This is a genomic window from Flavobacterium sp. Root420, from assembly GCF_001427905.1.
In the GTDB taxonomy this organism is placed as follows: Bacteria; Bacteroidota; Bacteroidia; order Flavobacteriales; family Flavobacteriaceae; genus Flavobacterium.
In genome coordinates this window covers 292,936-350,606 of sequence record NZ_LMEF01000012.1, presented here as the reverse complement: position 1 = coordinate 350,606, position 57,671 = coordinate 292,936, and the positions used below count along the sequence as shown (strand labels likewise).

At 34.3% G+C, this 57,671-nt stretch carries 55 protein-coding genes and 3 tRNA genes (1 of these 58 running past the window's edge); 38 read left to right on the top strand and 20 right to left on the bottom strand.

Annotated elements, in window-relative coordinates:
* From ASC72_RS09215 to ASC72_RS09160, 12 genes are all read left to right on the top strand, one after another.
* Window positions 1–813, top strand: partial view of a LacI family DNA-binding transcriptional regulator gene (locus ASC72_RS09215; RefSeq protein WP_056190062.1) — the 3' portion only. Its footprint begins 219 nt before the window's first position; 813 of the gene's 1,032 nt are visible here — the last part of the coding sequence; its start codon lies beyond the left edge, outside the window; its stop codon occupies window positions 811–813.
* Window positions 814–991: 178 nt separating this feature from the next.
* The gene (locus tag ASC72_RS09210; protein ID WP_056190059.1) at window positions 992–2,347 is read left to right on the top strand and encodes an MFS transporter; all 1,356 of its coding nucleotides are present in this window, start codon (window positions 992–994) and stop codon (window positions 2,345–2,347) included.
* Between the two features lie 15 nt (window positions 2,348–2,362).
* Entirely contained in the window at window positions 2,363–3,016 is a 654-nt protein-coding gene (gene pgmB / locus ASC72_RS09205) for a beta-phosphoglucomutase (RefSeq protein WP_056190057.1), read from the top strand.
* A gap of 243 nt (window positions 3,017–3,259) precedes the next feature.
* Window positions 3,260–5,563 carry a glycoside hydrolase family 65 protein gene (locus ASC72_RS09200; RefSeq protein WP_056190053.1) on the top strand — a complete coding sequence of 768 codons (2,304 nt, stop codon included), beginning with the start codon at window positions 3,260–3,262 and terminating at the stop codon, window positions 5,561–5,563.
* Window positions 5,564–5,582: 19 nt separating this feature from the next.
* Window positions 5,583–7,697, top strand: coding sequence for a glycoside hydrolase family 97 protein (locus tag ASC72_RS09195; protein ID WP_056190050.1), 2,115 nt, complete (start codon window positions 5,583–5,585; stop codon window positions 7,695–7,697).
* 186 nt (window positions 7,698–7,883) lie between these two features.
* Window positions 7,884–9,743 (top strand): glycoside hydrolase family 13 protein, encoded by a 1,860-nt coding sequence (locus ASC72_RS09190; RefSeq protein ID WP_056190049.1) that lies wholly within the window; start codon window positions 7,884–7,886, stop codon window positions 9,741–9,743.
* Window positions 9,744–10,016: 273 nt separating this feature from the next.
* Window positions 10,017–11,684: an alpha-amylase family glycosyl hydrolase gene (locus tag ASC72_RS09185; protein ID WP_056190047.1), complete on the top strand. Its 1,668-nt coding sequence runs from the start codon at window positions 10,017–10,019 to the stop codon at window positions 11,682–11,684.
* Window positions 11,685–11,890: 206 nt separating this feature from the next.
* The gene (locus ASC72_RS09180) at window positions 11,891–12,568 is read left to right on the top strand and encodes a glycerophosphodiester phosphodiesterase family protein (protein WP_056190045.1); all 678 of its coding nucleotides are present in this window, start codon (window positions 11,891–11,893) and stop codon (window positions 12,566–12,568) included.
* Between the two features lie 95 nt (window positions 12,569–12,663).
* On the top strand, window positions 12,664–13,872 hold the full coding sequence (locus ASC72_RS09175; protein ID WP_056190042.1) for an NAD(P)/FAD-dependent oxidoreductase: 1,209 nt from the start codon (window positions 12,664–12,666) through the stop codon (window positions 13,870–13,872).
* A 4-nt stretch (window positions 13,873–13,876) separates the two neighbouring features.
* Complete coding sequence (locus ASC72_RS09170) at window positions 13,877–14,524, top strand: HAD family hydrolase (protein WP_056190040.1); 648 nt, start codon at window positions 13,877–13,879, stop codon at window positions 14,522–14,524.
* Window positions 14,525–14,682: 158 nt separating this feature from the next.
* Window positions 14,683–15,420, top strand: coding sequence for a hypothetical protein (locus tag ASC72_RS09165; protein WP_056190037.1), 738 nt, complete (start codon window positions 14,683–14,685; stop codon window positions 15,418–15,420).
* An 11-nt stretch (window positions 15,421–15,431) separates the two neighbouring features.
* Window positions 15,432–16,166: a hypothetical protein gene (locus tag ASC72_RS09160; RefSeq protein ID WP_056190035.1), complete on the top strand. Its 735-nt coding sequence runs from the start codon at window positions 15,432–15,434 to the stop codon at window positions 16,164–16,166.
* A 29-nt stretch (window positions 16,167–16,195) separates the two neighbouring features.
* Here ASC72_RS09160 and ASC72_RS09155 read toward each other — a convergent pair whose 3' ends face one another.
* Window positions 16,196–17,164, bottom strand: a complete 969-nt coding sequence (locus ASC72_RS09155) for a hypothetical protein (protein WP_056190033.1) — start codon at window positions 17,162–17,164, stop codon at window positions 16,196–16,198.
* A 62-nt stretch (window positions 17,165–17,226) separates the two neighbouring features.
* Window positions 17,227–17,703, bottom strand: a complete 477-nt coding sequence (locus ASC72_RS09150; RefSeq protein WP_056190032.1) for a TspO/MBR family protein — start codon at window positions 17,701–17,703, stop codon at window positions 17,227–17,229.
* Between the two features lie 154 nt (window positions 17,704–17,857).
* On the opposite strand from ASC72_RS09150, the gene ASC72_RS09145 reads away from it, so the two are divergent.
* The 8 genes from ASC72_RS09145 to ASC72_RS09115 all read left to right on the top strand — a co-directional run bounded on the left by ASC72_RS09145 (window position 17,858) and on the right by ASC72_RS09115 (window position 23,280).
* The gene (locus tag ASC72_RS09145) at window positions 17,858–18,973 is read left to right on the top strand and encodes a diphosphomevalonate/mevalonate 3,5-bisphosphate decarboxylase family protein (protein ID WP_056190029.1); all 1,116 of its coding nucleotides are present in this window, start codon (window positions 17,858–17,860) and stop codon (window positions 18,971–18,973) included.
* 31 nt (window positions 18,974–19,004) lie between these two features.
* Complete coding sequence (locus ASC72_RS09140; RefSeq protein ID WP_056190027.1) at window positions 19,005–19,220, top strand: hypothetical protein; 216 nt, start codon at window positions 19,005–19,007, stop codon at window positions 19,218–19,220.
* A gap of 3 nt (window positions 19,221–19,223) precedes the next feature.
* Entirely contained in the window at window positions 19,224–19,529 is a 306-nt protein-coding gene (locus ASC72_RS09135; RefSeq protein ID WP_056190025.1) for a type II toxin-antitoxin system RelE/ParE family toxin, read from the top strand.
* Window positions 19,530–19,531: 2 nt separating this feature from the next.
* Window positions 19,532–20,470, top strand: coding sequence for a mevalonate kinase (locus ASC72_RS09130; RefSeq protein WP_056190023.1), 939 nt, complete (start codon window positions 19,532–19,534; stop codon window positions 20,468–20,470).
* A gap of 74 nt (window positions 20,471–20,544) precedes the next feature.
* A complete protein-coding gene (locus ASC72_RS24505; protein ID WP_241775668.1) occupies window positions 20,545–20,874 on the top strand; it encodes a hypothetical protein in 330 nt (109 codons plus the stop codon).
* On the top strand, window positions 20,874–21,134 hold the full coding sequence (locus ASC72_RS24500) for a hypothetical protein (RefSeq protein WP_241775666.1): 261 nt from the start codon (window positions 20,874–20,876) through the stop codon (window positions 21,132–21,134). The genes ASC72_RS24505 and ASC72_RS24500 overlap by 1 nt, the downstream gene beginning before the upstream one ends.
* A gap of 64 nt (window positions 21,135–21,198) precedes the next feature.
* On the top strand, window positions 21,199–22,155 hold the full coding sequence (locus ASC72_RS09120; protein WP_056190021.1) for a geranylgeranylglycerol-phosphate geranylgeranyltransferase: 957 nt from the start codon (window positions 21,199–21,201) through the stop codon (window positions 22,153–22,155).
* A gap of 216 nt (window positions 22,156–22,371) precedes the next feature.
* Window positions 22,372–23,280, top strand: a complete 909-nt coding sequence (locus ASC72_RS09115) for a pseudouridine synthase (RefSeq protein WP_056190019.1) — start codon at window positions 22,372–22,374, stop codon at window positions 23,278–23,280.
* Between the two features lie 62 nt (window positions 23,281–23,342).
* Here the strand turns inward: ASC72_RS09115 and ASC72_RS09110 are convergent, their stop codons facing one another.
* A complete protein-coding gene (locus ASC72_RS09110) occupies window positions 23,343–23,945 on the bottom strand; it encodes a DUF937 domain-containing protein (protein WP_056190015.1) in 603 nt (200 codons plus the stop codon).
* 282 nt (window positions 23,946–24,227) lie between these two features.
* Entirely contained in the window at window positions 24,228–24,728 is a 501-nt protein-coding gene (locus ASC72_RS09105; protein ID WP_056190013.1) for a DUF456 domain-containing protein, read from the bottom strand.
* Between the two features lie 47 nt (window positions 24,729–24,775).
* On the opposite strand from ASC72_RS09105, the gene ASC72_RS09100 reads away from it, so the two are divergent.
* Complete coding sequence (locus tag ASC72_RS09100; protein WP_056190011.1) at window positions 24,776–25,159, top strand: hypothetical protein; 384 nt, start codon at window positions 24,776–24,778, stop codon at window positions 25,157–25,159.
* 44 nt (window positions 25,160–25,203) lie between these two features.
* On the top strand, window positions 25,204–25,689 hold the full coding sequence (locus tag ASC72_RS09095; RefSeq protein WP_056190009.1) for a hypothetical protein: 486 nt from the start codon (window positions 25,204–25,206) through the stop codon (window positions 25,687–25,689).
* Between the two features lie 341 nt (window positions 25,690–26,030).
* On the opposite strand, the gene ASC72_RS09090 is transcribed toward ASC72_RS09095, so the two are convergent.
* Both ASC72_RS09090 and ASC72_RS09085 read right to left on the bottom strand, forming a co-directional pair.
* Window positions 26,031–27,146 (bottom strand): glycosyltransferase, encoded by a 1,116-nt coding sequence (locus ASC72_RS09090; RefSeq protein ID WP_056190006.1) that lies wholly within the window; start codon window positions 27,144–27,146, stop codon window positions 26,031–26,033.
* Window positions 27,143–28,069, bottom strand: a complete 927-nt coding sequence (locus tag ASC72_RS09085; RefSeq protein WP_056190004.1) for a hypothetical protein — start codon at window positions 28,067–28,069, stop codon at window positions 27,143–27,145. Before ASC72_RS09085 ends, ASC72_RS09090 begins: the two co-directional genes overlap by 4 nt.
* A 105-nt stretch (window positions 28,070–28,174) precedes the next feature.
* On the opposite strand from ASC72_RS09085, the gene ruvC reads away from it, so the two are divergent.
* The 8 genes from ruvC (at window position 28,175) to ASC72_RS09045 (ending at window position 34,044) form a co-directional block, all read left to right on the top strand.
* Window positions 28,175–28,729 (top strand): crossover junction endodeoxyribonuclease RuvC, encoded by a 555-nt coding sequence (ruvC, locus tag ASC72_RS09080; RefSeq protein ID WP_082564277.1) that lies wholly within the window; start codon window positions 28,175–28,177, stop codon window positions 28,727–28,729.
* A gap of 194 nt (window positions 28,730–28,923) precedes the next feature.
* Complete coding sequence (gene hemW, locus ASC72_RS09075) at window positions 28,924–30,060, top strand: radical SAM family heme chaperone HemW (RefSeq protein WP_056190003.1); 1,137 nt, start codon at window positions 28,924–28,926, stop codon at window positions 30,058–30,060.
* Window positions 30,061–30,150: 90 nt separating this feature from the next.
* The gene (locus tag ASC72_RS09070) at window positions 30,151–30,942 is read left to right on the top strand and encodes a cyclase family protein (RefSeq protein WP_056190001.1); all 792 of its coding nucleotides are present in this window, start codon (window positions 30,151–30,153) and stop codon (window positions 30,940–30,942) included.
* A 49-nt stretch (window positions 30,943–30,991) separates the two neighbouring features.
* Window positions 30,992–32,053 (top strand): DUF4421 family protein, encoded by a 1,062-nt coding sequence (locus ASC72_RS09065; protein WP_056189999.1) that lies wholly within the window; start codon window positions 30,992–30,994, stop codon window positions 32,051–32,053.
* A gap of 85 nt (window positions 32,054–32,138) precedes the next feature.
* Complete coding sequence (locus tag ASC72_RS09060; RefSeq protein WP_056189997.1) at window positions 32,139–32,543, top strand: GNAT family N-acetyltransferase; 405 nt, start codon at window positions 32,139–32,141, stop codon at window positions 32,541–32,543.
* Complete coding sequence (locus ASC72_RS09055; protein ID WP_056189995.1) at window positions 32,540–32,890, top strand: DUF4260 domain-containing protein; 351 nt, start codon at window positions 32,540–32,542, stop codon at window positions 32,888–32,890. The genes ASC72_RS09060 and ASC72_RS09055 overlap by 4 nt, the downstream gene beginning before the upstream one ends.
* 9 nt (window positions 32,891–32,899) lie before the next feature.
* A complete protein-coding gene (locus ASC72_RS09050; protein ID WP_056189993.1) occupies window positions 32,900–33,271 on the top strand; it encodes an MmcQ/YjbR family DNA-binding protein in 372 nt (123 codons plus the stop codon).
* Window positions 33,272–33,333: 62 nt separating this feature from the next.
* Window positions 33,334–34,044 (top strand): PH domain-containing protein, encoded by a 711-nt coding sequence (locus ASC72_RS09045; protein WP_056189991.1) that lies wholly within the window; start codon window positions 33,334–33,336, stop codon window positions 34,042–34,044.
* Window positions 34,045–34,188: 144 nt separating this feature from the next.
* Here the strand turns inward: ASC72_RS09045 and ASC72_RS09040 are convergent, their stop codons facing one another.
* Window positions 34,189–35,289, bottom strand: a complete 1,101-nt coding sequence (locus ASC72_RS09040) for a DUF4407 domain-containing protein (protein WP_056189988.1) — start codon at window positions 35,287–35,289, stop codon at window positions 34,189–34,191.
* A 234-nt stretch (window positions 35,290–35,523) separates the two neighbouring features.
* Between ASC72_RS09040 and ASC72_RS09035 the strand changes: the two genes are divergently transcribed.
* Window positions 35,524–38,334, top strand: a complete 2,811-nt coding sequence (locus ASC72_RS09035; protein WP_056189986.1) for a TonB-dependent receptor — start codon at window positions 35,524–35,526, stop codon at window positions 38,332–38,334.
* A 72-nt stretch (window positions 38,335–38,406) separates the two neighbouring features.
* A complete protein-coding gene (locus tag ASC72_RS09030) occupies window positions 38,407–39,465 on the top strand; it encodes a phytase (RefSeq protein WP_056190503.1) in 1,059 nt (352 codons plus the stop codon).
* Between the two features lie 125 nt (window positions 39,466–39,590).
* On the opposite strand, the gene pckA is transcribed toward ASC72_RS09030, so the two are convergent.
* A complete protein-coding gene (gene pckA / locus ASC72_RS09025; RefSeq protein ID WP_056189984.1) occupies window positions 39,591–41,195 on the bottom strand; it encodes a phosphoenolpyruvate carboxykinase (ATP) in 1,605 nt (534 codons plus the stop codon).
* 205 nt (window positions 41,196–41,400) lie between these two features.
* On the bottom strand, window positions 41,401–41,787 hold the full coding sequence (locus tag ASC72_RS09020; protein WP_056189982.1) for a DUF423 domain-containing protein: 387 nt from the start codon (window positions 41,785–41,787) through the stop codon (window positions 41,401–41,403).
* Between the two features lie 192 nt (window positions 41,788–41,979).
* On the opposite strand from ASC72_RS09020, the gene ASC72_RS09015 reads away from it, so the two are divergent.
* Window positions 41,980–43,344 (top strand): saccharopine dehydrogenase family protein, encoded by a 1,365-nt coding sequence (locus ASC72_RS09015; protein ID WP_056189980.1) that lies wholly within the window; start codon window positions 41,980–41,982, stop codon window positions 43,342–43,344.
* A gap of 181 nt (window positions 43,345–43,525) precedes the next feature.
* On the opposite strand, the gene ASC72_RS09010 is transcribed toward ASC72_RS09015, so the two are convergent.
* From ASC72_RS09010 to ASC72_RS08985, 5 genes are all read right to left on the bottom strand, one after another.
* A complete protein-coding gene (locus tag ASC72_RS09010; RefSeq protein ID WP_056189978.1) occupies window positions 43,526–44,749 on the bottom strand; it encodes a M56 family metallopeptidase in 1,224 nt (407 codons plus the stop codon).
* Window positions 44,746–45,117: a BlaI/MecI/CopY family transcriptional regulator gene (locus ASC72_RS09005; protein WP_056189976.1), complete on the bottom strand. Its 372-nt coding sequence runs from the start codon at window positions 45,115–45,117 to the stop codon at window positions 44,746–44,748. The genes ASC72_RS09010 and ASC72_RS09005 overlap by 4 nt, the downstream gene beginning before the upstream one ends.
* Window positions 45,118–45,161: 44 nt before the next feature.
* Window positions 45,162–46,130 (bottom strand): DUF6624 domain-containing protein, encoded by a 969-nt coding sequence (locus ASC72_RS09000; RefSeq protein ID WP_056189974.1) that lies wholly within the window; start codon window positions 46,128–46,130, stop codon window positions 45,162–45,164.
* 18 nt (window positions 46,131–46,148) lie between these two features.
* Window positions 46,149–46,571 carry a hypothetical protein gene (locus tag ASC72_RS08995; protein ID WP_056190501.1) on the bottom strand — a complete coding sequence of 141 codons (423 nt, stop codon included), beginning with the start codon at window positions 46,569–46,571 and terminating at the stop codon, window positions 46,149–46,151.
* Between the two features lie 536 nt (window positions 46,572–47,107).
* Complete coding sequence (locus ASC72_RS08985; protein ID WP_056189970.1) at window positions 47,108–48,496, bottom strand: dipeptidase; 1,389 nt, start codon at window positions 48,494–48,496, stop codon at window positions 47,108–47,110.
* Window positions 48,497–48,604: 108 nt separating this feature from the next.
* On the opposite strand from ASC72_RS08985, the gene ASC72_RS08980 reads away from it, so the two are divergent.
* From ASC72_RS08980 to ASC72_RS08960, 5 genes are all read left to right on the top strand, one after another.
* Window positions 48,605–48,686: transfer RNA gene (locus tag ASC72_RS08980), tRNA-Leu, on the top strand.
* Window positions 48,687–49,195: 509 nt separating this feature from the next.
* Window positions 49,196–49,600 carry a hypothetical protein gene (locus ASC72_RS24005; RefSeq protein ID WP_131725801.1) on the top strand — a complete coding sequence of 135 codons (405 nt, stop codon included), beginning with the start codon at window positions 49,196–49,198 and terminating at the stop codon, window positions 49,598–49,600.
* A 128-nt stretch (window positions 49,601–49,728) separates the two neighbouring features.
* Window positions 49,729–50,211, top strand: coding sequence for a hypothetical protein (locus ASC72_RS08970; RefSeq protein ID WP_131725800.1), 483 nt, complete (start codon window positions 49,729–49,731; stop codon window positions 50,209–50,211).
* Window positions 50,212–50,342: 131 nt separating this feature from the next.
* Window positions 50,343–50,921: a DUF1080 domain-containing protein gene (locus tag ASC72_RS08965; RefSeq protein WP_241775664.1), complete on the top strand. Its 579-nt coding sequence runs from the start codon at window positions 50,343–50,345 to the stop codon at window positions 50,919–50,921.
* A 56-nt stretch (window positions 50,922–50,977) separates the two neighbouring features.
* A complete protein-coding gene (locus ASC72_RS08960) occupies window positions 50,978–51,400 on the top strand; it encodes a hypothetical protein (RefSeq protein WP_056189957.1) in 423 nt (140 codons plus the stop codon).
* A 180-nt stretch (window positions 51,401–51,580) separates the two neighbouring features.
* Here ASC72_RS08960 and ASC72_RS08955 read toward each other — a convergent pair whose 3' ends face one another.
* The 6 genes from ASC72_RS08955 to trxA all read right to left on the bottom strand — a co-directional run bounded on the left by ASC72_RS08955 (window position 51,581) and on the right by trxA (window position 57,624).
* On the bottom strand, window positions 51,581–52,240 hold the full coding sequence (locus ASC72_RS08955) for an HAD family phosphatase (RefSeq protein ID WP_056189955.1): 660 nt from the start codon (window positions 52,238–52,240) through the stop codon (window positions 51,581–51,583).
* A 378-nt stretch (window positions 52,241–52,618) separates the two neighbouring features.
* A tRNA-Asp gene (locus tag ASC72_RS08950) sits at window positions 52,619–52,692 on the bottom strand.
* A gap of 562 nt (window positions 52,693–53,254) precedes the next feature.
* A tRNA-Asp gene (locus tag ASC72_RS08945) sits at window positions 53,255–53,328 on the bottom strand.
* 86 nt (window positions 53,329–53,414) lie between these two features.
* Window positions 53,415–54,341 carry a DUF58 domain-containing protein gene (locus tag ASC72_RS08940; protein WP_056189951.1) on the bottom strand — a complete coding sequence of 309 codons (927 nt, stop codon included), beginning with the start codon at window positions 54,339–54,341 and terminating at the stop codon, window positions 53,415–53,417.
* On the bottom strand, window positions 54,338–56,914 hold the full coding sequence (locus ASC72_RS08935) for a M1 family aminopeptidase (protein ID WP_056189948.1): 2,577 nt from the start codon (window positions 56,912–56,914) through the stop codon (window positions 54,338–54,340). Before ASC72_RS08935 ends, ASC72_RS08940 begins: the two co-directional genes overlap by 4 nt.
* A 392-nt stretch (window positions 56,915–57,306) precedes the next feature.
* The gene (gene trxA, locus ASC72_RS08930) at window positions 57,307–57,624 is read right to left on the bottom strand and encodes a thioredoxin (RefSeq protein ID WP_012023423.1); all 318 of its coding nucleotides are present in this window, start codon (window positions 57,622–57,624) and stop codon (window positions 57,307–57,309) included.
* Window positions 57,625–57,671: the final 47 nt, after the last annotated feature.

Genomic DNA, 57,671 nt, shown 5'->3' with positions numbered 1-57,671 from the left:
CATTATTTTTTCTCTACCGTAATTAACGGAATTGAACAGGTTGCTAACGAAAATGGCTATAGTGTTGTGATCTGTCTATCGGATGATTCTTTCGATAAAGAAGTCTTAAATATGGAAATGTTAGCCAACGGAAGTATCGATGGTTTTATCATGTCTCTTTCCAAAGAAACCCAGTATAAAGGCGACTTTCATCACATTACCGAGGTTATAAATCAGGGAATGCCCGTGGTCATGTTCGACCGTGTTACCAATGATATTTTATGCGATAAAGTAATTATCGATGATAAAGCAGCTGCTTATGAAGCGGTTCAGAGTTTAATCGATAATGGCCGAAAAAAGATCGCATTGGTGACTACTGTCGATTATGTAAGTGTGGGAAAATTAAGAACAGATGGCTACGAAAAAGCACTCTTAGACAACGGATTACCGTTCAACGAAGATTTAATCATCAAAATTGAAGATGTCGATACTTGCGAAATTACAATTAGTCAGCTTTTACATGACAGAGCTTTTGATGCCGTTTTTGCTGTAAATGAACTTTTTGCGGTTACAATTATCAAAACAGCTAACAAAATGGGGCTTAAAGTTCCTGAAGATCTAGCCGTAATTGCTTTTACGGATGGAATTATTTCTAAATACTCAACTCCAAGCATTACAACCGTAAGTCAAAATGGTGAAAAAATGGGTAATAAAGCCGCTAAAATGCTAATTGAAAGACTGGAAGCTGAACATGATGATGAGGAAGAAGAAAATGAAAATTACACTACTGAAGTCATCGAAACGCACTTAATAAAAAGAGAATCTACTGACTAAAATTCTTAAAATCAACATATTCTAAAGCCATAAAAAATATTTATGGCTTTTTTATTAGGCTATTTAAAAAAATAATTAATACTTTTACGCCCATCAAGGCTTTTACTTTTACTTCGAAAAAACAGTAAGTTTTGATAAGCAAAGCGCTTATCGTCTAATTAATTTTTTAATTACGATAATGGAAAAGCGTAAATTAAGTTTCTGGGAAATTTGGAACATGAGTTTCGGTTTCTTAGGAATACAAATGGGATTTGCACTTCAGAATGCAAATGCCAGCAGAATTCTTCAAATTTTTGGTGCCGACGTACATGAACTATCATGGTTTTGGATTATTGCTCCTCTTATGGGATTGATAGTACAGCCTGTTATTGGTCATTACAGTGATAAAACCTGGGGAAAGTTTGGAAGACGAAAACCTTTTTTCCTTGTAGGTGCCATTTTAGCTTCAGTTGGATTAATTTTAATGCCTCAGGCTAACATTTTCATTTCTGTCCTGCCTGCTTTATGGGTTGGAGCCGGAATGTTAATGATTATGGATGCTTCTTTCAACATTGCTATGGAGCCGTTTCGCGCTTTGGTTGGTGACAATTTAAGAACAGATCAGCGTACTGCAGGATTCAGTATTCAAACTTCATTAATTGGTTTTGGAGCTGTAATTGGTTCGGCTTTACCTTATGTTTTAACAAAATGGTTTCACATTTCGAACAATGCCGTTCCTGGGAGTATTCCTCTAAATCTGAAATTATCATTTATTATTGGAGCAGCCGTTTTAATTGCTTCCATTCTGGTAACACTTTTTACAACAAAAGAATATACTCCGGAAGAATTAGCCCATTTTGAAGATCCGCAAAGTGAAATTGATATTCCTCCTGAAGAAAAATCAAAATTAACAGACATCTTTACCGATTTTGCAAAAATGCCAACAACAATGCGTCAGCTTAGTTGGGTTCAGTTTTTCTCCTGGTTTGGATTATTCGGAATGTGGGTATTTACAACCCCCGCGATTGCGCATCATATTTACGGATTACCATTAGATGACACTTCAAGCCAACAGTATCAGGATGCAGGTGACTGGGTCGGAATTTTATTTGGAGTTTACAATTTAGTTTCTGCCATTATCGCTTTATTTTTCTTACCGTTTATCGCTAAAAAAATCGGCCGAAAATCAACTCACGCCGTATCACTTATCATTGGAGGAATCGGATTAATTTCCATTTATTTTATGCCGAATGAAGACTGGGTAGTGTTGCCAATGATTTTAGTTGGAGTGGCCTGGGCTAGTATTTTGGCTATGCCCTACGCCATTCTTGCAGGATCAATTGCTCCTAAAAAAATGGGAGTTTATATGGGGATTTTCAACTTTTTCGTCGTGATTCCACAAATTGTAAATGCACTAATTGGAGGGCCAATTGTAAAATATCTTTACAATGGCGATGCAATTTATGCCTTAATAACAAGCGGTGTAAGTTTTTTAATTGCTGCTCTCTTAGTTTATAAAGTAAAAGATGTAGACGACACTATTCAAAAATCATAAATAAGAATTTCCCTTATAATGAAAAAAGCATTCATATTCGATCTTGATGGCGTAATCGTTGATACTGCCAAATACCACTTTTTAGCCTGGCAGAAAATCGCTCAGGCCTTAAACATCAATTTTACGCATGAAGACAACGAGTTACTTAAGGGCGTGAGCCGAGTACGTTCGTTAGATATTATACTTGGATTAGGAAATGCTGAGGCTTCGCAGGAAGACAAGGACAAATGGTTAATTCAAAAAAATGAAGATTACCTATCTTATTTAGTTGACATGGACGAAAGCGAGATTCTTCCTGGAGTTTTTAAAATTCTGCAATTATTAAAAGATAAAAACCAGGGAATTGCGTTGGGTTCTGCGAGTAAAAACGCCCGACCAATTCTTAAAAAAACGGGAATCCTTTCGTATTTCGATGTTATTGTTGACGGAAACGACGTTACCAATGCCAAACCAGATCCGGAAGTTTTCTTAAAAGCGGCTCAATTATTAAATATTGATCCAAAAAATGCAATTGTATTTGAAGATTCTGTTGCCGGAATTCAGGCAGCAAACATAGGAGAAATGATAAGTGTAGGAATTGGTGAGGAAACAATTTTACATGAAGCTGATTATATTTTTAAAGATTTCACTGAAATAAACCCGACGTTTATCGAGAAGCTAATTAATTAGAAAATGTGCCTATTAGATAATGAGATAATTTTTCGAACGTGAATTTTCTAATTGTTTAATTGACAGATTACCTAATTGATTGAAATATAAATCAACTAATTAAAAAAGTAAAATAGTACAAACGAGCAATTAATCAGATAAAATCAAATTAGAATAGCCAAAGTAAGTAATTATCTCATTATCAAATTGGCACATTTTCTAATTAAAGAATTATCTCATTGCCCAATTATCTAATTAAAAAAAATGAATCAAGATTATATAAAACCAGACAATTGGTCCATCATAGAAGAAGGATTTGATGTTGAAAGAGTCAAATCGTCTGAGAGTCTTTTTAGTATCGGAAACGGTGCTATGGGACAACGTGCCAATTTTGAAGAAACATACTCTGGCGAAACTTTTCAGGGAAGTTATATTGCCGGAATTTACTATCCGGACAAAACTAAAGTGGGTTGGTGGAAAAACGGCTATCCAAAATATTTTGCGAAAGTATTAAACGCTCCAAACTGGATTGGAATTGACGTTAAAATCAATGAAGAAAACTTAGACTTAAACACCTGTACAGAAGTTAAAAACTTTCGCAGAGAATTGAATATGAAAGAAGGATGGTACAACCGTTCTTTTGAAGCAACGTTGAAAAACGGAACTGAAATCGCCGTAAACATTCGACGTTTTCTTTCTTTGGATCTGGATGAAGCCGGTATTATCAAATACGAAATCACGCCTTTAAACAAAGATGCCAAAATTGTTTACAAACCTTATATCGACGCAGGAGTTACCAATGAAGATGCGAACTGGGAAGAAAAATTCTGGGAACCTCTTGAAGTAAAAAAAGGATCAAATGAGGCTTTTGTGACGGCGCAGACTTTTAAGACGCATTTTAAGGTTACAACTTTCATGCACAACACGATTTTTGCAAACGGAGAAAACGTAAACATTTCGCCTTCAACAATCGACTCCACTTCAGATAAAGTTCAGTTTACTTACGGAACGATTATCGCTAAAGGACAAACCTCATCCATTCAGAAAATTGGTGGTTATACGGTTTCTTTAAATCACGAAAACACTTTGGCTGCAGCCGAAAAAACAATTAAAGCTGCTGTTAATTTAGGATATGAAAAGTTACTTCAAAATCAAATTAACGCCTGGAGCAAAATCTGGGAAATGTCAGATATTACCATTGATGGCGACGTAAAAGCACAGCAGGGAATTCGTTTCAACATCTTCCAGTTAAATCAAACCTATTTAGGAAAAGACAGCCGATTGAACATCGGGCCTAAAGGTTTTACCGGAGAAAAATACGGCGGATCTACTTATTGGGACACTGAGGCTTATTGTATTCCGTTTTACATGGCGACAAAAGATCAGCAGGTAGCAAGAAACTTATTGACGTATCGTTTCAATCAATTGGATAAAGCGATTGAAAATGCGAAGGACAATTTAGGTTTCAAAAACGGCGCGGCTCTTTATCCGATGGTTACCATGAATGGAGAAGAATGCCACAACGAATGGGAAATCACGCACGAAGAAATTCACAGAAATGGCGCGATTGCTTTTGCGATTTACAATTACCACCGTTTCACCGGAGATTACTCTTATATTCCTGAAAAAGGTTTAGAAGTTTTAATCGGAATTGCGCGTTTCTGGCATCAGAGAGCTTCTTTTTCTAAAGAAAAAAATCAATACGTGATTTTGGGCGTTACAGGTCCAAATGAATATGAAAATAACATCAACAATAATTTCTACACCAATTATATTGCAAAATGGTGTATCGATTATGCAGCTGAACAAATTAATAAAGTGGCACTGGAATATCCTGCTGATCACAAACGTGTTCTTGAAAAAGTGAAGTTATCTGCTAATGAAATCCAGGAATGGAAAAAAGTAGCTGACGATATGTACTTCCCGGTTTCAAAAGAATTGGGCATTTATTTACAGCAGGACGGTTTCTTAGACAAAGATTTAGTTCCGGTAAAAGACTTAGACCGTTCACAGAGACCAATCAATCAAAAATGGTCTTGGGATCGTGTTTTACGTTCGCCGTATATCAAACAAGCCGATGTTTTACAATGTTTCTATTTCTTTGAAGATCATTTCTCCAAAGAAGAATTAGAACGTAATTTCGACTTTTACGAATCGTTTACGGTTCATGAAAGTTCACTTTCGCCTTGCGTTCACTCGATTCAGGCTGCCCATTTAGATAAAATGGACATGGCCTATACTTTCTACTTAAGAACTTCTCGTCTGGATTTGGATGACTATAACAAAGAGGTAGAAGAAGGCTGTCACATTACTTCAATGGCGGGAACGTGGATGAGCATTGTAGAAGGTTTTGGCGGAATGCGCGTAAAAAATGACCAGCTTCATTTTGCTCCAAAAATTCCAAAAGAATGGAAAGGCTATTCGTTTAAAATAAACTTCAGAAATCAAATTTTGAAAGTAGCTGTAAATCACGACGAAACAACTTTTACCGTTGATGGCGATCAAGATTTAACAATTGTAGTAAACGGAAAACCCATAACTGCAAGTAAATTTGCACAAATTGATTAATTACTTAAAAATAAAAAACATGAAAAACTTATTTTTCGCAAGTTTAATCTTGTTTGCTTTCAGCTCAATTGCAAAAGCGCAGCAATTAAAATCTCCCGAAGGAAAGTTCGTAATGGAATTTTCGCTTCAAAACGACGGAACTCCAACTTACAATTTAAAATACAAAAATAAAGAAGTTGTCAAAACCAGTAAATTAGGTCTTGAACTTAAAGATGACAAAAAATCTTTATTGAATGACTTTACTGTTGTTGATACCAAAACTACCACTTTTGATGAAACCTGGAAACCGGTTTGGGGAGAAGTGGATAATATCAGAAATCATTATAATGAACTTGCTGTTACTTTAAATCAAAAAGGAACGGACAGACAAATCGTAATTCGTTTCCGTTTGTTCGATGACGGACTTGGATTTAGATATGAATTCCCAACTCAAAAAAATCTGACTTACTTTGTAATCAAAGAAGAAAGAACACAATTTGCAATGGCTGGCGACCACACAGCATTTTGGATTCCGGGAGATTATGACACTCAGGAATACGATTATACCAAATCGAAATTATCTGAAATCAGAGGTTTATCAGAAAAGGCATATACGGCTAATGTTTCTCAAAAATCTTTTTCTCCAACAGGAGTTCAGACTTCTTTGATGTTAAAAACCAATGACGGAATTTACATCAACCTGCACGAAGCGGCTTTGATCAATTATTCTTGTATGCATTTGAATTTGGATGACAAAAACATGATTTTCGAATCCTGGTTAACGCCAGATGCAAAAGGAGACAAAGGTTATATTCAGGCACCAGGTCACTCTCCTTGGAGAACGATTATGGTTAGCGATGATGCCAGAGAAATCTTAGCTTCAAAAATGACTTATAACTTAAACGATCCGTCTAAAATTGATGATACTTCCTGGATTAAACCGGTAAAATATGTTGGTGTTTGGTGGGAAATGATTACAGGAAAAAGCTCCTGGTCTTACACAAACGATTTTCCAACGGTTCAATTAGGCGTTTCTGATTTCTCAAAAGCAAAACCAAGCGGAACACACGGAGCAAACAATGCTAACGTAAAAAAATATATTGATTTTGCCGCTGCAAATGGTTTCGATGCTGTTTTAGTTGAAGGATGGAACGAAGGCTGGGAAGACTGGTTTGGACATTCAAAAGATTATGTTTTTGATTTCTTAACGCCTTACCCCGATTTTGATGTAAAAGGTTTGCATGAATATGCAAAATCTAAAGGAATCAAAATCATCATGCACCACGAAACTTCTGGTTCGGTTCGCAACTACGAGCGCCATATGGACAAAGCGTACCAATTCATGAAAGACAACGGATACGATGCTGTAAAAAGCGGTTATGTTGGAGATATTTTGCCTCGCGGTGAAAATCATTATGATCAATGGATTGTAAACCACTATCAATATGCGATTGAAAAAGCAGCTGATTATAAAATTATGGTGAACGCTCACGAAGCTGTTCGTCCAACAGGAATTTGCAGAACATATCCGAACTTAATTGGAAACGAAGCAGCAAGAGGAACAGAATATCAGGCTTTTGGCGGTTCTAAACCAAATCACGTTACGGTATTGCCATTTACACGTTTAATTGGAGGTCCAATGGATTATACTCCCGGAATCTTCGAAATGGATATCAGCAAAATGAATCCTGATAATAAATCGCATGTAAACAGCACGATTTGTAATCAATTGGCTTTGTATGTAACGATGTACAGCCCGTTGCAAATGGCGGCAGATACTCCAGAGAACTACAACCGTTTTCCAGATGCTTTCCAATTCATTAAAGATGTAGCGGTAGATTGGTCTGAAAGCAAATATATCGAAGCTGAACCAGGTGATTTTATTACGGTTGCCCGTAAAGCAAAAGGAACAAACAACTGGTTTGTTGGAAACGTAAACGGAGACAATTCCCGTACTTCGAACATTGATTTCAGTTTCCTTGAAAAAGGCAAAAAATACACCGCAACAATTTATGCTGATGCAAAAGAGGCACATTATAAAACTAATCCGCAGGCTTACACGATCAAGAAAATTGCTGTAACTAATAAATCAAAATTATCACAGTTGTCTGCTCCGGGCGGAGGTTATGCGATTAGTATAATCGAAACAAAATAATTTTTTCAAAGACAAGTGATTTTTCCCAAAATTACTTGTCTTTTTTTTTAAATCTTATATTTTTTTATCCTGCAAGGTTTTCAAAACCTTGGAGGTATTATTGATTAATATTAAAAACTGTACAAGTAATTCCTATTTAAACTTACAAGGTTTTGAAAACCTTGCAGGAAACCTAAAACTTAGATTATGAGAATTCAGGCAAACCAGACATTCTACAAAATACTCCTTTTCATCCTACTATTTTCTGCTTCCGCGAAAGCGCAAATTCAGAAAGTTGAACCGCCATTTTGGTACGCAGGAATGAAAAATCCGGAGTTGCAGATTATGTTCTACGGAAAAAACATTGCACAATACGAAGCTGCTGTTTCTAATAATGTTGTCATTAAAAATGTAGAAAAAACAGAAAATCCAAACTACTTATTCGTAACAATTGACATACAAAATTTAAAAGCTTCTGAATTGGTTTTCTCTTTTAAAGCCAATAATAAAATTGCCTTTACACAAAAATATTCCCTTAAAGAAAGAAGAGCCAATTCAGCAGACCGAAAAAGTTATGACTCTTCAGACTTGATTTACCTAATTATGCCGGATCGTTTTGCGAACGGAAATCCGAAAAACGATAGCAATGCTTCTTTAACTGAAAAAGCAAATCGTCAGGAACCAGCAGGTCGTCATGGTGGAGATATCCAAGGAATCATTAAAAACTTAGATTATATTTCGTCTTTAGGTGTAACTACGATCTGGAATACTCCTTTATGCGAAGACAACGACAAACAGCATTCCTATCATGGATATGCACAATCTGATGTCTACAAAATAGATCCGCGTTACGGAACGAATGAAGATTATGTTCGTTTATCATCAGAATTGCACAAGAAAAACATGAAATTGGTAATGGATTACGTTACCAATCATTGGGGAATTACCCACTGGATGATGAAAGACATGCCAACTAAAACCTGGTTCAATCAATTCGAAAACTTCACTCAAACGCATCACAGACGTGAAGTTATTACAGATATACATGCTTCAAAAATTGATCAGGAAATTTGTGTTGACGGCTGGTTTGTTCCTTCTATGCCAGACTTGAATTTGAGAAATCCTTTAGTCGCGAAATACTTAACTCAAAACGCCATTTGGTGGATTGAATATGCTAATCTGGACGGATTTAGAGTTGATACTTATAATTACTCTGACCAAACGGCAATGGCCAATTGGGCCAAATCAATTACGAATGAATATCCTAATTTTAATATTGTTGGTGAAATCTGGATGCACAATCAGGCGAATTTAGCCTATTGGCAAAAAGACAGTAAAATTGGCGCAATCGAAAACTACAATTCGAATTTGCCAAGTGTAATGGATTTTACCCTTCAAAGTCAGGTTACATCCGCTTTCAATGAAGACGAACCAAGCTGGGACAGCGGATTGATTAAATTCTATAACAATTTTGCAATGGATTATTTATATCCAAATACCAATAACATTTTGGTTTTTACCGAAAATCATGACACTGATCGTATGAATGAGAAGTTTAAATACGATTTTCCTAAATACAAACTGGCGATGACTTTATTGGCCACAGTTCGTGGAATTCCACAAGTTTATTACGGTTCAGAAATTGGAATGGGTGGTGAAAAAAGCAAAGGCGACGCCGATATTCGTCAGGATTTTCCTGGCGGATGGGCTGGCGACAAAAACAATGCATTGACTGCAGCAGGAAGAACGGCTCAGCAAGCGCAATTTTTCGATTTTACTTCAAAATTATTCAATTGGAGAAAAGCCAATAAAGCCATTCATAACGGTAAAATGACGCATTATATTCCGGAGAATAACACTTATGTTTATTTTAGATATACCGATGCTAAAACCGTAATGGTCGTTTTCAATAACAATGCAAAAGCACAAACAGTTAAAACAAACCGTTTTAAAGAAAACATCAAAAACTTTAAATCTGGAAAAGATGTTTTGACCGGAAAAACATTTGATTTAGCTACTGAAATTACATTGGAGCCAAAATCGGCTGTAGTTTTAGAATTGGAATAAATATTAAAACACATAGAAACATAGTTCTCTAGAGCTAAAAAAAGGCATTTCACTTGCATCAAAACACATAGCTATGTGTAAATAATTTGTCATTTATTTTGTCCTTTTCGAAAGGAAGAAAATCTATGTTTCTATGTGTTTAAAATTTAGATAACTATTTTTCCGCCACGAATTCATGAATTATTTTAATACTCTATGAAAATATAAATTCGTGAATTCGTGGCGGAAATTTTATTTAGAACAAATTATAAATGTTCGTTAAATTCAGAATAAATGAAAAAATACACTTTCCTTTTTTTACCTTTAGTATTCTTAATCACGAGTTGTTCTGGCTCAAAATCAGTTTCAATGCATAACAAAAATACTTCAAAAACACCTTTCGTTTGGGAAGGGGCAAATGTCTACTTTTTACTTACCGATCGTTTTTATAATGGAAATACAGCCAATGATTTAAACTTCAACCGAACTAAAACACCTGGAAAACTACGCGGTTTTGAAGGCGGAGATATTATCGGAATTACAAAAAAAATCGAATCTGGCTATTTTGAGCGATTAGGAATAAATGCTATTTGGCTTACGCCGATTGTGGAGCAAATTCACGATGGCGTTGACGAAGGAACGGGTTTGAGTTATGGATTTCATGGGTATTGGGCAAGAGACTGGACAGCTTTGGATCCGAACTTCGGAACAAAAGAAGATTTAGCCAATTTAGTTAAAAAAGCACACGAAAAAGGCATCCGAATTATTCTGGATGGTGTTATCAATCATACTGGCCCCGTAACTCCTGAAGATCCTGTTTGGCCTTCGGATTGGGTTAGAACTGGAGTGGTTTGCGATTACAAATCGTTTGAAAACACAACGATGTGTACTTTAGTTGATAACCTTCCGGATGTAAGAACAGAAAGTACTCAGGAAGTGCAACTCCCTCCTTTTTTAACTGAAAAATGGAAAAAAGAAGGCCGTTATGAAAAAGAAATCGCTTCGTTGGATGAATTTTTCAAAAGAACCAATTATCCAAGAACACCAAAATATTACATTATAAAATGGCTGACAGATTATATCGTTGAATTCGGAATTGACGGTTACCGGGCCGATACTGTAAAACACACCAACGAAGATGTTTGGGCCGATTTTAAAAAAGAATGCGATTACGCTTTCGAAGCCTGGAAAAAACATCATCCTTTACAGGTTTTAGATCAAAATCCGTTTTATACGATTGCTGAAGTTTACGGATACGGAATTAGTGGCGGACAGGATTATGATTTTGGAGATAGAAAAGTAAATTATTTCCAAAATGGTTTCAACAGCATGATTAATTTTGAATTCAAATGGAACGCGGCTCAAAACAATTACGAAGGTCTGTTTACAAAATATTCGAATGCTTTAAATAATGAATTAAAGGGATATTCGGTTTTAAACTATATGTCATCACACGACGATGGCCAGCCTTTTGATGCCAACAGAACAAAGGGTATTGAAGCTGGTACCAAATTATTATTGTCTCCGGGTATGTCTCAGGTTTATTATGGCGACGAATCCGGACGATCGCTGGTTGTGGAAGGCACAAACGGTGATGCAACCCTTCGCTCGAACATGAATTGGGATGATATTCTGAACAATCAGGAAACCAAAAATACACTTTTGCATTGGCAGAAATTAGGGCAATTCAGAAAAAATCATCCTGCAATTGGCGCTGGAATTCATCAGCAAATTAGTTCAGAATTTTATGTTTTCTCCAGAACTTTCTCAAAAGGAGCTTTCGAAGATAACGTCATTATTGGTTTGGATTTGCCAAAAGGCAAAAAAGAAATCCCCGTAAATTCTATTTTCGAAAATGGAACAAAATTAAGAGACACTTATTCGGATCAAAACGTCGAAGTTATCGATGGAAAAGTAATTATTGATAGTGATTTCGATGTCGCTTTATTGGAACGCACTTAACCGAAAGGAACGCAAAGTTTTACGCAAAGGTCGCAAAGTTTTTTTCGCCACGAATTCACGAATTTAAATCTTCAAAGATTGTCAAAAAATAATTCGTGACTCGAGCGATAGCGAACAGACGAAGTAATTCGCGGCTATTTAATTTTTATAATTCCTTGCGACCTTTGCGTAAAACTTTGCGACCTTTGCGTTTAAACTCACAACAAATGCTCAAGATTGCACATCGCGGCGCCAAAGGCTACGAACCCGAGAATACTTTAAAAGCTTTTCAGAAAGCATTAGACTTAAATGCTGACGGAATTGAACTCGATGTTCACTTAAGTGCTGATGGACATATAATTGTCATTCACGACGAAACCATCGACAAAATGACCACCGGAAAAGGTTTTGTAAATACCTTATCTTTACCGGAATTAAAATCGTTTTTGATTGCTGAAAAGCATGAAATTCCAACTTTAAAAGAAGTTTTTGACCTTGTAAACAAAAAATGTTTCATCAATATCGAATTAAAAAATGCAGATACTGTAACGAAAGTTATTTCTCTTATTGATGAATATGTTTCAGAAAAAAACTGGAGTTACGCTCATTTTATTATTTCGAGTTTTGATTGGAATGTCTTGCAGGAAGTTCATAATTTAGATTCTAAAATACCTATTGGTGTTTTGACAGAAACAGATCTCGATTTAGCTTTGGCTTTCGCCGAAACAATAAAAGCAAAGGCCATTCATCCTTATTTTCATTTATTGAATCAGGAAAATGTGAAAGAGATGCAGAAAAAAGGTTTTCTGGTTTTGCCTTGGACAGTAAATAGTGAAAAAGATATTCAAAAAATAAAAAGCTATAAAGTAGACGGAATGATCTCTGATTTTCCGGATAAATTATAAAAAAATTAAAGATCCTAAAGATTTAAAATTAGTGCCAATTCGTGAAATTGCTTCGCCTGTTCGCTAGCGCTCGGGTCGTGGCTAACCAAAAAAATATGATTCAAAATTTCGACATCCTAATTGTTGGCGGGGGCGCTGCAGGTTTTTTTTCCGCGATAAATATTGCAGAGAAAAATCCGAAACTGAAAATCGCCATTTTAGAAAGAGGAAAAGAGGTACTATCTAAAGTCCGCGTTTCCGGTGGTGGAAGATGTAACGTAACACACGCCTGTTTTGAACCAAATGAATTGGTCAAATTTTATCCGCGTGGTGAAAAAGAACTTCGCGGTCCTTTTCATCAATTTTGTTCTGGGGATACCATAGAATGGTTCGAAAAACATGGCGTAGAATTAAAAATCGAAGACGACGGAAGAATGTTTCCCGTTTCTAATTCTTCTCAAACCATAATCGATTGTTTCTTAAAAGCAACCGAAAAATTAGGTATCAAAGTTTTGACAGGACAAAGCGTACAATCGATTTACAAAGCAGAAAATCATTGGAAAATTGATACGCAAAACGATAAATTTATTACAGAAAAATTGGTCATGGCCACCGGAAGCAATCCTAAAATCTGGGAAATGCTCCAAGAGAAAGGACACGCTATTGTGAGCGCGGTACCTTCCCTATTTACTTTCAATATCAAAGATCCACGAATTAAAGAATTGCCTGGTGTTGCGGCACAAGTTACCGTAAATGTAAAAGATACCAAACTAGAGTCAACCGGGCCGTTGTTAATCACACATTGGGGAATGAGTGGTCCCGCCATTTTGAAACTTTCGGCTTGGGGAGCACGCATTTTATTCGACAAAAATTATCAGTTTACTATTTTCGTCAATTGGCTGAATGATGTTGATACTGAAGATGCAGAGAAAATCCTAAAAGATTTAAAACAGGAGCATGCTAAAAAAGCCGTTTCAAAAAAATCTCCTTTCGACTTCCCTAATCGTTTATGGGAAAGTTTGGTTTTAGCTTCTGAAATTGAATCGGAAACCAAATGGGCTGATTTATCTAAAATTCAATTACAAAATTTAGCTTCTCAATTGACAAAAGCAAAATTTCAGGTAAACGGAAAAAGCACTTTTAAAGAAGAATTTGTAACAGCCGGCGGAATTGATTTAAAAGAAATCAACTTCAAAACCATGGAAAGCAAATTACATCAAAACCTTTATTTTGCTGGCGAAATTGTAAACATCGACGCCATAACAGGGGGTTTCAACTTCCAGAATGCCTGGACAAGCGGGTTTATTTTGGCAAATAATATTTAATAGAATGAAATACAAAGGAATTATTTTTGATTTAGACGGAACTTTAGTCAATTCATTAGAAGACATCTCAGATGCAATGAACAATGTTCTAACGACTCTAAATTACCCAACACATACTTATGAGGCTTACCAATATTTTATCGGAAGCGGTTTGCGAAATTTGGTAAGCGAAGCTTTGCCTTCTTCAAACAATACAGAAACCGATATTGAAAATTGTTTCAATTGTATCATTAGTGAATATCGTAAAATTTGCACGCTAAAAACAAAACCTTACGCAGGTATTGTTGAATTGCTGGATGATTTAGTTTCAAGAGATATCAAATTAGCAGTTTTTTCAAACAAAGCTGATGAGCTTACCAAAAAAATAGCATCAGAAATATTCCCGGATTATTTTAATACTGCCGTTGGTTTAAGTACTGAAGCGCTTAAAAAACCTAATCCGTTTGAAGCTGTCGAAATAAGCAAAAACTGGAATTTAAAAACAGAAGAAATCATCTTTATAGGCGATTCTGATATTGACATGTTAACAGCAACAAATGCTAATATGTTTCCGCTTGGTGTTTCATGGGGCTATCGCACAGAAGAAGAACTGATCGCTAGCGGTGCAAAATTGGTAATAAATACGCCATCAGAATTAATTGAAATATTGTAAAAGTTCACAGTCTCAGTTTTCAGTCACAGGAGGCGTTATGACTGAAAACTGAGACTGCGACTGAAAACTTAAAAACCCGAATTAACAAGAATTTACAGATTCTGTAAGTTTTCGTTAAGACAATTCTAATAATTTTACTCTCAGCTAAATACCATTAGATGAAAGTAAAATTACTCACTACAATTTCTTTTTTCACTTACCAACTTTCTATTTCTCAAACCGAAAAACTGCTTCACGGAAAAGTTGTTTCCAATAATGATCCGCTTAATAAAGTTGAGGTTATTAATAAAGCAGCTCAAACAAGCACTAGAACCAATGAATTGGGAGAGTTTTCTATTTTAGCAAAAGAGCAGGACAGTTTATTGTTTTTTTCAAAGGATTACTTATTTACAAGATTGAAGCTAACTTTGAAAGATCTGGAAAAAAGCCATCTCATTGTTGAGATGACTCCAAAAGCCGAAGAATTGGAGAATGTTGTAGTTTATAGATCTGCTTTTAATAAAACTGAACTTAAAAAAATTGCCAATAATAGAGAAGAAATAAATAAAATCAAAATTCGCAAGCAATTTGATGATGTTACTACAAAAGTTACTGTTTATGATGGTAAAATTAAAAATGCTATAAATTTTAGTTACCCCATTTTTGACAAACCAAAGAAAAAAATTGAGCCGCATGATGACCGTTTCAAAAAACTAATTATAGCCTCTTGTCCACCTGAGTTTTTTCTTAAAAATTTAAATATTACATCTAAAGAAAAAGAACTTTTTATAAAATTCTGCGATGCCGATGCGAAATCTAAAACACTTTTAGAACATCCGAATGTTTTGGCCTTGATGGATTTTTTATTTGTTAAGAATGAAGAGTTTAAGAAATTGGAAACAGAAATTAAAAACTAAAAATCTATTAGATGAAAGTAAAATTACTTACCACAATTTCTTTTTTCACTTACCAGCTTTCTATTTCACAAACAGAAAAATTGCTTCATGGAAAAGTTCTTTCTCAAAACTCCGCTCTCAAAGGCATTGAGGTTATTAATAAAACAGCTAAAACCAGCACAACTACAAATACTTTAGGAGAGTTCGATATTTTGGTCAAAGTAAATGACAGTTTGATTTTCTTTTCTAAGGATTATTTCTTTTCAAGATTAAAAGTAACATCTCAAAATTTTGAAACTAATAATCTTGTGGTTAATATGATTTTAAAGCCAGAAGAATTAGATGAAGTAGTAATAACAAAAATAAATTTTCCTCACGTAGGCGCTGCTGGCGAAGGTTCAACTGTATTACCGTCTCGCTCTTTGCAAAAATATACAGGAGTTTATGACGGAACTATTACAAATGGTGTAAATTTTATAGCAGTTGGGAGTCTAATTTCTGATTTATTTAAAAAAGAAAAAGAAGTGCCTAAAAAGGAAATAGAAAAGATTGACTTTAAAAAACTTATCCAGACATCAGTTTCGGAAACTTTTTTTTCTGAAGATTTAAAATTAAACGCTGAAGAAAAAGAACTTTTTCTTCAATTTTGTGATGCCGATCCAAAATCTAAAACACTACTGGACCATCCTAATATTTTGGCAACAATGGATTTTTTGACTGCTAAAAATGATGAGTTTAAGAAGTTGAAAGTTGAGATTAAAAACTAAACTATTTCGAAAAATCATTTAGAAGAATATTAATCCCTTAGATTCTTCCATTTCAAATAAAGGATAATTGAAACAATTAATAAAAGTGCAGCTACAATGGATAAAATAACTAATACACTTTCTATTTGACCAACGTAATCAACATCAACACCTTGTTTACTTCGTTTTACCTTTATAATATTTTCGTATAATTTTTGATTTTCTTTTTCAACATATTTATTTTTACTTTGATAGCAATAAATTATTCTCTGATTAACTAATTCATCTTGAAAACCATATTCTTTAGCTAAATTATAAATTCGAATAGCATTTTCATTTTCCCCAATTATCTTAACCGCATTACCAAGTTCAAAAAGCAAGGCAGAAATAATTTTGTCTTTTGGTTTTATAAAACTCATTCGCTCATTAGCTTGGTAATAAATTGACTTAGCCAGCTCTTTCAACGTTTCTTTTGGCAAATCGATTTTTGGAATTACATCTTTGCCAAAACTATTGTTTATTAAAAATTCTCCCAAATGAGCATCGTCGATCTTTTTAATCTTTGCTTGTAATATGTTAAGATGTAACCATTCAGAACCATTATGGGATTCCGGATTTATTTGAATCGATTTTTTTATCCATTCATAAGCTTTTTGATTTTCTCCAATTAACTCATAAAGAGTTCCAATATTGGAAGCTGTTGAATATCGATTAGGCTTAATTTTTTCAATATTCAAATATAATTCTAGTGCTTCGTCGTACTTTTTTTGAACAATTAAAATATATCCTTTATCAGACAAATAATCAATATCATTTGTCTTTCTATATAAGCTGTCAAGTTGTTTTATAATCTGAGGAAATTCCCTACTTAAAAAATGATGTCCGTGTGGAACAAGCCCTCTATAATCTATATAAACATAAGCTCCATTCTTAAGAATCTTAGTTTCACCATTTAAACAGGCAAAAGAATTAAACGAAACAAAAAACAAAACAACTAGAAAAGCCCTGAATTTATTCATAAAAAACGTATTAGTTAAACTTGAAACCTGAAACTAAAAAAACCTTAAACTTGAAACTACTTTTACCTATTCAACCACCAAATACTCGCATTCAAAATCCCTGCAAAACTTACCCAAGCCATATATGGAATCAGTAAATAACCCGCAGTTTTATTGATTTTGGTGAATTTCAAATACGTTTCGTAAATCATAAGCCATAAAAGTGCGATTTCGATTAAAGCCAGCATCGGATTTTTTAATCCGAAGAAAATATACGACCATACCGCATTTAAGATCAATTGGGCCAAAAAGAAACCCAAAGCTTTTTTTACTTCTTCGTTTTGTTCTTTTATTTTATCCCAAACTAAACCGGCTGCAACTCCCATTAAAATAAAAAGTAATGTCCAAACGGGCATAAAAACCCAATTTGGCGGATTAAAACTTGGTTTTAAAATTGTTGGATACCACGTTTCCACCCCTTCCCTGGTAACAGTAGACGAAGAATATCCAACTGCTAAACAAACGATTACAGCGATCGCGATTCGTGTTATTTTGTTCATTTTTATTTCTTTTTTTTATTCAAAAATAACTAAAAAGAAAGTTTAAACCACATAAGTCAGACAAGTCATTTTAGTTTTAGTCCTGCTTACATTTTCTTATATAACTTATATGGTGAAATATTTTAAAAACTATCTTTGCCAAAATTTATATTTCATGTTTACAGCAGCTGATTTTATTCCTAAAAACTATACTTCTACAATCGAAAACGGAAATTTTGGGTGGAGCGCTCCCAGTAATATTGCATTAGTAAAATATTGGGGGAAAAAAGACAATCAAATTCCGGCAAATCCATCGGTGAGTTTTACGTTGAATAATTGTAAAACGATTACTAAATTGGGTTTTGAAAAAAGAGACATTTCTCCCAAAGTCTCGGGATCGCTAAATGTGACAAACGATTCATTTTCATTTGATTTATTATTTGAAGGAAAACCAAAAGAAGATTTCAAACCAAAAATTCAGAAGTTTTTAGAGCGAATTGAAATTTACCTGCCTTTTTTGAAGGATTATCATTTTACGATCGATACTCAAAATACGTTTCCACACAGTTCAGGAATCGCTTCTTCAGCATCTGGAATGGCGGCTTTGGCGATGAATTTTATGAGTTTGGAAAGAGAGCTGAATCCTGAAATGACAGATGACTATTTTTATCAAAAAGCTTCTTTTTTAGCGCGTTTAGGTTCCGGAAGTGCCTGCCGAAGTGTAAAAGGAAATGTTGTGGTTTGGGGAAATCAGGTAAATATTGAGGGAAGTTCGGATTTATTTGGGGTTGAATTTCCGTACACTATTCATGAAAATTTTAAGAATTACCAGGATACTATTTTATTAGTTGACAAAGGCGAAAAACAAGTTTCAAGTACAGTTGGTCACGATTTGATGCACAATCACCCGTATGCCGAAAGACGTTTTGCTCAGGCACATGAAAATCTGGATCAGTTAATTGCCATTTTTGAAAGTGGAAATCTAGGAGAATTTATCAAAGTTGTCGAAAGCGAAGCCTTGACTTTGCATGCGATGATGATGACTTCAATGCCGTATTTTATTTTAATGAAACCAAATACGTTGCAAATCATAAATGCAATTTGGAAATTCAGAAATGAAACCCAGATTCCCGTTTGTTTTACGCTTGATGCCGGTGCAAATGTGCATGTCCTTTATCCCGAAAACGTTAGCGAAAAAGTATTACAATTTATTAAGGGCGAATTAGTTGTATTTTGTCAGAATGGTTACTACATTTGTGATCAAATTGGAGATGGTGCAATGAAGAAATAATTTTCGTATCTTTAATTAAAATTCTAGAATTATGGATATTCAATTAGAAAAACTTGAGGCAATGAATATGTTGAAAGAGACTAATGATCCTTCAATTATTATGGCTGTTGCAAAATTACTAAGAAAAGAGAAAAAAGATTGGTGGGATGATTTGACTGAGGCCCAGAAAGAAGATGTTGCTCAAAGTGAATTAGAATTTGAAAGAGGAGAATTTACATGCTTTGAAGATGTGATGAAAAAATATTAGGTAGTGAATCTTAGAGTAAATATTTCAAAAACAGCTGAGAAAAATTTAGACACTGTTTTAAATTTTATTGAAGCGAGATGGTCTAAAAAAGCAAAAGAAATGTTTATTATTAAATTTGAAAAAGCAATTTCAATAATTAGCATGAATCCTGAAATTTTTCCTAAATCGTCAGTAAATAAAAAATATCGAAAATGTGTTATAACAAAACAATCAAGTCTCTTGTATAGTTTTGGTGCAAATGAAGTTAGAATTCATGCCATTTTCGACACACAACAAGACCCAAATAAAATTAAGAAAGACATAAAATAAACATGAAAGGACCATTATTTTACTCAAAAATATTACTCTTTGGAGAATACGGAATCATTCGTGATTCTAAAGGACTTTCTATCCCTTATAATTTTTACAATGGTGCTTTGAAGAAAATCGAAGATCCTTCGACAGAAGCAATAGCATCAAATGCAAGTTTAAAACGTTTTGTAACTTACCTTGAAACTTTACAAACAGAACAACCGGAATTGGTTGCTTTTGATCTGGCAGCTTTAAAAAATGATGTTGAAACCGGAATGTATTTCGATTCAAGTATTCCACAAGGATATGGCGTTGGAAGCAGTGGCGCTCTTGTTGCTGCAATTTACGATAAATATGCAACTCACAAAATAACAGTTTTAGAGAATTTAACTCGTGAAAAACTGTTACAACTAAAAAATATATTTTCTCAAATGGAGAGTTTTTTCCACGGAAAAAGTTCTGGTTTAGATCCTTTAAACAGTTATTTGAGTATCCCGATTTTAATTAATTCTAAAGATAATATTGAAGCAACCGGAATTCCGACTCAAAGTTTTGACGGAAAAGGCGCTGTATTCTTATTAGACTCAGGAATTGTAGGCGAAACAGCTCCAATGGTTAACATTTTCATGGAAAACTTAAAAGACAAAGGCTTCCGTGCAATGCTTAAAAACCAATTTGTGAAATATACGGATGCTTGTGTAGAAAACTTTTTACATGGCGACATGAAATCTTTGTTTACCAATACTAAAAAACTTTCTAAGGTTGTTCTAAATAACTTCAAACCAATGATTCCGGAGCAATTTCACGGAATCTGGCAAAACGGAATTGACACTAATGATTATTATCTAAAACTTTGCGGTTCTGGAGGCGGTGGTTATATTCTGGGTTTCACTGAAGATTTAGAACGTGCTAAAGCTTCTTTGAAAGACTATAAACTAGAAGTAGTTTATCAGTTTTAAGTTTAAATCTTCAAAAAAGCGCTGATTATTTGAATACATTTTCCTGAAATTTTACTCTAAAAAAGTTATTGAATATGAAAAGTATTTTAAAGATTATGAAAGCAACTTTTTTAGGAGGAATTCTATTTTTAGCACCTTTAATTTTACTGGTTGTTATTTTTGAAAAAGCTTATAACATTGTACAAAAAATAACGCTCCCGCTTGTAAGTCATTTGCCTAGAATTAAATTTTTAGGGTTGGCAGTTCAGGAACTTACCGGCATAATCATCATTATCATTATTTACTTCCTCGCGGGCATACTCGGCAGAACAGCAAAAGCGCAAAAATTGGTTCGAAAATTAGAAGACGGAATATTAAGCTTCATCCCCGGTTATTCGTTCATAAAAAAACAAATGAAAACATAATGGGATTTGAATCTGATCAGGATTTAAAAGTTATTCTGGTACCGACAGATGCTGGTTTGCAATTTGCCTTTTTGATTGAAAAAATAGACGAGGGCAAATTTGCCGTTTTTATTCCGGATGCTCCAAATCCTTGGAGTGGCTCTGTAGTTTTTGTAGAGAAAAAAGACATTACTGAAGTCGGTATTTCTCAAAAAGAAGCTTTGGCCTGTATCCGAAAATTAGGTTATGGCTCAGCTGCATTATTAAAAAATAAATTTTGATGATACTGTTCCCTTCAGTAAAAAATCTTAAATTACACCTCAATCTAAAAACTTCGATCAAAAAATGTTAAGCAGACAGCACAAACTTTTAGTAATGAAAATTGTCAGTTTGTTCTCTGTGGTTAGAGGTTACAACATTCCGATTATTATATTGGCGCAATATTTATCTGCTATTTTTATACTTGCTCCAGAGAAAAGAGCACTGGATATTTTGCTTGATTTTAATTTATTTTTGATTGTTTTTGCATCGGCTATTACAATTGCTTCGGGATATATTATCAATAATTTTTACGACAGCCAGAAAGATTTAATCAATCGCCCCAATAAATCAATGCTGGATCGTTTGGTTAGTCAGAAAACAAAATTATCTGTTTATTTTACTTTGAATTTTCTTGCTGTTTTAATGGCATTCATTGTTTCCTGGCGTGCATTTTTATTCTTTTCGGCTTATATTTTCCTGATTTGGTTTTACTCTCATAAAATTAAGAAATATCCAATTATTGGTAATTTAATGGCAGCTTTCATGGCTGTTATACCATTTTTTGCGATTCTTTTATATTTCTACAACAAGATTTCATTTGAAGAAATTGAAGATCATATGAGTCATTTTATGGTAATTTCGGCACACGCGGTTTTCTTATTTTTATTACTTCTGATTCGGGAAATGATTAAGGATTTAGAAAATTTAAAAGGTGACCTGGCGAACGACTACAGAACGATTCCGATACTTTATAACGAAACGGTTTCTAAACAAATTATTACGGTTTTGACCATTTTGACTGTACTTCCTGTTTATGTTTTGATCAACATTTATGATGTTGGTTATATGGATATTTACTTTTATGTATGCTTTGGCGTATTACTTTTTTTCCTGATCTATTTATGGAAATCGAATTCGAAGGGACAATATTTACTGCTTCATAATGTCTTGAAATTTCTGATTGTATCGGGTGTTTGTTGTATTGTTTTGATTAATCCAAGTGTTTTGTGGCACGGCAAGGCTCTAATTTCTAAATTCTAAATAGATTATTCCACAGAGATAGACGAAGAACTTTGAAAGCTTCGTGTATCTCTGTGTTACCTTTGTGAAACACTACGAAATAACAACAATTCAAATGCTGAAAATACCAATTGTGATGCTCCTAAAACTTCAAAAACCGATAGCTATTAATCTAAGAACAATGAACTTAAGATTATTTAGCAAGAATAAACTATCTTTGCACAAATTACAGAATTTATGAACAATAAGGAAGGCAATAATAAAAGAGGAGGTTCGAGACCAAACAGCTCGAAATCAAACTCTAGCAAGCCAAAACCTCCTATGGCGAAGCGTGCGCAAGGGCCAAAAAAAGTGAAACCGGCTGTTAAAGCTGCCGAAGAAGAAAAAGCAGAAAAAATTAAAAAACAAAATCAGGCTCCGAAAAGACAGAAAGCTGCAGACGAGATTCGCTTGAACAAATACATCTCTAATTCAGGTGCTTGCTCGCGTCGTGATGCCGATATATACATTCAGTCTGGAAACGTTAAAGTAAATGGCGTTCCGGTTACTGAAATGGGTTATTTAGTAAAATTAGACGATGTCGTAAATTTTGACGGCGTTACTCTAACTCCTGAAAAGAAAGAATACATCTTACTGAACAAACCTAAAAACTTTACCACTGCACTTGACGAAGGTCAGGAATACCGTAATGTTTTAGAATTGGTTCGTGGTTCTACCACGGCAAAAATTGCTCCGATTGGAAGAATGGACAAAAACACAACTGGTTTATTGTTGTTCACCAACGATACAGATATGATTCGTAAATTTACTTTACCGAGTCAGAAATCGTCTAAAATTTATCAGGTTTCACTAGACAAAAACTTAAAATTTGAGGATTTAGAAAAAATCAGCAAAGGTTTGGTTCTTGATGGACACCGCGTATTTGTTGAAGAAGTTAGTTATATTGATAATGAACCAAAGAGCGAAATTGGCCTTAAATTACGTTCATCGAATGTAAAAGTAGTTCGCGCTATTTTCGAAAACTTCGATTATGATGTTTTACGTATAGATCGTGTTTCATTTGCCGGTTTAACCAAAAAGAATTTACCAAGAGGTAATTGGCGCTTTTTGACTGAGCAAGAAATTATAAATTTGAAAAACGTTTAAGAAACGATTCAAATTCAAGAAAATAAATCCTGTTTTACTTTTGTAAGATGGGATTTTTTTATTTAGAAACTAAAAAAGTTATGTCCAAAAAGGGTAAAAATAGATCTTCCCATGGTTTGATTTTTGTCTTCAACTACTTCATGACATGAAAATCCTAAGATAATTTTGATTCCGGGTTGAATACTGTTTAAAATTTCTCTTTTTTGTTCTTCAAGAAGTAATTTTAAACTGTCTAGTAATTGCATGTTGTTCTTAAGGTAAGAAACTACTAGTAATGCTGAGAAGTTAAGTATTTCTCTTGCGGTTTCACTTTTGATTCCGACTTCGTTTGAAATCATTTCAGAAATTCTTCCCTTTTTTTCAGTAAAGATTCCTTTCAATAAAGCATTTCCTTCTAAACGATAACAGTCGTCAACTGATAATATTCTGCCTGATGTAAAATCGACTTCCTGGTAAAAGGTGGAATCGTCTGCAATTAATGTGGTAAGTTCTTTGTAGAAACCCGACTCCTCGGCCCTATTATACAATCCCATTAAAACGGTTCCGATCGAGACATCGATCCCTTTTATTAAAAGTGCATCATTTTCAAAATAAAACTTGTTCAATTTTGAAACAACATTAGAAGAAATAAAACGTCTAAGTTCAATTTGTAGGTTAGGAGTCATAATTTAATCATTTAAAAATTATTTAAATTAATTCAAAATAATCGATAAAAGGGGCTTTTTTATCGTTTATCAGGATAAAAATATAAAATATTTTAACATTTCCAAAGATTAAGTTAAAAATTTAATGGTGAATTTAACATTTATTTTATACAAAAACTTCGTACCATCAATAAACATAACCCTTTAGTTATCAAAATAAAAAGAAAATATTTTTAAAAAAAGTATGAACTTTACCTCAAAGTTTCTAAAAAATAGGAAAAAGCTTAGGGCAATGTTACATAATTAAAACAATAAGTTTCGATATTCCCATGTTATATGTATAAAAATACCTAGAAAAATAATACAAAACATAAAATTAATAAAACTAGAAGCCAGAAAACCAAGCAAAGATCCGGTCGCGGCTTTTAATGCTCTTTTGTGGTTTTTAGAATCGTAAATAAGTTCTCCAATAAGTGCCCCAACAAATGGTCCGATAATAACGCCAAATGGAATTGGAGACAGAATCCCCACAATTAAACCAATGTTGGTTCCCCAGATTCCGTACGAACTACCGCCAAATTTTTTGGTTCCTTTTGCGGGAATTATGTAATCAAGAACTGTGATTACAATAGTTATTAAAAGCGTTATTCCCAGAACCCAATAATTATTTTCTACCGCCTTTGTTAAGTACAGCAATAGCAATCCAACCCAACAACTCGATAAACCAGGTAAAACGGGCATAAAACTTCCAAAAATCCCAATAATAATGCATACAAAACCAAGCGTGAACAGTAGTAAATCCATATATTTTTTTGTAAATTTGTCTTATAAGCCGTCAGAAAAATTAGACAATGCCAAGACTTTTAAAATTATCTTTTATTTGTTTTTTGATCTTCCCGATCAATGCTATTATGTATGCACAAGTTAAAAAACTATCTGTCGGTGACCAATTACTTCAGGACAGTATTTATAAAAGTAATAAGAAAAAAGTATTAAATTTTTCGATGAAGGAATTTGATGCACTTTTCTTCGAATATTTTAATCGAAAAAATGACCCAGGTATCACTTTAACGAAAACTGAGTTTTACAGCTATACCGTTCAGATCGCTACTTTTTCAGATCGTTTGGCGCATTTATATCCCGATCAAAAGGAAATTGCGGCGACAAACAAAGAAAAATGGCTCTCAGAAAGCTACGAAGAATATTTGCAATACAAAGCATCTCAAAAAAAATAATCGTATTTTTATAATCTAATTCGTTTACAATCAATCTTAAAGTCTTGAAGCAGTTTCCTATTTTTTTAGTTTTTATCATTTTCGGTTCTTGTCAATATTTTGACAAGCAGGTTCCATCTGAAAAAGAATTACTTCAAAAAGAATTAAAAGCGATCAACTGGAAAGAAGTTGACGAATATCCATCAGTTGCCGAATGCGAAAAAATAGCCGACAAAAAACTGCGCCAACAATGCTTTTTTGAGGTTATGGGACAACTTATTGAGGCAAAACTGGACATTGATACTTTGTCAATCCTATATCCGGAATTGGACACTATTGAAGTTAAAGTAACCGTTTTCCCAAATGCAACGATGAAATTTGAACCTCAGTTTCCTAAAGATTCTGTTGCTTACGATACTATCAAAATTGACAGTATTCTGCACGCCCGTTTAGTTGATTTCCCGAAAGTAAATCCAGCCATCAAGCGCGGAATTCCGGTAAAAACACAGTTTATTCTGCCTGTTATTATTAAAGAAAAAGATAAAAAATAGTTTTCACCATATAAGTCTATATAAGATCATTTAATTATTATTTTTAGAAGCTATTCCTGCTATCCGCTTGTATCTTTTCCTTGCTAAAGAAGCAAGAAAAAGGATACCGCTCCTATCAGGGCTAGGGCACTCATTTTCATAAAAAAGTTTGTCGCCTTTTCTTTTTTTGTCATCCCGAGGAACGAGGGATCACACTCGAAATTCGACAACGATTGGCAATTTACTATACAGAACTACTAATGTGATCCTTCCTCCTTCAGGATGAAAAGATTACGTTTATAAGTTCCCGGAATTTGGACTCGAGCACTAGCGAACAGGCGAAGCAATTTACATTTTGGAATTTATTTCCCAAACCTTCTCCCCTTCCATTCATAAGATCCAAACAAACTATACAGAGCCACAGCCGAACTAAAAAAAGGATAAAACAAACTGCTTAAAAACAAGCTTTTTATTCGGGTTTTCGTCAAGAATTGATTGGTGATGTAAAGCAAAACAAAGTCTATCAGAAATTTAAAAAAGGCAAACAAGACAAAAATTGAATACGACCAAATTCCGAACAGCAAAAAGACAAATCCAATTACAAAACTTAGATTTCCGAAGAAAACAATTAATCCCAAAGACTTTCCACAACTGCTTTTGTATGAACTTGTTTTGGCCGCCCAACGCACTCTTTGATAAAATAACGATTTCCAGTTTTCTGTCGGTTTAGTTATTACAATCGCTTCTTCCGCTTTTAAATAATGAACTTCTTTTGGAAATTGCTCTGCCGCTTTTTGCAGTAAAAAAACATCATCTCCACTTGCTATTTTGTTATTTCCCTCAAAACCGTTTACTTTTTCAAACAAGGATTTTGTGTAGGCAAAATTAGCGCCATTGCACATAAAAGCTTTACTAAGCCCAAAACTTCCTATCGTAGCTCCTTGCAAACTCGTTAAATCTAACTGTTGAAAATGATCTAAAAACGAATTTTCGCATTCATACGAAACAGCAGCCGCAAGCATCGAAACCTTATTTTCCTGAATATAATTATCGAACGTTAAAAGCCAATTTGCAGGAACAAGACAATCCGCATCAGTCGTAATAACCCAATTGGTCTTTACGTGTTGCATCGCGGTTGTAATGGCGTCTTTTTTAGGAGAATTTGATACACGGATGTTTTCTACAATCTTAATTTGGAATTTGGTCCCGAATCCTCGGGATAAAAATTGGAATTTCTCCAGAGAGTTATCATCAACTAAAATTACTTCGAATAAATCTGTTGGATAATTTAGGTTTGAAAAGCTATTTAAAAGATTCGGAAGATTCTCGGCTTCATTCCGGAACGGAACTATAACCGTAAAACTAGTTTGCGGCTTTAAATCTTTTTTTTGATATTTTTTTATTCGGCTAAAGCCAAAAATCAACAGACTGATACTGATGAAATAAATGACTAATATGACAAATAATACCAAAATCATTCTACTGTTTTTGTTTTAAAATTCAGCACATAATAACTTCCCCAAACCACTGGCAAAACCACATTTAAAAACCACATTAGTGTACTTATAAAAACGACTATCCATTCGTTTACATGTAAAATTCCGAAGAAATAAACCGCAACACTTCCTTTAACTGCAAAATCTAAAAACTGAAAAGTTGGTAATGAAGAAGCCAAAAAGTAAACAACAGCAATTGTAGAAATCAAGGTTAAATAAGGTAAATCGACATCAAAAGCCAAAAATAAAAAGTAGTATTGATGTGAGAAAACCAAATAACGCAAAATTCCTAACAGTATATTTCTTCGATGAATTGGTTTGGGAATTTCATTGATTTTCTGAATCAGTTTTTCGATGGAATAGCCTTTGATTTTTATTTTTTTTAAGAATATAGAGAAAAGAAGAAAGAAGAAAGATAGTGCGATTATTATTAGAACCCATTTCCAGTATCCTAGGAATAAAAGGCCAATTGTACCGAAAACAACTGTCAAAATCATCTGGATTCCGTTGCAAATTAAATTGAGGAAAACGACATTTTTAGCATCCGATTTTGGGTAATACAACGCTTTTCCGGCGTACTCTCCTACTCCATTTGGAGTGAAAATTCCGGCGGTTAAGGCAGCTAAAACCTGTTTTGTGGCTTCTCCTAAAGAAATCTCATGAATAACTTTAGCCAGATTCTGCCATTTTAAGATCTCGAAATAGCGATTTAAAACACTCAAAAGCAATATAAAGCCAATTCCTAAAACCGATTGATTTTTACGAAATAAGATAATGAACTTTTGCCAATCGAGTTTATCGTTGTTTGCAAGCTGATTGTAAATAAAATAAAATGCACCGCCTACAATCAAAAGTTTGATCAGAAGAACAAGGAATTGCTTAGCTTTGTGAGGAATTGAAATCATGCCGCAAAAGTAATCAATTTGAAAATGTGGCAATGAGAATGTGCCAATTAGAAAATTAGAAAATGAATTAATTTTCTAGACTTTAAACTTGAAACAAAAGAAATCTTGACAAAAGAACGCATCATATTAGGAATCGACCCCGGAACCACAATCATGGGTTTTGGACTGATTAAAGTCACCAATAAAAAAATGGAGTTTTTGCAGTTGAACGAACTGCAATTGTCCAAATATGACAATCATTACCAAAAACTAAAAATCATTTTTGAGCGCACGATCGAATTAATCGACACGCATCATCCTGACGAAATTGCGATTGAGGCTCCTTTCTTTGGCAAAAACGTACAATCAATGTTAAAATTGGGGCGCGCACAAGGCGTTGCCATGGCAGCTGGACTTTCAAGAGATATTCCGATTACAGAATACGAACCAAAAAAGATAAAAATGGCCATTACCGGAAACGGAAATGCCAGCAAAGAACAAGTAGCCAAAATGCTCCAACAACTTTTAGGTTTGAAAGAATTGCCTAAAAACCTGGATTCAACCGATGGTTTGGCAGCAGCAGTTTGCCATTTCTTTAATTCAGGAAAAATCGTTGCCGGAAAAAGTTATACAGGCTGGGATGCTTTTGTGAAACAGAATGAAGACAAAGTGAGGAAATGAGAAAATTTATTAATTAGAAAATGTGCCAATTAGAAAATTAGATAATTATTGAATTGAGAATAACTAAAATATAATTTTCAACATTCCAGCATTACATTATCTCATTATCAAATTTCTAATTATCTATTTTCGCATTATATTGACCCTCTACATTATTATCTAATTTTCTAATTGACAAATTATCTAATTTAAAAATGTCTGGTATCTACATCCATATTCCTTTTTGCAAGCAGGCTTGCCATTATTGCGACTTTCATTTTTCAACTTCAATGAAGAAGAAAGATGAGATGGTTTTGGCTTTGGCTAAGGAAATTGTAATGCGCAAAAATGAGTTTAAGAATGATGTTGTAGAGACAATTTACTTTGGAGGAGGGACACCTTCCGTTTTGACAAATGACGAAATCAACTTTTTAATTTCGGAAGTTTATAAAAACTATAAAGTCTCGGAGAATCCGGAAATTACATTGGAAGCCAATCCGGATGATTTGTCTACAGAACGAATTTTCGAATTATCCAAAAGCCCTATAAACCGTTTGAGCATCGGGATTCAGTCTTTTTATGAAGAAGATCTGAAAATGATGAATCGGGCTCATAATTCGGCGGAGGCCAAAAAATGTTTGGAAGAAGCAACCAAATATTTTGATAATATCTCGCTTGATTTAATTTACGGAATTCCAGGATTAACAGATGAAATGTGGAAGCAAAATATTGAAACCGCTTTGAGTTTTGGTGTTCCACATATTTCGAGTTATGCTTTGACTGTTGAACCCAAAACAGCTTTAAGAAAATTAATTGATACCGGAAAGATTGCTGAACCACAAGACGAAGTCGCTTCGAATCATTTTATGATTTTGGTCGACACACTTCAAAAAAACGGTTTTATACACTACGAATTATCGAATTTTGGAAAAGAAAATTATTTCTCGAGAAATAATTCAGCGTATTGGTTAGGTAAAAAATACATCGGAATTGGTCCGTCGGCACACAGTTATGATGGCGAAAAACGAGGCTGGAATGTGGCCAATAATTCACTTTACTTAAAATCGATTCAGGAAAATATTTTACCGATTGAAACTGAGATTTTGTCAAAATCGGATCGGTATAACGAATATATTATGACGGGATTACGAACTATTTGGGGCGTTTCATTAGAACGAATCGAAAAGGAATTTGGTCTTGAATATTTAGACTATCTGCAAAAACAAAGTCAAAAATTCTTAAACGATGATTTGCTTTCGATTGAAAATAACATTCTAAAACCAACTGTAAAAGGAAAATTCTTAACCGATGGAATTGCTTCAGATTTATTTTATTTAAATTTGGAAGAATAAAATTAGAACGCTGATGAAACGGATGCAAGCAACGCTGATTGTAAATTCGTGAAATCCGCGTTAGAATATCCGTAAAATCCGCGTTCCATTATGCTAGCACTTCTTGACAATAAATATCAAATCGACTTATCAAAACCCATTGATATTTCTATTCCGTTGACTAATACAGACGAAAATCCGATTGCCTGGTATATTGAAAAACCGATTATTGAACCTGTGGTTTTTGGTGATTGGATTGGGAAAGTTTCGGAAGGAAAATCTTCAACGAACTTCAATAATATTTTCTTTAATCCGCATGGGCATGGAACACATACGGAATGTCTGGGGCATATTACGAATGATTTTTACAGCATCAATCAAGCTTTAAAACAGTTTTTCTTTTTTGCCAAATTGATTACAGTGGAGCCTGAAAAGATTGGGGATGATTTTGTTATAACCAAAGAGCAAATTCAAAAAATAATAAGCACTTCTCCCGAAGCCTCGGGATCGCTCAGTGTGACAACAGAGGCTTTAATTATCAGAACACTTCCAAATCAAAAAGACAAAAAATCAAGAAAATATTCGAATACAAATCCGCCTTATTTATCTGAAGACGCGGCGATTTTCATCCGCGAAAGCGAAATTCAACATTTATTGATCGATTTGCCAAGCGTTGATAAAGAGCATGATGAAGGGAAATTACTAGCTCATAAAGCCTTTTGGAATGTCAAAGACACGCATCAATTAAATTCCGATGCACGATTCAACGCAACAATTACCGAAATGATTTTTGTTCCGGACGAAATTGAAGACGGAAATTACGTTTTAAACCTGCAAATCGCTTCTTTTGAAAACGACGCAAGTCCGAGTAAACCTATTTTATATTCTGTAGTAAATTATTGATTATTAATTAGTAGTTTTATATTAGTACTAATTAGTAACTTTTTTCGAAGTGAAAACGGCTAATAAACAAAAGGCAAATCAGAAAAATCAACATGCACTTATATGTAGTTTTTTGGCGGCTTTTTTCTTGAATTTATCTGCATTATTTAGTCAGAACGAAAAACCAAAAGACACCGCAAATTTTATTTATTATCCGGATAAAATTATGGTCAGGGCTAATTTGAGCACTCAAAGCGATGACTATTTTCTGAAGGATAAAAAAGGAACAAATCTGGACTTGGAAACCAATAATAGCTACAAACTTTTTCTGAGTATCGATTATAAATTTATCGGTTTCAGTTACGGATTTTACCCGAAGTTTTTTGGTGGAAATAAAGACGAAGATCTAAAAGGAAAATCTTCTTTTTCAGATTATAACTTTCGTTTCTTTTTAGGAAGGTGGCTTCAAACCGTAAATTACAGCAAAACAAAAGGTTATTACGTGGCCAATATGTCTGAATTTGATCCGAACTGGATTAAAGGAAAAGATCCGTATCTGCAGTTTCCAGATTTTAAAACGATGCAATTCGGAATGTCGACTTCTTATCTTTTCAATTCCAAATTTTCTCTTAAAAGTATTACCTCTTTTACAGAATGGCAAAAAAAGAGCGACGGAAGTTTTCTTCCATCGCTAATTTACAGTTACAACACCATTAGATCAAAATCAGACGATCTGGACGGGAAACAAAAAGAGTTTGACCTTAAGCTGGCTGCAGGCTATTATTACAATTTTATTATTCATAAGAAGTTTTATATGGCTCCAAATTTGTCTCCTTCTTTAGGCGTAAAATTCATGAAGGACAAAAGCAGGGATTCTGGTGTTGAGACTGTGGAGAAAGAAACCTATTTCACCCGAAATCTGGATGGAGGCTTAAAGATAGGATATAATTCGGATCGAATACTTTTTGGTGCCAGTTTAAATTTCAGCGTTAGTTCTTATAATGAAGATAAAAATAATGTTATTAGTAATGATAAAGTTTATGGATTATTGTATTTTGGTTACCGTTTTAATGCGCCGGGTTTTATTGCAAAACCGGTAGAAAAAATTGACGATAAAATTAAAATGTTATAAAATAGTTACTAAGATTCTAAGATACTAAGAAGCTAAATTTTCTCAGTACCTTAGAACCTTAGCACCTCAGAACCTATTCAAAATCATGAATCAAATTACCGTTTCGACTGATAAAAACAAACTTGATGTTCCCTTCATACAAAACTTTCTAAAAGATATTTATTGGGCCGCCGGACGAACAATTGAAGAAGTACAAACCACGATTGATGCGTCTTTTTGTTTCGGAATTTATTTAGATGACAAACAAATTGGCTTTGCTCGTGTCATTACAGATTATGTGGTTTTTGGATATGTGATGGATGTTTTTATTACAGAAGAACAGCGTGGGAAAGGATATTCGTCGATTCTAATCAAAAATATGATGAATGAACCTCTATTAAAAAATATTCAAATCTGGAGACTGGCTACAACTGATGCTCATTTTTTATATGAGAAATTTGGTTTTAAAGCTTTGGAACATCCGGAAAAAATGATGGAAAAGAAATTATGAAAACAATAATCAAACTTGAAGAATTAGGATTATTTATCCTCGGAATCTACTTATTCAGTCTGTTAAATTTTGAATGGTGGTGGTTTTTGGTTTTAATCTTAGCGCCAGATTTATCAATGCTGGGTTATATCTTTGGAAATAAGAGCGGAGCATTTTTCTATAATATATTTCATCATCGTGGAATTGCGGTTTTACTTTATATATTAGGCTGTTATTTAAAAATGGAACTTTTACAATTGCTCGGGATTATTTTGTTTTCACATTCGGCAATGGATCGTATTTTTGGTTATGGTTTAAAATATGAAAGTGGTTTTAAGTACACACATTTAGGTGAAATTGGTAAATAATTAAGCATTATGAATCTAGAAACATACTATGAATATTGTCTTTCGAAAAAAGGGGTCAGCGAACATTTTCCTTTTGATGAAGACACTTTGGTTTTTAAAGTGGGCGGAAAAATGTTTGCATTGTCTTCCTTATCTCAATGGGAAAAGAATGAGCCGTCAGTCAATTTAAAATGTGATCCAGAACGCGCACAGGAATTGCGCGCCGAATATGATGAGATAAAACCCGGCTTTCATATGAGTAAAGTACATTGGAACACTATCGCTTTGAACGGAAATTTATCGACCGCTTTTGTCAAAGAACTCATCGATCATTCGTATGAATTGGTTTTCAAAAGTTTGACAAAGAAAATTCAGAATGAAATTATCGAATTAGAAAATTAGGCATTACATTTGCAGCGTCAATCAAAAACTTAGCAACTCAGTTACTTAGCAATTTATCAAACATGAAAGAACAATTTAAAAAATTTCTAAACGAAGAACAAGATCCAAAAGCGATTGAAAAAATCACTTCAAAACTCAATGATTTATTGATGAAAGGTGAAGAAGTTGGATATATCGCGGTTCAAAAAAAACCAGCAATTACTGTTTTTCCAGATAGTATTGTATTAACAAACAAAAGAATTATTATCTGTAAGCCTAAAAACTTAGGTCTTTCGATGGACTTTACAGATTATACCTGGGATGAAATCGTTGGGACTTTTGTAAAAGAAAATATTTTAGGTTCAGAATTTTCTTTTTCTACCAAAACTGACATTCAGGCTTCTATCGATTATATTCCGAAAATTCAGGCGAGAAAAATTTTCACTTACGCTAAAGAACAATTGGATATTTTGAAAAACCCAGTTGTAACGGCAACACCTATTCAGGAAATTGTTGAACCGGAATATGAAGAGGAAGAAGAAGCAATTGAAGAAGTTGAAACAGAAGAAGTAACGAATTATGCTGAAATTATGCCGGCAATAACACCTTCTTACACAGAAACTTTTGAGCCAATTCAGCCAGCCCAACCTTCAACAGGAGAACGCAAATTAAGTGAATTATCTAAAGAAGAACTTTTTGATAAATTACAGAATTATAAAAAACTTCTTGATAACGGATTGATTCTTCAGGGAGAATATGATGCTTATAAAAAAGAGATTTTGAGTTATATGTAAGTCTTAAAGTCAAAAGTCGAAAGTCTTAAAGTTTTTGACTTGGTCTAAAATAAAAAAGCCAGAAATATAATTTTTATATTTCTGGCTTTATCTTTTTAAGTATCCACTTCGACTTTCAGACTTTCGACTTTCAAACTTTATGACTTAAAGAGTCGCTTTCTGTTTTTCTACAAAATTATTCGATTGCAGTTCTAATAATTCCTTTGCATTTTTACGTTGCAAATCGTACAGGCTTTTATCTTCTGCAATATCAGCATAAACTCTGTCGTGCATTTCTGCACTGGTTTTAATCAACAATTCACGTTGGTATTTATTCTGTTCCAATGTCGCCTTCATTGCTGTTTCAGCTTCTTCCTGTTTGATGTCAAATTCACCTTTTGGTGCTAATAATTTGGCAATAATAGGAGAGGTTTCAATCGCCAGAAACAATAACATTATAAAAAAGGACGGCATCCACGGTAATTTATTCAAGGCATTAATTCGGGCCATTAAACCATCAAAACCTTCAATAATGGGTTGCGTTTGCGAAACTTTTTTATCTAAATCGGCTTGTAATTGTTTGCCTGTTTTTTCTTTCTCGGCAATTTTAGCTTCGTTGATTGTTTTTAATTCAGTAAATTCTTTTAAAGATGCGTCGTGTTTTTCTCGTTTCTCTTTATAAACCGGGCCTTTACCTAACTTTTTGGTTCCGGCAGTTCCTTCGGCTTCTGTAATGTATGTTGAATATAAAGCGTTTACTTCTTTTTCCTTTTTCAGGATATCTGCTTTTAAAGAAGCAATTTCGGCTTTGTTTTTATCTAAATCCGATTTGAAATAATTCCCAACTTGTTTTTTATTGGCCAATTCCATTTCGTTTTTTTCTTTCAATAAAACGGTATTGATTTCTTTTTCAAAAATTTTAATTTCCAATGGTTTCGAAATTACGATTGCAATAATAATCGCTAACATAATTCGGGGAGTTGCTTGCAAAAATTCATCCATAAAACGATCTCTTTTTTTGATCGTCGAAACAATAAACCGGTCTAAATTGAAGATCAGTAAACTCCAGACAAATCCAAAAATAAGGGCAGGATAAATAGAATCAAAAACAGTAAAAAGCGCATAAGCACTGGCAAGAAAAGCCATAACTGCGGTAAAAAAAACGGTGGCTCCAATACCAACATATTTGGTTTGTTCGCCTTCTGAACAGCCTTCGAGAAGATCTCTGTCGGCACCAGAACAAAGGATAAAAAATTGTTTTAACATGATTGATGATTTTTGATTGTGATTGATAGGGCAAATTTAACGCCAAAAATTTAATTCTGAGGTAAATAGTTGATTTGTTTTTACTTGCGACTAGATTATTTAGGTTTGATTAAAGTTATTTAAACATTAATAAGTTTGTTTTTTATAAGATTAATCATAACAGTATGTTAATTCCTATAAAGGGTTTTAGTAACACTAAGGTTATAGTTTCGCAACAAATCAAACTAAACCAAAATGAGAAAAATTTATTTATTACTAACTTTTATGTTATTTGCCTTTTCTGGTTATGCTCAAAAAGCGATAATCTCCGGAAAAGTATTAGATATTGATGACAAACTTCCGTTGCCGGGAGCAATGATTCAGATTGTAGGCGAAAACAAATACACCGTTTCAGATTACAATGGTCGTTTTGAATTGCTTAACATTAACGAAGGAACTTACCAGATACAAGTAAAATATATAGGATACACTGCAATAACTCAGGAAATCAAAGTAGAAGCAGGCAAAAATAACGTTATCGATTTTGTACTTAAAACTTCAGGAACAGAATTGAACGAAGTGGTTGTTGGAGACATTTTAAAAGGTCAGGCCAAAGCACTGAATCAGCAAAAAAACAATAAGAATATCGGAAACGTAATTTCATCTGATCAAATGGGGCGTTTTCCGGATGCCAACGTTGGAGACGCTTTAAAACGTGTTCCGGGTATCACGATGCAAAATGATCAGGGCGAGGCTCGTAACATTATTATTAGAGGTTTGGCTCCGTCATTGAACTCAGTAACTTTAAATGGTGACCGAATTCCATCTGCAGAAGGAGACAACAGAAACGTACAAATGGACTTGATTCCGTCTGATATGATTTCTACAATCGAAGTAAACAAAACCCTAACTTCAGATATGGATGCCGATGCGATTGGAGGTTCTGTAAACTTAATTACAAGAGCAACTCCAAACGGTGAGAGAATCTCAGCAACACTTGCAGGAGGTTATTTGCCAATTCGCGAGCATGCTTCTTACACGGCTGGATTGGTTTACGGAAATCGTTTTTTCGACAATAAATTAGGAGCTGTTTTCAGCGGATCATACAATAATGTAGATTATGGATCTGATAATATTGAAAACGAATGGGTAAAAGATGATTTCGGAAATGAATATTTACAAGCTTCTGAAGTTAGAAAGTATGACGTACAACGTATTCGCCGAAGCGGTTCTGTGGCGTTAGACTATAAATTTGACGAAAACAACACCATTTTCGCTAATGCGATTTATAACTGGAGAGATGATAGAGAAAATCGTTTCAGAACTACTTATGATGATATCGAACCAATATATAACGGCGAAGAAATCACTGGTTTTGAAGGACGCATAAAACGCCAGACAAAAGGTGGAGTTGACAGCGACAGAAACAAAAACAGAAGATTGGAAGATCAGCGCGTTCAGAATTATTCGATTCGTGGGGAACATTTAATCAACTCTAAATTAGACTTAGACTGGTCTGCGAATTATGCAAAAGCGAGAGAATATCGTCCGCAGGAACGTTATATCGAATACCGTCAAAAAGGTTTAGAAATGATGGAAGATTTATCTAATCCGAGATTTCCTTTAATGACAACGGTTGGCGAATCTACAGATGAATTCGAATTTAATTCGGTTACCGAAAATACAGATGAAACGAGTGAAAGTGAATTTGGTGCAAAAGTCAATATTCGTTTTCCTTTCACGATTATTCCATCTGAAAAAGGAAGATTGAGAACTGGTCTTAGATTACGTCTGAAAGAAAAAGAAAGAAACAATATGTTCTATTCTTATGAGCCAATTAATGACGGAATGGAATTATTATCTGAAGTTTCAACAAGTTATTATGATGGTGCCAAATTTAATCCGGGAAGTAAATATGTTCCGGGAACTTTTGCCTCTGCAAGTTTTTTAGGAAGTTTAGATTTAAACAATCCTGCTTTATTTGATAAAGAAGCAAGTCCATCAGAATATTTAGCGGTAAATTATAATGCAAAGGAAAATATTTATGCGGCCTATGTAAGATGGGATCAGGATTTTAACGACAAACTTTCAATGGTTTTGGGTTTCCGTTTAGAGAATACTCATATTGATTATACAGGAAACAGAGTTTTGGATGAAGAAGAATTAGAGAGCCAAATCAACACTACAAACTCTTACACTAATTTATTGCCAAGCATTTCATTTCAATATAATGCTACAAAAGATTTAGTTTTAAGAGCAGCTGCAACAACCGCTTTGGCCCGACCAAACTATTATGCGCTGGCTCCTTATGTAAACAATATTGCGGCAGACAAAGAAATTACAGCTGGAAATCCAGATTTGAATGCCACGTATTCTTATAATTATGATTTCATGGCAGAGAACTATTTCAAATCAGTTGGTTTGATTTCTGGTGGTGTTTTCTACAAAAAACTAAATGATTTCATTTACAACTACAGCGATAATCAATACGACAGCGTAAAATTTGCTGCTGATTTTCCAAATCAAAATAATCCAATTCCGACAGGCGAAAACTGGTCATTTGTACAATCAAGAAACGGAGACAAAGTTGATGTTTACGGTTTTGAAGTGGCGTTTCAACGTCAGTTAGATTTCTTGCCCGGGAAATTCCTGAAAGGTTTTGGAATCTATTTGAACTACACGTATACAAAATCAAAAGCAAAAGGAATTGCCGACGAAGATGGAAATGAAAGAAATGACATTAGTCTTCCGGGAACAACTCCACATATGTTTAATGGTTCATTGTCTTGGGAAAATAAACGTTTTTCTGCCAGAATTTCAACCAATTTCACTTCAGATTATTTAGATGAATTAGGTTCTGAGTCTTACAAAGACAGTTATTATGACAAGCAATTTTTCTTAGATGCGAATGCTTCTTTCAAAATTACAAAACAACTTCGCGTTTTTGCTGAAGCCAACAACTTAACAAACCAACCGCTTCGTTACTACCAAGGAGTTGAAGCACACACCAAGCAAGTAGAATATTATCAGGCTCGATACAATCTGGGATTGAAATTTGACTTGTAATAACCAATTTTAAAATTCTTAAATTAGACAGAGCTTTGGGGTTCTGTCTAATTTTATTAAATGAAAATCAGAATGAAAAATAATTCTATAATCGCTTTTTTACTTTTAAGTGTTTTATTCATTTCTTGTAAAGATGATAAATTAGCACCAATTGCCAAAAATGCAGTCAAACCAACAACAGTTACCGAAGCTTTGCCTCACGATACAGATGATCCTTCAATCTGGATTCACCCAACTGATTCCACGAAAAGTTTAATTATCGGAACCGATAAAGATACTGATGGCGGTTTGTACGCCTTTGATTTAAATGGAAAAATCATTGCGAAATCAGAAGTTTTAAAACGCCCGAATAATGTTGATATCGCTTACGGTTTAGTAATTGACGGAAAAAAAGTTGACGTCGCGGTTACAACAGAACGTGAAAGCAACAAAATAAGAATCTTCAGTTTACCTGATTTAAAAGCAATTGATAACGGTGGAATTCCGGTTTTTGAAAACGAAGAGTTACGCGATCCAATGGGGATTGCATTGTATACACGACCAACTGACCACAAAATTTTTGCTATTGTAGGCAGAAAATCAGGACCTTCAGGAAGTTATTTATGGCAATATGAACTTTCCGGAAACGGAAAATTTGCAACTGCAAAAGTGGTTCGAAAATTTGGAGCTTACAGCGGAAAAAAAGAAATCGAAGCCATTGCGGTTGACAATGAATTGGGAACAATTTTATATTGTGATGAGCAATTCGGAATCAGAAAATACAAAGCTGATCCTGCTTTAAATGATGATAAAGAAATGGCTCTTTTCGGAAAAACAGGCTTTAAAGCTGATAATGAAGGAATCGCCATTTATAAAAAAACAGATTCTACGGGATATATTTTAGTTTCGAATCAACAAGCCAATACTTTTATGGTTTATCCGAGAGAGGGCGCAAAAGGCAATCCGAATAATTATCCTTTATTGGCCGAAATTCCAACTTCAACAATTGAATGCGATGGCGCTGATGTAACCAGTATTAATTTAGGAGGGAAATATAAAAACGGCCTTTTTGTAGCCATGAGCAACGGAATGACCTTTCATTATTATGCCTGGGATTTGATACAACAACATATTGATGAAGGTAAAAAATAATTTTTCAGGTTTTTCAGTCGCAGGTTTCAGTGTTTTATTTTTTTATTTTTTTACTGCGATTGAAGACCAAACAAAAAAGCTGTTCATAATGAACAGCTTTTTTACTTTGAATCAAATAATCCCTTTTATTCTGTAATCGGTGCGCCTGCTAAGATTTCAGCATTCGCAAACTCTTCAAATTTGGCAAAATTAGCTTTGAATTTCGCAGCTAATTCTAACGCTTTTTTATCGTATAAATCTTTGTCTTCCCAAGTATTTCTAGGATTCAAAATCTCTTCCGGAACGTTCGGGCAAGATTGTGGTTTTGCAATTCCAAATACGGCGTGATTTTTAAATTCTACGTTATCTAATTCACCGTTTAATGCAGCGGTAATCATGGCACGTGTATATTTTAATTTCATACGGCTTCCAGTTCCGTAAGGTCCGCCTGTCCAGCCTGTGTTGATCAACCAAACTTTTACTCCTGCATCTTTCATTTTTTTAGTTAGCATTTCTGCATAACGCGTTGGGTGCAAAGGCATGAATGGCGCTCCAAAACAAGCAGAGAAATTAGGTTGTGGTTCTGTTACACCAGCTTCAGTTCCGGCAACTTTTGCAGTATATCCTGAGATAAAATGGTAAGCAGCCTGACCAGGAGTCAATTTTGAGATTGGAGGCAAAATTCCGAAAGAATCTGCCGTTAAGAAAAATATATTTTTAGGATTATGTCCGATAGATCCTGGCTGAATATTATCAATATGTGTTATTGGGTAACTTACACGCGTATTTTGAGTGATCGATACATCATCATAATCCACTTCGTTTGTTCCCGCTTTGAAAACCACATTTTCTAAAAGCGCTCCTTTTTTGATCGCTCTAAAAATGTCCGGTTCGTTTTCTTCAGATAAATTAATCACTTTAGCATAACATCCACCTTCAAAATTGAAAACAGTATTTTCAGCTGTCCAGCCGTGCTCATCATCACCAATTAATTTACGTGCAGGATCTGCAGATAAAGTTGTTTTCCCCGTTCCTGATAATCCGAAGAAAATCGCAGTATCACCCGCTTCTCCAACATTAGCACTACAATGCATTGGTAATGTATTTTCGAAAACCGGTAAAATGAAGTTTAGAGCAGAGAAAATTCCCTTTTTCATTTCTCCTGTATATCCTGTTCCGCCAATAAGAGCTACTTTCTTAGTAAAATCTAAAATAGCAAAATTAGACTGGCGTGTTCCGTCTACAGCAGGATCTGCCATAAAACTTGGCGCACAAATTACAGTCCATTCTGGAGTAAAGTTAGCTAATTCAGACTCTTCTGGTCTTAAGAACATATTGTAACAAAACAAATTAGACCAGGCTGTTTCTGTTACTACGCGAACATTTAATCTATAATTGGCATCTGCACAAACGTATGAATCGCGAACAAATACTTCTTTATTGGATAAAAACTTTGTTACCTTATTGTATAATTTTTCGAAAGCTTCTGATGAAAACGGAATATTTACATTTCCCCACCAAACTTTATCTTCTGTAATGCTATCTTTTACGATAAAACGATCCTGTGGAGAACGTCCTGTAAACTCGCCTGTATTGATTGCCAATGCTCCTGTTGAGTTTTCGACACCTTGTCCTGATTGCACTGTAATAGCATGCAGTTCGTCTGCTGATAATTGATAGTGAACTTTGGCATTTTCAATTCCTAATTCTTTTAACGAAATCGATTGCGAAAAAAGTGTGTGAGTGTCCATAATTTTGTCGTTGTGTATATTATTTTTTGAGTACAAAAACATTCTTTATTCTGATTCTGAAACACTTAAATTAAAGAATACTAAATTGTTATATTTTTTATCGATAACGACAAAAAAGAATAAAAATTCACAGAAGCAAAGTTTTATGTTATTTATGAGACAAAATTAAAGATTAATTTTTAGATAGAATTTTTTATTCTGTATTTTATGATTTTTGCTTAAAAATACTAACGAATAATGCCAACCAAGCGAGAATTAATAAAAAACCTCCCAAAGGTGTTGCGAATACGATAATTTTAGAATCGAATAATGTAAGATTTTTTGTAGCTAATAAATAGATAGAACCGCTAAACAGAATTACGCCTGCAACCGTTAAATTATAGATTGTTTTTAAAGCTTTGGGAGTAAACTCTTTTCGGGTTGAAATAAAAAGCAAAAAGAAAGCATGATACATCTGGTAACGGACTCCGGTTTCAAAAGTAACCAGCTGCTCAACTGATAAGTATTTTTTTAGAAGATGTGCTCCAAAAGCGCCTAAAATAATAGCCAGCATTCCAATAAATGCACCAGTGAGTATGATTCTTCTTTTCATAATTTTCTATACTTTTAATTTTAAAGCAAAAATACTTCAAAGTATTCAAAAAGCTTTTTACTTTCCAGAATCTTTTTGCAGAAAAAGAATCCTTTACTTTTTTATTAGAAATAAAAAAGAATTCATTTTTTTAAATCATTTCAATTGTTATATTTGTAACAATTTAATATATTTGTGTTATATATTTAAAACATGAGAAGCATTTTAATTGTCGGAGCCGGAAGATCAGCCTCTTCATTGATACGTTATTTACTATCAAAATCAGAAAGCGAAAATCTACATCTTATTGTAGCCGACTTATCATTGGCTTTAGCCGAAAAAAAGACAGAAAACCATCCTAATGCTACTCCCATTGCTTTAAACATATTTGATACCGACGAAAGAAAAGCAGCGATAGAAAGCGCCTCTATCGTGATTTCGATGTTGCCGGCTCATTTACATATAGAAATTGCAAAAGATTGTCTTCAGTTCAAAAAACATCTTGTAACTGCTTCTTATATAAGTGACGCAATGATGGCACTTGATGAAGAAGCTAAAAAGAACAATCTGATTTTCATGAATGAAATTGGTCTTGATCCCGGAATCGATCATATGAGTGCCATGAAAGTTATTGATGAAATTAGGTCAAAAGGTGGCAATATGCTGCTTTTTGAATCGTTTTGTGGCGGCTTGGTAGCTCCGGAATCAGATACCAATTTGTGGAATTACAAATTTACCTGGGCACCAAGAAATGTAGTATTGGCGGGTCAGGGTGGTGCAGCAAAATTTATACAGGAAGGTACTTATAAATACATTCCATACGGAAGTTTATTTCGCCGAACAGAGTTTCTTGAGGTAGAAGGCTACGGTAAATTTGAAGCCTATTCCAACCGTGATTCGCTTAAATATCGCTCAATTTATGGATTGGATGACGTACTGACTTTATACAGAGGCACCATCAGAAGGGTTGGTTTTTCGAAAGCCTGGAATATGTTTGTACAACTCGGAATGACAGATGACAGCTATAGTATGGAAGATTCTGAAAACATGAGTTACCGACAATTTACAAACTCCTTCTTGCCCTATCATCCAACGGATTCTGTTGAAATTAAAATGCGATTGATCTTAAAGATTGATCAGGACGATATTATGTGGGACAAACTTTTGGAACTGGACTTATTTAATCCGGACAAAAAAGTGAATTTACCGAATGCCACTCCTGCCCAAATATTAGAAAAAATATTGTCTGACAGCTGGACATTAGCACCAGATGACAAAGATATGATTGTGATGTACCATAAATTCGGGTATGAATTGTATGGCGAAAAAACACAAATCGATTCGAAAATGGTTTGTATTGGAGACGACCAAACCTATACTGCAATGGCAAAAACTGTCGGACTTCCGGTTGCTATGGCTACCTTATTGATTTTGAATGGAAAGATCACAACTCCCGGCGTACAGCTTCCTATTAAAAAAGAAGTTTATTTGCCAATTTTAAAAGAATTAGAAGAGTATGGTGTTGTTTTTAACGAACAAACCATGCCTTACTTTGGATATAATCCGGACCTATTTTAGTTCAGATTACTTTTTTTTGAGAATTTTTTTTTAGTTTTTAATTTTATCCGCTTCTAATGTCTGGAAGCGGATTTTTTTCTTTTGAGGTTCAAAGGTGCAGAGTGACATAGGTTCAAAGGTTCTCTTTTTTATAACCTTTGTCCCTTTGAACCTATGTTCCTTTGCCCCTTTTTTTCAAAACTTATTTCGCGGCCTGAATCGTTATTGGCAAACTATACATTACACGAACAGGCTTTCCCTGATAAGTTGCCGCCGTCCATTTTGGAGAAAGTTTTAATACCCGAATTACCTCATCGCCTATTCCGTAACCAGCATCTTTTACCGTTTTAATATCAGATAAGGTTCCATCTTTTTCAATAATGAATTGCATATAAGCTTTTCCTTCAAACTTATCTTTTACTGCCGCATCTGGTGTTTTAAAATTTTTACCGACAAATTTATAGAACTCGGCAATTCCTCCAGGAAACTCCGGTGTCTTTTCTATATAAGCCATCGTGTATAAATCTTTTTCTTTAACCTCTCCTTTATTAGCACCTGTTTGTGCCATCGATTTTGCACTGAAAACAAATAGCAATAAAACATACACAGCACTTACAGCAGAAACCTTTAGAACAACTTTAATAGGAGATTTTTTTTTGGTCATCATTAGTAAACGTTTTTTAGTTATTAAATAATTGATATTACTGGCAAGCGAAATTGTGTTTTTATTGGAGACAAAATGCAGCAATAAGTTCTGGTAATTTCTAACCGAACCAAATTGCTTATTTACGGCTTCATCTGCCAAAAATTCGTGATTCAGTTTAATCACTTTTTTGTAGAAAAGAAGAAGCGGATTAAACCAAAAAATAATCTGTAAAATCTCAATAAAAAGAATATCCAACGTGTGTTTTTGATCTAAATGCGCCTTTTCATGTGCTATTAATTCTGATGGAATTTTACCATTTTCAAATTCATTTTTATTGATGAAGATTGTATCCCAGAAAGAGTGCGGCAAAATAGGTTCGTCTATTAGAGCCACTTTATCCCCCTTTACAAATTGCACTTCATTTCTTTTTATTCTTTTATAAAATGAATATAAATTCAAAACAAACCGAAGCATTAACAACAAAGCCACCACGCCATAAGAAACGGCTATTAAAACAGTTAAAAAATCATTTAAGGAGATCGATGCAAGATTTTCACTGTTTTTTTGAATCGCCAATTCATCGAGTTGAATCAGTCCGGTTTTGTTGGAGAAATCAGATTCAAACGAAATAATTTGCAACGGAATTATCAAACTAAAAACTAAACTCCCTAACAAATAAGCGCGATTGAAACGAAGCATCCTTTCGTTTTCTAAAAGCAATTTATAAACGGCATAAAAAACCAAAAGCAGTATTCCTGATTTTAAAAGATAGGTTATCATTTTTTCTTCTTTTTAATTTCTGAATCAATTATTTTCTTAAGTTCTTCTAATTCCGACGTCGACAAATTCGTCTCGGTAGTAAAAAAAGAAGCAAATTGTGAAGCCGAATTATTAAAGAAATTACTAATTAATCCGTTTACGTGTTTCGAGAAATAAACTGTCTTTTTAACCAGCGGATAATATTCTCTCGAATTTCCGAATTCGTTATAAGCAACAAATTTCTTGTCGATCATTCTTTTCAAAAGCGTGGCAACAGTTGTCGTTGCAGGTTTTGGTTCCGGATACGCTTCCAGCAAATCTTTCATGAAAGCTTTTTCAAGCTTCCAAAGATGTTCCATTAATTGTTCTTCTGAGTTTGATAATTGCATTTTTTATAAGGTTCTAAGTTGCTAAGATTCTAAGGTACTGAGTTTTATTTTGATTTTTTTTGTTGACTTATTTTTTCCAGTTCAGGGAGTTCTTTTTTATAGGCTTCAACATCCCAAATTATATCCATCTTTTTTACATAATCGGCTATTGGTCCTAAACCTGCTTCTGCACGTCTTTTGTCTACATTATCAGGATCTTCGAGCGGTGAAACAAATGATTTTTTTGTTATGGAGTTTGTTGCAATCTGACTTCCATAAATTTGTTTTCGGCCCTCTCTTAAAGCAATTCTGTCTTCAAGAAGTGCCAGCGAACTAGCTTTTGCACTTCCTTTTTTTACTGCTTCTCTCATCATGGGCAAATATTTTTGCTGCGTTTTTAAATCTCCATGTTGTATCACTAAAAACAGCGTTTGATTGGCCTGTGAACCTACAACATCTTTTCCAACCCAACCCTTTTCGTCTAAAATTTTACTGATTTTAATTAAATTCAGACTGTCTTTATAGATCATGATTTTACCAATGCTATCAACTAGCTTATGTCCGGAACCTTTCTCTTTGTAAATTTTCATAAAATCTTTACGAATCTCCTGATCGTCTACATAAATAGCCAATAGTTCTTTTTGCAAAGGTTTATCGTAATTTACTTCAATAATATCCAACTTCTTTTGAAGTTTACCGATTGCTTGTTCCCATTCTTTTTTAACATGCAAAGGTTCTAAATCACGTTCATTTTGCAAATATGTTATATTTTCATAACCATTATCGATTGCAAGATTTAACCACTCAAATGCTTTTTTATCCTCTTTTAATAAAGCTGCAGAACAAGATGCATTGTACAAATCTGTTGCTTTTTTTTGCTCTATATTAAATGCTTTTTCATAGTAACCAACTGACAGTTTATACTCTTTTGCTCTATAACATGAGTCTGCTTTTTGAACAAAATCTTTATAGTTCTGTGCTTGTATTAAACTAATGTTCATTACGATAAAAAAGAAAGCAATTATTTTTCTCATAGGTTTAAAGTTAATAGTTTATTTGATTTTTTTTTCCGAGATCAAATCGCCATTATTATACTTTTTGACTTCAATTAATTTTCCTTTATCCGAATAGAATTTCCAATCTCCGAAGTAAAACCAATGTGTTTCTTTTGAATTAGTTTCTATTTTAGTTTTTCCTGTTGATTGTACTTTTCCGTTTTCATAATAATATTTAACCGTACAGATTCCGTTTTTGTATTTCTCTGTTTTGTAGATTTTCCCTCCAATGTAGGATTTCCACTTTTTTACAGGTTCATCATGTTTATAATATTCAAACGATTTGTATCTGACATTATCTTGCGTGTAGTCATCAAGCCAAACGCCTTCTTTTTTATGATCGATCTTCTGATTGATGGGTTTGCTTTTGCAGCCTGAAAGCAGCATTCCGAAAAAAAATATCATAAATAGATAACGCATACTTTCTTTTTTCACTCTACACTCATAGATGTTGTTCTACAAATGTAGAGATAAATTTTTAATGTGCAAGTTTTTTTTGAAAAAAGGTTCTGAGGGACTAAGTTGCTAAGGTTTTGAGGTTTTTTTTGCTACAAAGGCTCAAAGACACAAAGTTTTTTACTAGTACCCAGCTTAGATTGGGTTTATAAGAGATGGGAAAGAAATGCTATCCTGAGTCTTTAGGAATGATTTTTTTTTGCTTAGAACTTGATAACTTCAACTTACCTGAGTGCGCGTTAGGGATTACTTCACTAAATTTTATTTGTCATTGGAGTTCAGTGAATATATTTGAGGCGGTATCCTTTTATGAAGTGGAACGGAATAAAAGATATAGCCGAAAGCCCGACCGGAGGGAACGCCCTAAAAAAGAAATTCCAATTTTAATCCCGAGGCCTCGGGACCAAATTCCAAAGTTGTGGGAACAAAAAAAATCCGCTCATTTCTGAACGGATTTTATATATTAAAACTTAGCGTCTTAGCGCCTTCGTGGCAAAACCTTACTTACTTAATTCCACAAAATATTTGTAAAACAACGGAATAGTTTCGATTCCTTTTAAGTAATTGAAGATTCCGAAATGCTCATTTGGTGAGTGAATGGCATCAGAATCCAAACCGAAGCCCATTAAGATGGTTTTGCTTTTTAGTTCTTTTTCAAACAAAGCCACAATCGGAATACTTCCTCCTGAACGAACTGGAATTGCAGGAACTCCAAATGTTTCAGTGTACGCTTTATTGGCTGCCTGATATCCAATGCTGTCAATTGGCGTAACATAACCCTGACCTCCGTGATGCGGCGTTACTTTTACCGTAACTCCTGCCGGAGCAATGCTTGTGAAATGTTTAGTAAAAAGTTCTGTAATTTCATGCCAATCCTGATTTGGAACCAAACGCATCGAGATTTTAGCAAAAGCTTTGCTCGCAATAACTGTTTTTGCTCCTTCTCCCTGATACCCGCCCCAGATTCCGTTTACGTCTAATGTTGGACGAATTGAGTTACGTTCGTTTGTTACATATCCTTTTTCACCATAAACATCGTTTAGCGCTAATGCATTTTTATATTTTTCTAAACTGAAAGGTGCTTTGGCCATTTCGGCTCTTTCTTCAGTTGATAATTCTTGTACTTTATCGTAGAAACCAGGAATGGTAATATGATTGTCTTCGTCATGCAATGAAGCGATCATTTTAGCCAAAACATTAATTGGGTTCGCCACTGCTCCACCGTATAAACCTGAATGCAGGTCACGATTTGGACCTGTAACTTCGACCTCAACATAACTCAAACCTCTTAAACCTGTCGTAATTGATGGTTGTTGGTTAGAAATCATTCCCGTATCAGAAATTAAAATCACATCGTTTTTCAACTTTTCCTGATTGCGTTCTACGAACCAGGCCAAACTTGCTGAACCTACTTCTTCTTCGCCTTCGATCATGAATTTTACATTACAAGGCAAAGTGTTGCTTTGTACCATATATTCCAACGCTTTTACGTGCATGTACATCTGCCCTTTGTCGTCGCAGGCACCACGCGCGAAGATTGCTCCTTCCGGATGAATTTCGGTTTTTTTGATAACAGGCTCGAATGGTGGTGATGTCCATAATTCCATTGGATCTGGCGGCTGAACATCATAATGTCCGTAAACTAAAACGGTAGGTAATTTTGGGTCGATTATTTTTTCTCCATAAATAATTGGATAACCCGGAGTGTCGCAAGTTTCGACAAAATCGCAGCCTGCTTTTGATAAACTTTCTTTTACAGCGGCTGCTGTGTCGATAACATCTTGCGAATATGCGGTGTCGGCACTAACCGACGGAATTTTTAATAATTCGATCAATTCATTGATAAACCGATCTTTATGTTGTTGAACGTATGACTTTATGTTTTCCATTTAAAAGATTTTTATAGAAATTCAAAAATACAAAAAAGAGAATTAATATTTTTTTTCAAAATTGCTTTGAAAATTCGAACTTATGCTTATCTTTGCACCCACAATTACGCGGATATGGTGAAATTGGTAGACATGCCAGACTTAGGATCTGGTGCCGCAAGGCGTGTAGGTTCGAGTCCTATTATCCGCACTTAAAAAGCTTCTGAGAAATCAGAAGCTTTTTTGTTTTTACACACTTTATGTTTTCACTTATTGTTTTATTAGATTCTTTCATACATTTGGCATAAAATTTTATCTTGTCAATCCTTTTCAAGGTAGAGCAACAAAACAAAAAAAGAGGAAACAATGATGGAAAAGTATTTTTCATTTTTTTTTAATAACTGGTGGAAACCAATACTTTTTTGGATTATTTCTATTCTACTTTTGATATTCTCGAGCATTTTTGAAAATTCTATTTTTAAGATTATTTGTTTTATAATATTTGGATTAGCATTACTAAGTTTATTAATCTCCATATTTTACCAATTATCAAAAAGAAAATGGCTCAAAACCATCATAACCTTATTTTTATTTGGAGGAACAGTATTTATAACTATAATATACATTGTTACTCTGTTTTTTATAGAACAAGAAACACCTGACACCTGGGCTAAAAATTTAAAAATTCCAAAAAACATAAATATTGATAACCCTGTTAACATGGAGTCTGATACAGGAAATGATTTTACGAAACCTGACAGCATAACAAATAAAACTGCAAGTAAAACAGAATTTCAGCTTTATAATTCATTCCAACCTGGACTTTATGAATATGATTTTTGGATTGGAAAAATAGAACGTGGGACAGTTTATTTAAAAGCTTTTGAGATTACTCAAAATATAGCACTTTCTGATGAAAGATTACCAAAAAGCAGTTCGGTTAAAATTTACAATCCCACGGATAGTATTAAAAAGTTTGGCACAACCGATGATTTTACAATTTACGAAGGTGATTGGGGAGATCCATATGCAGCAAGATTCGAAGTTTGGTTCAAACCAGACAATGGCAAAACAGAACGAAAATTATTTGTCAAAAATTATAAAATTGAAGGATGGATGCGCTAGAAGTATTCTATAATTCTGAGAATTTTAAATATTTATATACGTTTCAGGTTAAAGTCGTTTCTTTCAGAAATAAAACTAAAAACCTACGTGAATATTTTTTAACATACCAATAGTAAACGGAACAAAAGATGATGTCAAAAAACAAATTTATCCCAACCACTTTAATTGTAATAATAATTTTGACTTCTTGCCAAAGAAATAACTTCAACAAAAATATATCACAGAAAAAAAACACAACTACTAGCAATTCAGCATTGTCTATTGATACATTTTCTACTTTCCCTCCTGAAATTGATGGATGTTCCTGCTATTTTTCTAATGACTCATTAGAATTCAAAAAAGAAAAATACATTTACATTAATAACTTTGCAGAAACGTCATTTTTAAAAGTAAATGGAATTTTAACTAAATTTATCCAAACTGACTTTAAAGAAATTGATTCTTTGAATACTATAGCAAAATACAAAAGTGGAAATTTAAATATGACACTTGAAGTGAAAGATGGAAAACAAAATGGCGATGAAACTTATTTAAAAACAGGTAAAATCAAATTGACAAATAACAATGGAAAAACAATTATAAAGGCATTTTATGGAGAATGTGGTTGTTAACTACTTAATAAAAACCGACAAAACCATAAGATAATTCATTTTAACGCTTACATATGTTCAAAAAAACACTTTCCCCCATTATTATTCTTTTTATTTTAAGTTCCTGTGCCGTTCAGCAAAAAAACCTAGAAATGGATGATTGGTATGCTTTTACTAAAGCCAATACAGCACAACAAAAACCATCAGAAATTTATGAGTTTAAAGACGGAATGATTCGCATGCATGGAAATGACAATAGCTGTTTGATGACCAAAAAAAGCTATAAAAATTTTGAACTTGAATTAGAATACAGATGGAATTTGGAAGAGCAATACAAAACAACCAGCACAAAAAACAGCGGTGTAATGTATAATATTCCGCTAGATGCATCTGACAAAATTTGGCCAAAAGGAATTCAGTTTCAAATAAAAGAAAATACTACGGGTGATTTTATTTTCCTGGATCAGGTAACGGCAAAAGTAAATGGAAAATTAATTGAAGCCGGATCAAGTGTTGTTTCTCCTAAGTTTTTAGCCAATGAGAATCCGTATGGTGAATGGAACTCTGTTATTATTATGTCTTTCAACGGGATAATTACACAATACTTAAACGGAAAATTGGTAAATGAGTGTACGGAGGCTTCTTCGACAGAAGGTAAAATTTCTTTGAATTATGAGCGCTCACCAATTGATTTCAGGGATATTAAGATAAAAGGGATTAAGAACGAATAATTTTTTGGCTAAAATCTTTTTTCTGTTATCTAAAAAAATAAAAAAACTATAAGAAGATGCAAATATCCAAAGAGAGAAAGATCGAACTGTTTATTGTGGGATTATTAAGCTTAATCATCTTAAGTAGTTTTATAAATTTTAGAAACATTCATGTAAAATTCCACAACAAAACTGGAGAAGATCTTGATTCATTAATTGTAGCAGGAACTTTGATTGGACATCTGAAAAGTAATAGTTCAACAGAATATATTGACTTTAAAGAATTCCGCTTTGATGATGAACTCCCATACGAACAAATTATCTCGATTATAAATAATAAAAAAACACATCAACTCAATTGGAGCTGGTGCGGTACGGGAAGAAATACAAAATCTAAAGGATCCTATAGCTTTGATTTAAAAAAACAAATAGATGAAAAAGGAAACGTCTGTTTATATCTGGTAGAGCATAATAAAAAAATGTTTTGGGAAGAAAACTAAAAATAACCTCCAGTTAAACTGAAGGTTATTTTTAGTTCAGGATAAATCCGTCTGGTTTGTCATTTCGAGGAACGAGAAATCACACTAGGAACTCCGCAATCAAAATCGCCAATCTTTGTAGAGCCACAGGTGCGATTTCTCGTTCCTCGAAATGACAAACTGTGTGTGAATTGGAATTTATTAGCCCTTCAATAATTCCAAAACCTTATCCACATTAACTTCACTATAATCATTGATATAAAAATCACACGGAGGCAATTGTTCTTTTGTATGTGTACTCAAAACACCAACTACTTTCATTCCTGCATTTAAACCCGCTGTAACTCCTGAAAAAGAATCTTCAAAAACAACACAATCTGACGGAGCAACTCCAACACGTTCTGCCGATTTTAGATATACTTCCGGATTTGGCTTATGAGCTTTTACATCTTCGCTTGACATCATCGAATCCATTTTTTCGTCTAGTTTTAAAACATTGGCAATCAAATCCAAATTCGCACGCGGCGCAGATGTTGCAACAGCTGTTTTAAATCCACGAGATTTCAATTCGCTTAAAAATTCCAAATAATGCGGAATCGTTTCAACCTTATCTTTATAAACTTCACGGAACATTCCTTCTTTTTCGTCTTCGAGTTTTGTTAGTTCTTCTCCGGTAATAGGGCGCTTAAAGAAATGCGACATGATATAACCGTTGTGTTTTCCGTACATATGTTCCTCAAACTCTTGTTCTGAGTGAGGAATTTGATATTTATCGAAAAATGCCTCGAAAGCTTTTGCATGATGTGGATTCGTGTGACAAATAACGCCATCCATATCAAAAATCACACATTGCTGCTTCATTGTATATTTTGTTTTTTTAACGGCTGCAAGATAGGTAATAAAGGTTTATTTCACAGAGATTCGCGGAGGTTTTTCGCGGAAATTCGGAGAGTTTTTTTAATCTCGCAAAGGCGCAGAGGCGCAAAGTTTATTTTTAAAGGAATCATTAAGCGTGCTGTTTGTCAATTTCGAAACGAGAAATCTTAGTGAAAAGCTTTATAAAGATTGGATTCTCGTTGCAGAGATTTCTCTTCCATCTAAATGACGCAAAATGAGAAAAAACTTTTCGAACCTTGCGTAAATCTTTAGCTCCCGATAGCTATCGGGATTGCGGTTAAGTTATAAATCCCTATAAAAACAAAAAAGCCTTTCCGTTAAGAAAGGCTTCTCCCAATATTGCGGTCTGGACGGGACTCGAACCCGCGACCCCATGCGTGACAGGCATGTATTCTAACCAACTGAACTACCAAACCCACTGCGTTATTGTGACTGCAAAAATACAATAGAACTTTGATTCTGCAAGGGTTTTTAGGAATTAAAATTGAGAATCTTTTAATAGACTAAATTCCAATATTTTATCCCGAGGCTTCGGGACCAAATTCTAATTTAATACGCAAACCTTTGTCAAAGTTTGAAACTTTGACAAAGGTTTTTCGTATAGAAACATCCATCATCTTGCTAAACATAGCCCGTGGTTTCAACCACGGGGATACCGATTGTGACCATGATTGTGTCCCCGTGGTTGAAACCACGGGCTATGTATAAAAATCCAATTCAATAAATCATTATAAACAACAAAGTCCGCAAAGCTTTAAAAAACTTTACGGACTTTGCGTATCCCGATAGCGCCCCTCTGCGGTTAAATCAAAAGTGTCGTAAATCAAAAAAGCCATCCACAAAAGTGGAAAGCTTTTCATTGGTCTAACTACTAAACCAGCTACGAGTTACAAAGTCGTAGCAAACAACACAACTAATCTTAGATACCATTTTTGGGCAAAAAAGCCTTTCTTAAAAGAAAGGCTTTCCCCAATATTGCGGTCTGGACGGGACTCGAACCCGCGACCCCATGCGTGACAGGCATGTATTCTAACCAACTGAACTACCAAACCTCTGCGTTATTGCGGTTGCAAAGATAGTACAGAATTTCATTTCTGCAAGTATTTTGCTAAAAAAAAATAAATATATTTTTAAATCCTTAGCCAAAGTTTTGTTTTTCAACTAAATATGTAGTCAGGATTTTTTCAAAATTATCACCAACATTGACCGGAACGTACTTAATTTGGTTCTTGGCACAGGTTAAAGCCAGGGTTTTAAAGTACGCTTCTGCCCTTTTTTCATATTCTACTTTTACATTATCGGCAAAAATCGACACCTCTTCGCCCGATTCTAGGTCAATAAACTTCCTTGGCGTGTTATCAAAATCGAATTTGAGCTCGGTTTCATTATCTACCACATGAAATAAAACTACTTTATGTTTGTTGTGTTTTAAATGTTGCAAGGCATTAAAAAGCTTTTCATCGTCTTCTGACTGAAACATATCAGTAAACAAAATAATCATCGAACGGCGGTGCATTTTCTCTGCAATCTGATGCAAATACGTAATAGTATCGGTACTTTTTTTGACTTTTGGCTGTTCTAATAATTGCTCCAGTTTGTTAAGCAGCATTCTATGATGACGATCACTTCCTTTTTCGGGAGCGTAATATTCGTAATTATCGGAAAAAACGCTTAAACCAACGGCATCGCGCTGTTTCTTTAAAATATTCATCAAAACGGCCGAAGCCAAAACTGCAAAACCAATCTTTTTTTCATAGAATGGCTGGTTCGATTTTAATTCCGGATAATGCATCGACGACGAATTATCGACAATAAGATGACAGCGTAAATTGGTTTCTTCCTCAAAACGTTTCGTGTACAAACGATCGGTTTTGGCAAATAATTTCCAGTCGATATGTTTGGTGCTTTCTCCGGTATTGTAGACTTTATGCTCGGCAAATTCAGCCGAAAAGCCATGAAACGGACTCTTGTGCATTCCGGATATAAAACCTTCCACAACCTGATTCGCCAGCATTTCAAGATGCTGAAAACTGGAGACTTTTTCTATTTCCGATTCAATTTTCATTCGGTTTCTTTTTTAATATTTTGAGCGCGGTACAAACCGTCTGTCGCCTGAAATAATTTTCGTTTTAATATCGGACTAAAATTAGGGTTTTCTTTTAAGAAACGCTGCACTTCATCAAAAGCATATTTCGACGAATATTTCCCAATCGTATTATTCAGCCAGTCTTTCGGAAAGAAAATATCTCCGGTGCGCTGAATTCCCTCTGTCAAATCTAATGAAAATCGGATGTATTGCTGCGCACTTTCCTGACGCAGCGGATGATGAATATTCGCCAAACCAACCGAAACCCAGGCTTCTTTTTCTCTGTTCTTATCCTCTTTTAACGATTCCATAAAAGCGTTACGAACCGATTCATCTTTAGATAACGAAGGAAGCAAAAACTCGAATCGTTTTTGTTTGTCCGGATTGGTGATGGTTGTTCTGGTTCTTTCCAGAATTTCATCTGCTTTTTCATGTTTGAATATGGCCAGATTCATCGCGATATTGGTGTAATCGTCTTCGTTTAGTTTCAAATTCGAAATCAAAACTTCTTTGTTCCAGATCTGATATAATTTGGCTTTCGCCGAATCTGAGTAGGCAATAGAACTGAATAAATTGAACAACGTCTTTTTGATATTACTTGTCAAATTCGTTTGCAATCTTTCATATAAAATAGCCTCAAGTTGTTGCTGAACTTTATGCTGTTGCTTCTCGGTAAGGAATCTCCAAAAAATTGAATTCAGATTATTGGAGGCAATTTTTAAAACCAACTCATTTTCTTCTGTTTGAATTCCTCTCAAAAAACAATCAAAAGCTTTGATCGGCGAAAGGTTTCCAATTAAAGTGTTTTCATAAAGATTACTGTAACTCGAAGCTCTTGCAACCTCATCTTTCAAGGTTGAAATAGCATTTAAATGATTCCCGTCAAGCGGAAAAACACCATATCCAAAACCATTATAATTGTAAATAATCGTATTCGGTTTTTCAAGTCCGACAGCTTCTTTCAAAAGAAGGTTCTTGTCTTTTATATTGACGTTTAAAACCTTCACATTATCCGAATAAACCAATCCAATTTGAAAAACCTGAGGCCAGACATTTCCTGATTTGTCTTCTGCTTTTTGCTGAATTTCAAATTTCTTGATTTTGTTTTGAGCATCATATTCTATTTTATCACTAAAAATAGCCCTGCCCGATTGATTCACCCAAACCTTGCTCCACTTTTGCATGTCGAGCGGCGTTTCGGCATCCAGAATTTCAACCAGATTATTCCAGTCCGCATTGTCGTTGGAGTATTTTTTAATGTATTTCTCAATTCCTTTCTGGAACGCTTCTTTCCCCATCGAAGCTTCCAACTGACGCATCATGATTGGCGCTTTGTTGTAAATAATTGCTCCATAAAGTGAACCGGCATCTTTCAGATTGGCTAAATGCTGTTTGATTGGATGTGTGCCCAACGAACGATCTTCCGCGTAAGCGTTATTATAATGCGCCGAAAAAAACTGCAAATTATGATTGACCTTGGGAAAAATTGGATTCATGATTTTGTCTGCCATAAAATTCGCAAACACCTCTTTCATCCAGACATCATCAAACCATTTCATTGTCACCAAATCGCCAAACCACATATGCGAAGTTTCATGCGCGATCAATTTTGCACGATCTAATTTTTCGCTGTCCGTGGCGCTATTATCTAGAAATAAAGTCGATTCGCGATACTGAATCGCCCCAACATGTTCCATTCCGCCATATTGAAAAACAGGAATCGAAGCAAAATCCAGCTTCTGGAATGGGAATTTATAATTGGTATATTTTTCTAAGAATTCTAAAGATTGTTGGTGTAATTTAAAAATCGTATCGGTGCTAACCTGAATCTTCTCCGGATTATTTTCACGATACAACATCGTCATTTCTAAATTGCCCGGTTTCTGTGTTACGCTTTTGAATTTTCCAGCTACAAACGAAAACAAATAGGTACTCATTTTGTCTGATTCTCCAAAAGTGTAGGCCGTAAAATCCCCTTTCTCGACTTTCTGTTTTATATCGGCTCCAGCCAAAACCGACCAATCCTTTGGCACCGTTAAACTCAATTTATAAGTCGCTTTAATATCCGGTTGATCAAAACACGGAAACAGCGTACTCGCCCGATCCGGAACCAATAAAGTATATAGAAAATCGTCGTTGCGATTCAACGATAAATTGCCTGCTATAAAAGAAATAGTAATCGTATTTTTTCCTGAAATCAAACTTTCAACCGGAATCACAATATGTCCTTTTTCGTGTAAAATGACGATATTTTTCCCGTTTGCTGAAACTGATTTTATGTTCTCCGTCTTCTCCTTAAAATCCAAATACAAAGGCTGACTTAAATCGGATAAAATCAAATCCAAATTTAAAGTAGAAATAATATCCTGCTCTTTCTGATTCGGAATTTCAAAAGACAATCCGTACGAAACATTAGAAATTTGATGTTTACGAAAAATAGCCATTTGCTCTGAAACGCCATTTTCTAAAACAAGATTGCCATTTTGTTTGGATTGCGAAAAACCAATTGTAATAAAAGTAAAAAGACAAAGAAAGCTGTAGCGGATTTTCATTTTTAAGAAATATAAGATTCGTTAAAAATAAAAAAAGGATTCGGATTAAAAGAGGGTTTGCCACGAATTGCACGAATTTCATTTTGATTACACTTAAAAAAAGGGTTTACCACAAATTACACTAATTTCCACAAATTTTTTATTTTGCTACAGATTAAAAAATCTTTTTAATTCTTCTAATCTGTGGCAAAAATCCGTCCTAATTTTCAAATATTTTAATTTGTGAAAATTAGTGTAATTTGTGGTAAAAAAAAGGGCCAATTTCAAACCATTTTTAATTCGTGGAAATTCGTGCAATTCGTGGCAAACCTTTTATAATTCGTGGCAAACCCTTAAAATAAAAAAGGCTTGACTTTCGTCAAACCTCTTTTATATAAATTATAATCTTACGATTACAACAAAGCGTCTAAACTATCTGCGTAGGTTTGTTTCGGAGCAACTCCTACTTGTTTTCCTACTACTTCACCGTTATGAAAAACCAAAACGGTTGGTATGTTACGCACACCATATTTTGCAGCGAATTCCTGGTTTGCATCTACATCTACCTTACCAACAACTACTTTACCTGCGTACTCATCGCTCAATTGGTCAATGATCGGACCAACCATTCTACAAGGACCACACCATGCTGCCCAAAAATCTACCATTACCGGTTTATCTGATTTTAAAACTACTTCGTCAAAAGTAGCATCTGTTATTGCTAATGCCATAATATCTTAGGTTTAAATTATGTCTGAATTATTAATCTTCAAACTAG

Bases quoted from the DNA above. Each gene is read 5' to 3' on its own strand.
- ASC72_RS08960 (WP_056189957.1), top strand. From the start codon at position 50,978: ATGCAAATATCCAAAGAGAGAAAGATCGAACTGTTTATTGTGGGATTA.
- ASC72_RS08995 (WP_056190501.1), bottom strand. From the start codon at position 46,571: ATGCGTTATCTATTTATGATATTTTTTTTCGGAATGCTGCTTTCAGGC.
- ASC72_RS08955 (WP_056189955.1), bottom strand. From the start codon at position 52,240: ATGAAGCAGCAATGTGTGATTTTTGATATGGATGGCGTTATTTGTCAC.
- ASC72_RS09165 (WP_056190037.1), top strand. From the start codon at position 14,683: ATGAAAGTAAAATTACTCACTACAATTTCTTTTTTCACTTACCAACTT.
- ASC72_RS09060 (WP_056189997.1), top strand. From the start codon at position 32,139: ATGAATCAAATTACCGTTTCGACTGATAAAAACAAACTTGATGTTCCC.
- ASC72_RS08935 (WP_056189948.1), bottom strand. From the start codon at position 56,914: ATGAAAATCCGCTACAGCTTTCTTTGTCTTTTTACTTTTATTACAATT.
- ASC72_RS09055 (WP_056189995.1), top strand. From the start codon at position 32,540: ATGAAAACAATAATCAAACTTGAAGAATTAGGATTATTTATCCTCGGA.
- ASC72_RS09190 (WP_056190049.1), top strand. From the start codon at position 7,884: ATGAGAATTCAGGCAAACCAGACATTCTACAAAATACTCCTTTTCATC.
- ASC72_RS09070 (WP_056190001.1), top strand. From the start codon at position 30,151: ATGCTAGCACTTCTTGACAATAAATATCAAATCGACTTATCAAAACCC.
- ASC72_RS09045 (WP_056189991.1), top strand. From the start codon at position 33,334: ATGAAAGAACAATTTAAAAAATTTCTAAACGAAGAACAAGATCCAAAA.
- ASC72_RS09040 (WP_056189988.1), bottom strand. From the start codon at position 35,289: ATGTTAAAACAATTTTTTATCCTTTGTTCTGGTGCCGACAGAGATCTT.
- ASC72_RS09105 (WP_056190013.1), bottom strand. From the start codon at position 24,728: ATGGATTTACTACTGTTCACGCTTGGTTTTGTATGCATTATTATTGGG.
- ASC72_RS08965 (WP_241775664.1), top strand. From the start codon at position 50,343: ATGGATGATTGGTATGCTTTTACTAAAGCCAATACAGCACAACAAAAA.
- ASC72_RS09035 (WP_056189986.1), top strand. From the start codon at position 35,524: ATGAGAAAAATTTATTTATTACTAACTTTTATGTTATTTGCCTTTTCT.
- ASC72_RS09020 (WP_056189982.1), bottom strand. From the start codon at position 41,787: ATGAAAAGAAGAATCATACTCACTGGTGCATTTATTGGAATGCTGGCT.
- ASC72_RS09115 (WP_056190019.1), top strand. From the start codon at position 22,372: ATGAACAATAAGGAAGGCAATAATAAAAGAGGAGGTTCGAGACCAAAC.
- ASC72_RS09110 (WP_056190015.1), bottom strand. From the start codon at position 23,945: ATGACTCCTAACCTACAAATTGAACTTAGACGTTTTATTTCTTCTAAT.
- pckA (WP_056189984.1), bottom strand. From the start codon at position 41,195: ATGGACACTCACACACTTTTTTCGCAATCGATTTCGTTAAAAGAATTA.
- ASC72_RS09170 (WP_056190040.1), top strand. From the start codon at position 13,877: ATGAAATACAAAGGAATTATTTTTGATTTAGACGGAACTTTAGTCAAT.
- ASC72_RS08970 (WP_131725800.1), top strand. From the start codon at position 49,729: ATGATGTCAAAAAACAAATTTATCCCAACCACTTTAATTGTAATAATA.
- ASC72_RS24505 (WP_241775668.1), top strand. From the start codon at position 20,545: ATGAAAAGTATTTTAAAGATTATGAAAGCAACTTTTTTAGGAGGAATT.
- ASC72_RS09005 (WP_056189976.1), bottom strand. From the start codon at position 45,117: ATGCAATTATCAAACTCAGAAGAACAATTAATGGAACATCTTTGGAAG.
- ASC72_RS09145 (WP_056190029.1), top strand. From the start codon at position 17,858: ATGTTTACAGCAGCTGATTTTATTCCTAAAAACTATACTTCTACAATC.
- ASC72_RS09120 (WP_056190021.1), top strand. From the start codon at position 21,199: ATGTTAAGCAGACAGCACAAACTTTTAGTAATGAAAATTGTCAGTTTG.
- ASC72_RS09180 (WP_056190045.1), top strand. From the start codon at position 11,891: ATGCTCAAGATTGCACATCGCGGCGCCAAAGGCTACGAACCCGAGAAT.
- ASC72_RS09210 (WP_056190059.1), top strand. From the start codon at position 992: ATGGAAAAGCGTAAATTAAGTTTCTGGGAAATTTGGAACATGAGTTTC.
- ASC72_RS09130 (WP_056190023.1), top strand. From the start codon at position 19,532: ATGAAAGGACCATTATTTTACTCAAAAATATTACTCTTTGGAGAATAC.
- ASC72_RS09200 (WP_056190053.1), top strand. From the start codon at position 3,260: ATGAATCAAGATTATATAAAACCAGACAATTGGTCCATCATAGAAGAA.
- ASC72_RS09000 (WP_056189974.1), bottom strand. From the start codon at position 46,130: ATGAGAAAAATAATTGCTTTCTTTTTTATCGTAATGAACATTAGTTTA.
- ASC72_RS24500 (WP_241775666.1), top strand. From the start codon at position 20,874: ATGGGATTTGAATCTGATCAGGATTTAAAAGTTATTCTGGTACCGACA.
- ASC72_RS09160 (WP_056190035.1), top strand. From the start codon at position 15,432: ATGAAAGTAAAATTACTTACCACAATTTCTTTTTTCACTTACCAGCTT.
- ASC72_RS08985 (WP_056189970.1), bottom strand. From the start codon at position 48,496: ATGGAAAACATAAAGTCATACGTTCAACAACATAAAGATCGGTTTATC.
- ASC72_RS09140 (WP_056190027.1), top strand. From the start codon at position 19,005: ATGGATATTCAATTAGAAAAACTTGAGGCAATGAATATGTTGAAAGAG.
- ASC72_RS09150 (WP_056190032.1), bottom strand. From the start codon at position 17,703: ATGAACAAAATAACACGAATCGCGATCGCTGTAATCGTTTGTTTAGCA.
- ASC72_RS09030 (WP_056190503.1), top strand. From the start codon at position 38,407: ATGAAAAATAATTCTATAATCGCTTTTTTACTTTTAAGTGTTTTATTC.
- ASC72_RS09010 (WP_056189978.1), bottom strand. From the start codon at position 44,749: ATGATAACCTATCTTTTAAAATCAGGAATACTGCTTTTGGTTTTTTAT.
- ASC72_RS08940 (WP_056189951.1), bottom strand. From the start codon at position 54,341: ATGAAAATTGAATCGGAAATAGAAAAAGTCTCCAGTTTTCAGCATCTT.
- ASC72_RS09175 (WP_056190042.1), top strand. From the start codon at position 12,664: ATGATTCAAAATTTCGACATCCTAATTGTTGGCGGGGGCGCTGCAGGT.
- hemW (WP_056190003.1), top strand. From the start codon at position 28,924: ATGTCTGGTATCTACATCCATATTCCTTTTTGCAAGCAGGCTTGCCAT.
- ASC72_RS09090 (WP_056190006.1), bottom strand. From the start codon at position 27,146: ATGATTTTGGTATTATTTGTCATATTAGTCATTTATTTCATCAGTATC.
- ASC72_RS09185 (WP_056190047.1), top strand. From the start codon at position 10,017: ATGAAAAAATACACTTTCCTTTTTTTACCTTTAGTATTCTTAATCACG.
- ASC72_RS09100 (WP_056190011.1), top strand. From the start codon at position 24,776: ATGCCAAGACTTTTAAAATTATCTTTTATTTGTTTTTTGATCTTCCCG.
- ASC72_RS09050 (WP_056189993.1), top strand. From the start codon at position 32,900: ATGAATCTAGAAACATACTATGAATATTGTCTTTCGAAAAAAGGGGTC.
- ASC72_RS09085 (WP_056190004.1), bottom strand. From the start codon at position 28,069: ATGATTTCAATTCCTCACAAAGCTAAGCAATTCCTTGTTCTTCTGATC.
- ASC72_RS09195 (WP_056190050.1), top strand. From the start codon at position 5,583: ATGAAAAACTTATTTTTCGCAAGTTTAATCTTGTTTGCTTTCAGCTCA.
- ASC72_RS09155 (WP_056190033.1), bottom strand. From the start codon at position 17,164: ATGAATAAATTCAGGGCTTTTCTAGTTGTTTTGTTTTTTGTTTCGTTT.
- ASC72_RS24005 (WP_131725801.1), top strand. From the start codon at position 49,196: ATGGAGTCTGATACAGGAAATGATTTTACGAAACCTGACAGCATAACA.
- trxA (WP_012023423.1), bottom strand. From the start codon at position 57,624: ATGGCATTAGCAATAACAGATGCTACTTTTGACGAAGTAGTTTTAAAA.
- ASC72_RS09015 (WP_056189980.1), top strand. From the start codon at position 41,980: ATGAGAAGCATTTTAATTGTCGGAGCCGGAAGATCAGCCTCTTCATTG.